Genomic DNA, 56,281 nt, shown 5'->3' with positions numbered 1-56,281 from the left:
GAGCGTGAAGGGGATGGGCGGCGCGATGGACCTCGTCCACGGCGCCCGACGGCTGATCGTGGTGATGGAGCACACCGCCCGCGACGGCTCCCCCAAGATCGTGGAGGAGCTGGACCTGCCGGCCACCGGCCGGGGCGTGGTCGACCGCATCGTCACGGACCTGGCCGTCATCGACGTCACCCCGGAGGGCCTGCAGCTGGTCGATACCGCACCGGGGGTGACGGAGAATCAGGTGCGGGCGGCCACCGGCGCGCGGCTCCTGGAGCGCGCTCCCTGCTGACGCCCTCCGCCCGCCGACCGCAACCGGACGTCCCCACGGGGGCGTCCGGTCGTGTGTTCTCCGGGTTCCCGACGGGGGCCCGGAACAGGGAGGCGCCAGGGCTCCCCAGGGGTGCGCCGGGGGCACGCCGGGGCGCGCTCCGGGTCGTCCGCGGCTCTCCGGGGGCGGAAGGTTTCGCGGATATCACGGGCACGGGCGCGCACGCCCCGCCCTTCGTTAAATCTTCACCACGGCAGGGCCGTCCTCGCCCCAACCGGTTGCGATCAAGCCTCGGCCGCCGCAACAGTGGGCGGCGAAGAGAGACGGCATCGCGGAGAACGACGCAGTTCGACCGAAAGGCTCTGGGGGGGGAAGCGGAGTCGTCCGTCCCGGCACCGTGCGCCGGGCGGGGGGATGGCCCCGGGCCGCCGAGGCGGCCCCGGGGGGGTCACGGGCCCGTGGGGGCATCGGTCCGTGGCCGCGTCCGGGCATGCCCGCATGCCCGCGAGTCCTGCTGTTCCGGCAACCCCTGGGCACCGTGACGACGGGCGCCGTGCGCCCGTGGGGGGAGAAGCCGACATGACGCAGGTCTCCGCCGGACCGCACCGCGCCGCGCGCGGCGCGCCGTCCGACGGCCCGCCGGACCGCACCGCCGCACCCGCACCGCCGCGCCGGTCCGGGGGCCCCGGGACCGTGCCGGCCCAGCGGACCGGCCCGGAGTCCGCCTTACCACCGGACGCACCGCCCGGCGCACCGCACACCGCACCGCACACCGATCCGCCGGACGCAGCGCGCACCGCACCGCACACCGATCCGCCGGACGCACCGCCCGACGCACCGCCGGACGCACCCCCCGGCCCGCCGCGCACCGCACCGCCGGAGCCGGACGCCGGCGCACCGCCCGGGTACGACTACGCCCGCCACAGCAGGCTGGCCGGCCCCCTGACCCGGCCGGGCCCGCGCCGCCCGTACCGGGTCGAGTACCGCAGCCTGCTCCGCCGCGAGCGGCACCGCGTCCGGGCCGCCCTGCTCCTGGTCGGCGCACCCGTGCTGGAGGCGGTGCTGCTGGTCTGGCTGCTGCTGCCCAGCCACTGGCCGCACCGCCCCGGCGAGACGCACACCTGGCTGCTCGTCTGCGACAAGGCCATGATCACCATCGTCGCGGTGATCGAGGTCTTCCGCGTCGTCAACGTGGTCTCCAACACCCACGCCACCCTGGTGGCCAGCGACCCCGTCCCGGTCGTGCCCGAGACGGGCACCCGGGTCGCCTTCCTCACCACCTGCGTGCCCGGCAAGGAGCCCCTGGAGATGGTCCGGGCGACCCTCTCCGCGGCGCTGCGGATCCGCCACGACGGCCCGTACGACGTGTGGCTGCTGGACGAGGGCGACGACCCCCGGATGCGGGAGCTCTGCGCCGGGCTCGGCGTCCGGCACTTCTCCCGCAAGGGCGTGGAGCGGTGGAACACCGACCGCGGCGGCTTCCGCGCGCGGACCAAGCACGGCAACTACAACAGCTGGCTGGAGGCCCACGGCGACGGCTACGACTTCCTCGTCTCCGTGGACACCGACCACGTGCCGGTGCCCGGCTTCTGCGAACGGATGCTCGGCTACTTCCGCGACCCCGACGTCGCGTTCGTGGTCGGCCCCCAGGTCTACGGCAACTACGACTCCGCCGTCACCAAGGCCTCGGAGAGCCAGCAGTTCCTCTTCCACGCGCTGGTCCAGCGGGCCGGCAACCGCTACGGGGCGCCGATGTTCGTCGGCACCAACAACGCGGTGCGGATCAGGGCCCTGCAGCAGATCGGCGGCCTGTACGACTCCATCACCGAGGACATGGCGACCGGCCTGGAGCTCCACCGCCGGCGGAACCCCGCGACGGGGGCCCGCTGGAAGTCGGTCTACACGCCCGACGTGCTCGCCGTCGGCGAGGGCCCCTCCTCCTGGACGGACTTCTTCAGCCAGCAGCTGCGCTGGAGCCGCGGCACCTACGAGACCCTGCTGACGCAGTTCTGGCGAGCGGCCTGGCGGCTCCCGCCCGGGAGGCTGCTCAACTACACCCTGATGGTCTGCTTCTACCCGACGGCCGGCCTCACCTGGCTGCTGGGCGGCGTCTCCAGCGTGCTCTACCTGGGGTTCGGCGCCTCGGGCGTCCACGTCTCCCCGCAGATCTGGATGATGCTCTACAGCGACGCCGCCGCCCTGCAGGTGCTGCTGTACACCTGGAACCGGCGGCACAACGTGAGCCCGCACGAGCCGGAGGGGTCGTCGGGGATCGCGGGCATGATGATGTCCGCGCTCTGCGGCCCGGTCTACGCCGCCGCCCTGCTCCAGGCCCTGCTGCGGCGCCGGAGCAGCTTCGTCGTGACGCCCAAGGGCGACTCGGCGAGCCCGGACCGGCTGCGGACCTTCCGCATCCACCTCTTCTGGGTGCTGGTCTTCGGCGGCTCGCTGGCCGCCTCCTTCGTGACCGGCCACACCCACGCGGCGATGCGGACCTGGGCGTGCATCGCGCTCTTCTTCAGCCTGCTGCCCCTGCTGATCTGGGGCTTCGAGCGGACCCGCCCGCGGTTCCGCCGCACGGGGGGTGACCGGACATGAGGTTCCGCACGTGGCCGCGGACGACCGGCAGGACCCGCCGGCTCGCCATGGGCAGCACGGTCCTCCTGGCCGTGGCGGGGATGAACGCGCCCGCGGTCCTCGGCTTCGCCGGCGACCGGTACCACCGGTACGAGATCTCCAGGCCCGCCTACAAGGCGCGGTACGGCTTCTGGCAGACCGTCCGCATCCCGGAGCACTTCCGGGTCAACGCCATCCACGCGACGCTGCTGCGCACGGGCAAGGTGCTGATCGTCGCCGGCTCGGGGAACAGCCGGCAGAACTTCGACGCGGGCACCTTCCGGTCGCTGCTCTGGGACCCGGTGCGGAACACCTACAAGCTGGTGCCCACCCCCGCGGACATGTTCTGCGGCGGCCACACCTCGCTGCCCGACGGGCGCGTCCTGCTCGCGGGCGGCACCCTGCGCTACGAGGCGCTGAAGGGCGCGGTGACGAGGGCCGCGGGCACCATGCGGATCCGCAACGAGGACCCCGACCACGGGCACGTCCTGCCCAGGGGCACCGTCTTCACCGCCCCCGACGGCCGCGCGTACCGCTCCACCGCCAGGGCCGTCGTGCCCCCGGCCGTGAAGACCACCGCCCGGGCCGCCGACCGGTCCGGCCGGCGCCGCCCGCAGGTCAGGGTCACCGCCAGCGAGCAGCACGTCTTCGTCGAGGCCGTGGCCGAGGGCGGCCGGTACGTCACCGCCGCCCCGGCCCAGTACGCCATCAGGGGCCTGACCGGCGCCGACGCCCGCAACCTCTACGGCATGGGCGACCGGATGACGCTGGACAAGCAGGACTTCCAGGGCATCCGCTCCGCCTACGAGTTCGACCCCGTCACCGAGCAGTACGAGCCGGTGCCGGACATGCGGTCCGCCCGCTGGTACCCCACGCTGACCGGCCTGCCCGACGGCCGGGTCGTCACCGTCTCCGGCCTGGACGACACCGGGCGGATCCTCACGGGCGACGACAACGAGGTCTACGACCCGCGGACGAGGACGTGGGCCAAGGCCCCGGACCACTACTTCCCCACCTACCCGTCGCTCTTCCTCACCGCGAAGGGGCAGCTCTTCTACTCGGGCTCCAACTCCGGCTACGGCCCGGCCACCGAGGGCCGCGACCCGGGCATCTGGGACCTGCGGCGGAACACCTTCACCGCCGTGCCCGGGCTGCGCGACCCGGAGCTGACGGAGACCTCGTCCTCCGTGCTGCTGCCGCCGGCCCAGGAGCAGCGGGTGATGGTGCTCGGCGGCGGCGGGGTCGGGGAGTCGCCGCGGTCCACCGCCCGCACCGACATCGTCGACCTGTCCGCGCCGGACCCGCACTTCACGCCCGGGCCGGACCTGCCCGCCGGGGGGACCCGCTACCTCAACAGCGTGATCCTGCCGGACGACACCGTGTTCACCACCGGCGGCTCCGCCGACTACCGCGGCAAACACCGCAGCGACATCCTCAGGGCGCAGGTCTACCACCCCGGCAGCAACGCCTTCACGCCCGCCGCCGACCCGTCGGTGGGGCGCGACTACCACTCCGAGGCGCTGCTGCTGCCGGACGGGCGGGTCGTCACCCTGGGCTCCGACCCGCTCTTCGCGGACAAGGACGACACCGAACCGGCCACCTTCGAGCAGCGGGTGGAGGTCTTCACCCCGGCGTACCTGTTCCACGGCGACCGGCCCCGGCTGACCGGCGGCCCCGCCGTGCTGCGGCGCGGCTCGGCCGCCGCGTTCACCACGCCGGCGCCCGCGGACATCGCCACCGCCCGGCTGATGCGGCCCAGCTCGGTCACCCACGTCACCGACGTGGAGCAGCGCTCGGTCGCCCTGGGGGTCACCCGCTCCGGCGGCGCGGTGCGGCTCTCCGTGCCGGGGAACGCGGCGCTGGTGCCGCCCGGCTGGTACATGCTCTTCGTGACGGACCGGCGGGGCACGCCGTCGGTGGCCCGCTGGGTGAAGGTCGTCTGAGGGGGCGCGGGACGGGCCGCCGGGCCGGGCGCCGCCTCGGCCCGGCGGCCCGTCCACGGGGGGCGGCCCGTCCGTGGGGGGCGGCCCGTCCGTGGGGGGCGGCCCGTCCACGGGTGGCGGCCGGGGATCGGCCGGGTGGATCCGCGCGGGAGGTCCCGGACAGGTCGGGCCGGGCAGGTCGGGGTCAGGCAGGTCGGGCCGGGCAGGTCGGGCCGGGCAGGTCACCGCCGGGCGTTGCGCACCAGGTCCAGGGCGTACTCGGTCCAGAACCGGCCCGGTGCGGGCGCGCCGGGCCGGCACTGGCCGTCGGACTCGCCCGGGTTCTTGATCCACAGGTACGCGTCGATGCCCTCGAGGCCCGTGCGGGTGGTCGGCGCGTCGCCGAGGGCCCGCCCGGGCGGGTTGCACCACTCGGTGCCGCCCAGCGGGCCGTTGCCGTTGCGGCTGGTGTCGATGACGAAGCGGGCGCCGCCGAGGCCCCGGGAGACCCGGCGGCCGTAGGCGGCGCTGTCGGCGGTGGTGTAGAAGTTGGCGACGTTGACGGCGAAGCCGTCGGCGTCGCGGACGCCGGACCGGCGCAGCGCGTCCGCCATCCGGTCGGGCTCCTTCACCCAGCCGGCGTTGCCCGCGTCCAGGTAGACCCGCACCCGGGGGCGGCGCCCGAGCTCCCGCACGGCGTCCGCCAGCAGCCCGTAGCGCTCGTCGGCGAGGGCGCCCCGCACGCAGCCGTCCAGGGTGTGCGCCACCGCGTCGGGCTCCAGCACCACCCAGGCGGGACGGTCGCCGATGCCCGCGGCGACGTCGGCGATCCAGGCGCGGTAGGCGGCGGCGTCGGCGGCGCCGCCCGCCGAGTACTGCCCGCAGTCGCGGTGCGGGATGTCGTAGGCGACCAGCAGTGCGGTGCGGCCGGCCGCGGCCGCGAGCCGGGTCAGCCGCTCGGCCTTCTCCGCCGCGTCCGGGCCGCCCAGCCAGAGGGCGGCGGGCCGGTCGGCGATCCGGTCCAGCTCCCGGGCCTCGTCCGTCCGGCCCTCCCGGCGCAGGGCATCGGCCTGCAGCGCGGCCGAGCCGCCCGCGGAGACGTAGAACTGCTGCCCGGCGGGCTGGGGCCTGTCCTGCGGGCCTCGCGGGGCGGCCGCCGAGGCCGGCGGCGGCAGCTCGCCGCGGGCGCCACCGGCGCGTGTGCAGCCCGAGGCCGCCGCCAGTACCAGTGCGGCCGCGGCCGCTCCCCTCCACACGCGGCGCACCCCGCCTCCCCTCCCCGACAGGCGCCTGTGCTCCCAGCTTCGCACAGGGGCCGGGCCGGGGCGGGGGTTTCCACGACGGGCCGTCAGGCACCGGCCGGGCCCGTGCCCGACAGGCGGCCCGACGGACCTGTCATGCCGTCAGTTCGCCAGGCCCGAAGGAGCTGAGGGGGCTGACGGGCCGACGGCCGTGCAGGCAGGCGGCCCGTCCGCACGGCCGGACGCGGACCGGGTCAGCTGCCGTCGAGGTCCGGGATGCGCCAGTCCAGGGGTTCGTACCCGAGGTCGGCGAGCGCCTTGTCGATCTGCGAGAACGGCCGGCTGCCGAGAAAGAGCCGCGCCGACAGCGGCGAGGGGTGCGCGCCCTGCACCACCGCGTGCCGCGAGGTGTCGATCAGCGGCAGCTTCTTCTTGGCGTGGTTGCCCCAGAGGACGAAGACGCAGGGCTCCTCGCGGTCGTTGACCGCCCGGATCACCGCGTCCGTGAACGTCTCCCAGCCCTTGCCCTTGTGCGAGTTGGCCTCGTGGGCGCGGACGGTCAGCACCGTGTTGAGCAGCAGCACGCCCTGCTCGGCCCAGTGCATCAGGTAGCCGTTGTCCGGGGTCTCCACGCCCAGGTCGGACTTGAGCTCCTTGAAGATGTTGCGCAGCGACGGCGGCACCTTCGTCCCCGGCCGCACCGAGAAGCACATGCCGTGCGCCTGGCCGTCGTCGTGGTACGGGTCCTGCCCGAGGAGCAGCACCCGCACCTTCTCGTACGGGGTGGCCGCCAGGGCGGAGAACACCTCGCCCTGCGGCGGGAAGACCTGGTGCGCGGCCCGCTCGGCGGCGACGAACTCCGCCAGCCGGTGGAAGTACGGCTGCTCGGTCTGGCCGGCCAGCACGGGGCGCCACGACTCCGGCAGCGCGAACTCCTCCCGCGACGCCTCCACGACCGAACCGGCATCCTGCTCCGACACGCTCACGACCTCCCACGGCCACGTTCCCCACGACGGTCCGGGGGCCGTCGCGGCCCGCGCGGACCGCCCCCGTCACACAGCACCGTATACGCCCCCACCGACAGGCCGACCCGCCGCAGGTGGAGCCTGGTGGCGCGAAGACGGGTGCGGGGCGCCCGGGCGGGTACGGTCGACCCAGACGCTCCCGGGATCCCGGGCGCACCCGGACCCGGACGCCGCCGGGGCCCGGGTGCCCCCGCCTCCCGCCGCCCGGGTGCCCGGACGGCGGGACCGCCGGGCGTCCGGACGCCCCGGTGCCCGGGCGCCCGCAAGTCCCGGCACCCCGAAGCCCCCGAGACCGGAGGAGGCCGCCGCCGTGAACGGCACCGACCACCATTCCGCCCCGCTCCCCCGCACCCTCCTCTCCCGCCTGCCGCACCCCGTGGTGCAGGCCCCCATGGCGGGGGGCGGCTCCACCCCGGCGCTGGCCGCGGCCGTCTCCGGAGCCGGCGGGCTGGGCTTCCTCGCGGCCGGCTACCAGTCCCCGCAGACCCTGCGGGAGGAGATCGCGCTGACCCGGACGCTCACCGGCGCCCCCTTCGGCGTCAACGTCTTCACCCCGACGCGCCCCGACCCGCACGCCGCGCAGGAGGCCGCCCGCTACCGCGAGGAGCTGGCGGGCGAGGCGGACCGCTACGGCGCCGCGCTGCCGGACGTCCCCGCCTGGGACGACGACGGCTACGAGGAGAAGCTGGACGTCCTGGCCGAGACGGCGGTGCCGCTCGTCTCCTTCACCTTCGGCTGCCCCGACCCCGACGTGGTGGCCCGCCTGCAGTCCGCGGGCACCGAGATCGCGGTCACCGTCACCTCCCTCGAGGAGGCCGTGGCCGCCCTGCGGGCCGGCGCGGACATCCTCGTGGTGCAGGGCCCGGAGGCCGGCGGGCACCGGGGCTCCTTCGAGCCGCTGGGCATCGCCGACACCGGCCCCGGCCTGCTGGAGCTGCTGCCCGCGGTCCGCAAGGCGGTGGAGGAGGACGGCGCCCGGATGCCGCTGCTGGCGGCGGGCGGCGTGATGGACGGCGCCGGCATGGCGGCGGTCATGGCCGCGGGGGCGTCCGCGGCCCAGCTGGGCACGGCGTTCCTGGCGACGCCGGAGAGCGGCGCCCACCCGCTGCACAAGGCCGCGCTGACCGACCCCCGCTGGACGGAGCACGGCGCCTTCGGCTCGTCCACCACCGTCACCACGGCCTTCTCCGGCCGGGCCGCCCGCGCCCTGGTCAACCGGTTCGTGGCCGAGCACCGGGCGGCCGCCCCCACCGCCTGCTACCCCCTGGTGCACCACCTGACGGCGCCGCTGCGCCGGGCCGCGGCAGAGCAGGGGGACCCCGACGGCATGGCCCTGTGGGCGGGCACCGGGCACCGCGGGGCCCGGTCCCTGCCCGCGGCCCGGCTGGTGGAGCTGCTGGTCACCGAACTGGCCACCGTCAACGACACCCCGCCCGAGCACCGCGCCGCGCACTGAGGGGCCGGCGCGGCGCGGCTGAGAGCGGGGCGCCGGGGCCGCGCGGACCGTCGTGCCGCAGCACCGGTTCGGCCGTCTGCGCGTCCGCCGGGGGTCCGCGACGGCATCAGCGAGGCGTCCCCCGGGCCCGCCTGCCCGATCGTCCGCCGGCGCCGCCCGCGAACCGTGCGGGGTGAGGAGCTCTACGTACCGGCCGGGTACCGGGCGGGCAGGGTGGCGACGACGTCCAGACCGCCCTCCGGGCGGGGCCGGGCGTCGGCGTCCCCGTCGTGCGACCGGGCGACCGCCCGGACGATGGACAGGCCGAGTCCGCTGCCCCGGGCGGAGCCCACCCGGTCGACGAGCCGGCGGAACGGCTCGAAGAGCACCGGGATCTCGTGAGCGGCGATGACGGAGCCCGTGTTGGAGACCGTGATCCGTGAACCGGCGGCGCTGGTCCCGGTCCGCACTCCCACCCAGCCGTCGGGCCTGTTGTACTTGACGGCGTTCTCCACCAGGTTGCGTACCAGCTGCTCCAGCAGCACCGGGTCCCCGGCGACCGGCGCCGCACACAGTTCGGCACCGACGCGGAGCCCTTGCGCCTGCGCCAGGTGCCCGGTGTTCCGCAGGACCGTACGCGCGACGTCCGCCAGGTCGACCGGCATCCGGTCGCCGGTCGCGCTCTCGGCGCGGGCCAGCGTCAGCAGGGCGTCGATGAGCCGCTCATGGCGATGGTTGACCTCGAGCAGGTTCTCCCCCAGCCGCACCAACGCCGGCGGTGCGTCACGGCGCCCCATCGCGACCTCGACCAGAGTCCTCCCCACCGCGAGCGGCGTCTTGAGTTCGTGGGCCGCGTTGGCGATGAAGCGGTCCTGGCTGGCGAAGGCCTGGTCCAGCCGGTCGAGCATGCTGTCGAAGGAGTCGGCGAGCCGCTTCACCTCACCGGGGGGCTCGTCGAGGTCGATCCGGCGGTGGAGGGTGCGGCCGGCGATGCGTTCGGCGGTGGCGGTGATGCGTCCGAGCGGACGCAGCAGCCTTCCGGCGACGAGCCAGCCGAGGGTGGCGGAGACGACGCCGACCGCGAGGACGGTGAGACCGCCCTTGACGGCGAGGTTGTGATCCATCGACGCGAGGATGACCTGGCGGCTCGCACCGTCGATCGTGAACGCCATCCGACGCCTCGGGAGCTCCCCCCGACCGTCCTGCGAGCAGGTCAAGACGTCCGAGGGGATCGCCTGCTCGAGCGAGTACTCCATGCTGTGGTGCACCAGGACCACCGCGCCCGCCAGCACCGCGGTCCCCGCCACGAAGAACATCAGGCCGAAGAAGACCGTGAGCTGAAGGCGCAGGTTGCCGCCCAGGAAGCGACGCATCACGGGATCCGGTATCCGGTGCCGGTGAGGGTCTCGATCAGGGCGGGCTCGCCGAGTTTGCGCCGCAGCGAGCGGATCGTCACCCGCACCACGGTGGTGAACGGGTCGATGTTCTCGTCCCACGCCCGCTCCAGCAGCATCTCCGCCGACACCGGCGCCCCCTGCGCGCGCAGGAGTTCCTCCAGCACGGCGAACTCCTTCCGGGACAGCGGCAGGTATCTGCCGTCCAGGTACGCCTGCCGCAGCGTCGGGTCGAGCCTGATGCCCGAGCGCTCCAGGACAGGTGGTGCCGCCGGTCGTGAGCGACGCCCCAGGGCCCGTACCCGGGCGACGAGCTCGGCGAAGGCGAACGGCTTGGTGAGGTAGTCGTCGGCGCCGAGACCGAGTCCCGCGACCCGGTCGGCCACGGTGACCGAGACCGTGAGCATGAGCACCCGGACGTCCCCGCCGGAGGCGGCCACCTGCCGGCAGACCTCGTCGCCGTGCACGCCCGGCAGGTCGCGGTCCAGCACCACGACGTCGTAGGCGTTCACCGCGAGCCGCTCCAGGGCCGCCGCGCCGTCATGGACGACGTCGACGGCGAACGCCTCCTGGCGCAGTCCCTCGGCGATGGCGCCGGCCAGCATCTCTTCGTCCTCGACGACCAGTACACGCATGCGATTCCGTTCTGTGTTCGAAAGCCCGGCCCTCAAGTATGCGAGCCCGACGTGAACCGGGTGTGAGCGTGATCGCTCACCGCGGGTTCACCCGCGCACGGCTTCACTGCTGCCGACCGCCCCGGTGGTACGAGCCCGACAGCGCTCGGCCGGGGCCTTCGAGAGGTGGTGCGGCTGTGATGCCACGGGTGAGACGGCACGGGGCCCTGGTGGGTCTGGGACTGACGGCGACGCTGCTGCTGTCGGCGTGCGGCGCGGACAAGCAGGTGGGCGTCGCCTCGGCCGACGGGGCGGCGAAAGGCGGCGTGAAGGCATCGGCCACCGCCGAGGTGAAGAACATCGACGAGTGGATCGCCTACGCCAGGTGCCTGCGCAAGCAGGGCGTGGACGTCCGCGATCCCGGCCCGGACGCCGGCGTCGACTCGCCCCTCCTGGTGGATTCCAAGGGCAAGTCCCTCCCGGAGTCCGGCGGGCCGGCGTATGCCGCCTGCCAGGACAAGGAGCCGCACGAGGAGTGGACCCCCGAGCCCCCGACCGCCAAGGAACTGAAGCAGGCCACGGAACTGGCGGCCTGCATGCGCGCCGGGGGGTTCAAGGACTACGCGGACCCCGATCCCGAGACCGGGGTCATGGACCGCCAGGCCTACCTCAAGGTCAGCCGACAGCCCGGGTTCAAGGGCGCCATGCAGAGCTGCGCCCACAAGCTGGGCATGGTCGACGAGCACACGGGCGGATGAGCAGCCTCCGGGGCTCCGGACGGAGCCGAGACGACGAGGACCGTGCTCGGCGCGGCCGCGGGGCGCTGTGGGCGACGGCCGGAGTGGTGTCGGCCCTCGCCGCCGCCGGTGCGGCGCTCTTCGCCACCGGGACGTTCGGTCACGAGCAGCAGGCGCCCGCGGCCCGGGTCCACACGGCGACCGTGGTCCGCACCACGCTCGTCGACCAGGTGATGTTCCAGGGCAAGCTGGGCACCGGCACGGCGACGGCACTGCCCGTCCGCGCCCAGGGCACGGTCACCTGGCTGCCCGCCACCGGGTCGGTGCTGCGACGCGGTGACGCGGTGGTCCGGATCGACAACCTCCCGGTGACGCTGCTGTACGGCGGCCTGCCCGCCTACCGGGAGCTCAAGAAGGGCACCACGGGTGCGGACGTGCTGCAGTTCACCACGAACCTGCGGGCCCTCGGGTACGTGGGATTCGCGGTGGGGGACCACTACGACAGCGGAGTCGTCGCCGCCGTCGACCGGTGGCAGAAGGCCCTCGGACGCCCCGCCACCGGAAGGATCGCGCTCGGCGACGTGGTGTACGCGCCCGGGCCACGCACCGTGACCAAGCAGCTCTCCGGGCTCGGCACCCCCGCGGCGGAGCAGGTGGTGTCGGTCGCGGGCACCTCGCGCGTCGCCGTGCTGAACGTCCCGGAGGACGATGTCGCCCTGCTGCACAAGGGCACCGGGCTGACGCTGCGGCTGGCCGACGGCACCCGGACCGAGGCGACGGTCTCCACGATCGCCGCGGAGAGTTCCCCCTCCGCCGAAGGCGGCGACAGCAGGACCGTCACCGCGTCCGTCACCGGGCAGAGCCGCGCCCGCGGCGCCACCGGGCCGGTGGCCGCGGAGATGGTGAAGGAACGGCACGCCGGCGTGCTCGCCGTCCCGGTCGAAGCCCTGCTGGCCCTTTCGGGGGGCGGCCACGGAGTCGAGATCGTCGACGCCGCGGGAGCCGGTCATGTCGTCGCCGTCAGGCCCGGCCTGTATGCCGACGGCAAGGTCGAGATCAGCGGTGCCGGCCTGGCCGAGGGCGTGAAGGTGAAGGTGGCCGAGTGAACGCCGACCCGGCCCTGGTCGTGCTGGAGCACGTCTCCCGCGCCTACCCCGGCGGCGTCGCCGCGGTCCGCGACATCAGCCTCACGGTGGCGCTCGGCGAGGCGGTGGCCATTGTCGGCCCGTCCGGCTCCGGCAAGTCCACGCTGCTCAACCTCATCGGGACGCTGGACGTCCCCACCTCCGGCAGTGTGCGCGTCGACGGGCACGACATCGGGTCCCTGCCCGATCGCTCGCTCTCCGCGCTGCGCGCCCGCACCATCGGTTTCGTCTTCCAGCAGTTCCACCTGCCGGTCGGCGTGCCGATCAGGGATTCGGTCGCCGACGGGCTCCTGTACTCCGGCACGCCGCTGCGCGAGCGGCGCAGGCGGGCCTCGGCGGCCCTGGAGCGGGTCGGGCTGGGCCACCGGCTCACGCACCGCCCCCACGAGCTGTCGGGAGGTGAGCGCCAGCGCGCCGCCATCGCCCGGGCGGTCGTCGGCGAGCCGCCGCTGCTGCTCGCCGACGAGCCCACGGGCAGCCTCGACTCCGCCTCCGGCGCCGGGGTGATGGATCTGCTGGGTGAACTGCACGCCGCCGGTACGACGGTCGTGGTCATCACGCACGACAGGGACGTGGCCGCCCGGCTGCCCCGCCGCATCGAGATCCGGGACGGCCGCGTCGTCTCGGACGGGGCCGGCCGGCACGGCCTCCCCGGCCACCACGAGGTGTCCTCCGCGGCGGTCGTCACCGGGGAGGTGGGCGCTCGATGAGCCGTCGGCCCACTCCGGCGCGGATGTCCGGACGCGACCTGCTCAGGGTCGGCGGATCCGGGCTGCGCAGCCGGCCGCTGCGGGTCGTCCTGTCCGCCCTCGGCATCGCCGTCGGCATCGCCGCGATGGTGGCCGTGATCGGGATCTCCTCGTCCAGCCGCGCGGAGTTGGACCACCGCCTGGACGCCCTGGGGACGAACCTGCTCAGGGTGGCCCCGGGAACGACGATGGACGGCAAGGAGACCGTGCTGCCCCGCCGCGCGGCCACCATGATCAGGAACATCGGGCCGGTGGAGGAGGTCGCCGAGACCGGGCGGGTCAAGCACGCGCTGGTCTACCGCAACGAGAAGGTCCCCGCCGCGGAGTCGAACGGCATCGCGGTCTACGCCGCCTCACCGGGGCTGCTCCCCGCACTGCGGGCGACCCTCGCACACGGTCACTGGCCGAACGCGGCCCAGGCCGACTACCCCGCCGTGGTCCTCGGCGCGGACAGCGCCGCGCGGCTGGGCCTGTCGGATCCGCCCCAGGGCACGCAGGTCCTGATCGGCGGAGGCCGGTTCACCGTGGTCGGGGTTCTCGACACGGTCGAGCTGGCACCGGAGCTGGACAGCGCGGCGCTGGTCGGCTGGCCCGCGGCCCAGCACTGTCTGCGCTTCGACGGGCACGCGACCACCGTGTGGATCCGTGCCCGCGAGGACGCGGTGACCGCGGTCCGCGACGTCCTGGCGGCCACCGCCGACCCGGAGCACCCGGAGCACGTCAAGGTGGCCCGCCCGTCGGACGCCCTGACGGCCAGGCAGGCCGGAGAGGACGCGTTCACCGGCCTGCTGCTCGGGGTGGGCGCGGTGGCCCTGCTCGTCGGCGGCATCGGCGTCGCCAACACGATGGTGATCTCCGTCCTGGAACGGCGTCCGGAGATCGGCCTGAGGCGGGCGCTCGGCGCGACGCGCGGTGCCGTCCGCGGGCAGTTCCTCGTCGAGTCGCTGCTGCTGGCCGCACTGGGCGGGGCCGGCGGGGTCGTGCTCGGCACGGCCGTCACGGCGGGGTTCGCCGCCACCCGCGGCTGGCCGTTCGCACTTCCCCTCTGGGTGCCCTGCGGAGCCCTGGGCGCGACCTCGGCCATCGGCGCGCTGGCCGGCATCTACCCGGCGGTGCGGGCCGCGCGGATGGCGCCGACAGCCGCGCTGGCCGCCCACTGACCGCCCTCCTCACTCCGCCCTCCTCACTGCCGTCGCTCCCCACCGGAAGACACGCCCGAGATGACCACGCAGCAATCCACCACAGCCTCGTCCGGTCCCGGCCGCCCGCCCGGGGCACCCGGGAGAAGCAGCGGGCCCGGCCGCACACCCCCCGGTCAGGGCCGCGCCGCACGTCGCCGCGCGAGGAGACGTCGCCGGCGGTCGTGGCGTCTCCCTGCGGTGGTGACGACAGCCCTGGTCGCCGTGGTGTGCGGCGCCGGCCATCTGCTCCTGGTGCCCGGCACGCCGTCTCCGGCCGGCACCGTCGCGGCCCCGCCCACCGCGGAGGCCGCCGCCGCCCCCACGAAGCACCCCCTGACGCACACCACGGCCGCCCCGAAGCCCTCTCCCCCGCCCTCCCCGAAAGCCTCGTACCCCGTGGACGGACCCGGCACCTACACGTGGGCCAAGGGAACCTCGGAGCGCATCGGCACCAGGGGCAGGCTGATCCGCTACGCCGTCCGGCTGGAGGACGGCACCGATCTGGACGTCGACGATGTCGCCGAGGAGATCAAGGGGATCCTCGGCGACCCCCGGGGCTGGACCCGGCACGGCGTGGCCTCCTTCCAGCAGGTGGACCGGCCCCCGTACGCGATGCTCGTCACGCTCGCCTCGCCCGGCACGACCGACAGGCTCTGCGCCCGGTGGGGGCTCGACACGGGCGGCGAGGTCAACTGCGGCGTCGCCCCGAACCTGATCGTCAACCTCAGGCGCTGGATCGAGCTGAGTCCCCAGTACGCCGGCCGCCCCCACGCCTACCACACGCTGATCATCAATCACGAGGCCGGCCACGACCTGGGCTACGGCCACCGCACCTGCCCCGGCCCCGGCCGGCCGGCACCGGCGATGATGCAGCAGATCAAAGGCCTCAGGGGCTGCAGGCCCAACCCGTACGTCTACGACAGCGACGGCGCGTTCATCGACGGTCCCAAGGTCCCGTGAGCGACCCGTGGGTGAGGGGCAGTCCGTGATCCGGGCGCCCCGCCTCCCGTCGGCCGCGGTGCGTGCGGACGACCGGGTACGAACCGGTCGGCACAGGGCGGCCGTGCGCATGATCGGGCGTGACCCGGCGGGGGGCGTGCCCGGCCGGAGGCCGCCTCGCCCGGCCGTCACCCCGCGGGCGCGCCGCGCCCCCGGCGGGGGGCGGTTGCGGCAAGGCGGCCCGCGCGCGGCAGGGCCGCCTCCGGGAGGACGGCGGCCCTGCACAAAAGGTGCGTATACGGAAAGGCGGTGGACAGCACACCGGTCGGACCGATGGGCAGACGACCACCACGCATCGATCACCACGGGGGACAGTCCATGCGCACCACCGTGTTCGCACGCCGCGGAGCTCCGGTCCTGCTGGCGGCCGCGCTGCTGGCGGCCTGCTCGGCGGGGCACGGCGGCACCGCGGTGCCGGTCTCCGACGACGCCACCCCGGCTGCGGCTCCGGCCTCCCCCGGCGGCCCCTCCGCGGAGGACTCCGGGTCACCCGCTGCGGCCCCCGCCGGGTCGTCGAGCCCCTACCCGACCAGCGAGGCGGCGCCCGGCGCGGCGGCGCCGGCGGTCCGGGACTCCTTCGCCGTGCTCCAGGCGACCTACAACGACGGCTGCGGAACCCCGGGGAACTGCCGGTACTTCCTCACGAGGGTGCTGACCGACCTCGACGACCTCGGCGCGTCGATGAAGGCCGACCCCCAGGGCGCGGAGCACTTCCACGCCCCCCTCGCCCGGATCGGGGCCATGCAGGCGGCCCTCGGCGGCGACGCCCCCTTCCCCAACCTCAGGCGCCACCAGGACCTCCTCGTCGGCACCCGGGACAGGATCAACACGTGGATGCAGTCGCACCCCGAGGACTACCGCTGAGCCCCCTCCCGCCCGGGGAACGCGCCCTCCCCGTTCCCGCCGGAGCGCCTCGGCGCCACCGCACTACGCTCGGGGCGTGACGACCTCCACCTGGGACCCCGCGGCGGCAGGTGTGCTGCGCCTGCCCTCGGGCCGGCTGGTCCGCGGCCGGGCGCTGCGCCGCCCGCTCCCGCCGGGACCGCCGCCGGACTTCGCCCTCCACCTGCTGGGCCGCCGGCCCGCGCCCGTGCCCGTGCCCTGGGAGGCCCGGTGGCTGCGATGGCCCGACTTCCGGCTGCCGTCCGACCGGGCCGCGGCCCGGGAGGCGCTGCGCGAGGCGTGGGAGCGCGCCGGGTCCGAACGCGTCGAGGTCGCCTGCGGCGGCGGGCGCGGCCGGACCGGCACCGCCCTGGCCTGCCTCGCCGTGCTCGACGGCGTTCCCGGGCCCGAGGCGGTCGCCTACGTCCGCGCGCACTACGACCCGCGCGCCGTCGAGACGCCCTGGCAGCGCCGCTTCGCCGCCGCCTTCGGGTAGCGCGCCGTCACCCTGGTCCCGGAGGAGGTCGACCGGCGTCGCGGCCGCCGGTGCCGCGGCGCCGGGGAGGAGCGCGCGAACCGTCCCCGTCCCCAGCCGCGGCCCGGGCCCGCTGCCGGACGGCAGCGGCACCTCCCGAGAGGAGCGGCCGCCAGCGCCTCCGCGACGACCGCACCGGCCCGCAATTCTTCATATCCGCGAACTCGCCCGACGCTTGACGCGGGAGCACATGTGCTGAATCATTCAAGCCGTGAGGATGTGAGATCCAGGTGAATTCCGACAGCGCTTCTCCATCGGGCGGCACCTCTCGGATACGGGCGATTCCGCGCACCATTTCCGCCGTCACCGAGGCCCTTCCTCATGCCCGACGCGGAGATTTCCGCGCCGCCGTGGCCGGGGCCGGGGAGGGGGGCGGCCTGGACACGGTGATGACGACATGGTGGCTCGAAGCCATGTTCGAGTCGATCCCCGGGCGGGACCAGCGCCTCGACGACACCGTCGCCGCAGTGGGGCTCGTCGAGCTTCCGGAGGAGGAAGGCTGATGCAGCCCGACTCGACGGGCTGGAAAGCGGTCATCCAGATCACGGCCGCCGAAGTGCTCAACGGGATGCGGGACGCGGGCCACATCGAGCTGCGCGACAGCATCATCCGCTTTCTCCGCGCCCTGGCGATCGAGGTCGGCACCACGGTCACGTCCGGCCACCCGCCGCCGGGCCTGCCCATGACCATTCGAGGCGTCACCTGGTACAGCGTGCACGTATTCAACGATCCCGTATTCTTCAACTACAGCATCTACCCGGAAGAACGGCAGATCAGGATCTGTGACTTGATCTGGGTGGAGGCCCTGTGAATTCTTCCACCGTTCGCGGGGGCCGATGGCGGGAACGGGGAAGAGGCACGGTTCCCGCAGGTGCCGCCTTCAGGACGCATGGCACAACGGCGGGACAAGGCCATGGTCGACCCCGGCCCGGGAGGCATTGACCGTCCGGTCAGGTGCGGCGGACAGTCCGTGGACCGTGGCGGCGGACGCCGGGCGCCGGGCGCCGATCGAACCGTTGCCGCCGCGGCGGCAGAGCCGGGGACGCGGTCGAGGGGCGGGAACCGCCAGTACGCCTGCACCGGGGTCCTCAGACCCCCTGCCAGGGTTCTCTCCGGCACGTCGGTCAGCCCGGGCGCCGCGGCCCCTGCCGTCCGGTGCGGAGCGTCAAGGCCGTACGCACCCGCGACAGCACCTGCTGGGACGTGCTGGGCTTCCTCCTGCGCCGCGCCGCCTTTCCCGTCGATGTCGTGCACGGCGACGAGCCCGTCACGGACGACGACTGGGGCTACGGGCCACCCATGTGCCTCCCGGCCGACCGTGTCCGCTTCGCTGCCGGGAATCTCGACCGGGTCGGCTACGACGACCTGGTCCGAGGAGTCGATCCCGCGGAACTGGGCCGGGCAGGGGTCTACCCCCTCATCTGGGACCGCCCCGAGTCCCTGGAGTGGGCCCGCGGCCGGTACGACTCCCTGGCGGCCTTCTTCTCAGCAGCAGCACGCGCGGGTGATGCACTGCTGATCTGGCTGGACTGAACCTCGCTCCACGCGTTCGGGGAGGCTTCCCGCCGCCTGCCGGAACCCTCACTCGCGCTCGTCACCCGGTCCTCGCCCGGCCGGGCCGGTGCGCCGGCGTCCGGCGACGTCGTGCGCCGTCACGGCGGGGAGCGCGCCGTCCTCCCCCGCTGCGGCCGGTCCCGCCGAGCGCTGGTGCGGACCGCCGTACGCGCGCCCTGGCCCCCTGCGAGGCCCCCGGACCGGAACACGGCCGGCCCGCCCGGCCCGCGGACAGCCCTGCGGGGATCCCTCAGAGGTCCCAGGACCGGGGACGGTCCGGTCCGGGCGGCGGGCCACTGCCCGGAGAAGGCCTCCGGGGCAGGGGCGCCTCGGCGTCCGCCCCGGCTCAGACCTCGTCGATGAGGTCGGCGATGGACTTCACGACGCGGCCCGGCCGGTAGGGGAAGCGCTCGACCTCGCCGGGCCGGGTCAGGCCGGTGAGGACGAGGACGGTCTCCAGGCCGGCCTCCATGCCCGCGACCACGTCGGTGTCCATGCGGTCGCCGATCATGGCGGTGCTCTCGGAGTGGGCCTTGAGGGTGTTGAGGGCCTCCCGCATCATCAGCGGGTTGGGCTTGCCCACGAAGTAGGGCTCCACACCGGTGGCCTTGGTGATGAGGGCGGCCACCGAGCCGGTGGCGGGCAGGGCGCCCTCGGCGGAGGGGCCGGTCTCGTCGGGGTTGGTGGCGATGAAGCGGGCGCCGCCGTTGATCAGGCGGATCGCCTTGGTGAGCGCCTCGAAGCTGTAGGTGCGGGTCTCGCCGAGTACGACGTAATCAGGGTTGACGTCGGTGAGGACGTACCCGATCTGGTACAGGGCGGTGGTGAGGCCGGCCTCGCCGATGACGTAGGCGGTGCCGCGCGGGCGCTGTCCGTCGAGGAACTTCGCGGTGGCCAGCGCCGAGGTCCAGATCGACTCCTCGGGCACCTCCAGGCCGCTGCCGGCCAGCCGGGCGGCGAGGTCGCGCGGGGTGTAGATGGAGTTGTTGGTGAGGACCAGGAACGGCTTGCCCGACTCGCGGAGCCGGGCGATGAACTCCTTGGCCCCGGGGATGGGCGTGCCCTCGTGGACGAGCACCCCGTCCATGTCGGTCAGCCACGACTCGATGGGCCTGCGGTCTGCCACGTGCCTCTCCCTGCTCCCGGCGGGCGCCCGGGCACCGTGCGTCCCGGCCTCTCCGCGTGATGGCTCCCCCGACGATCGCAGCGTAGTCGCAGCCCCCGGACCGGGACGAGGCGTCCGCGGGGCGGGACGGGGACGGGAGGACGGCGGGGACGGTCGTCAGTTCCAGACGCCGGTGATGTCGGACGACGTGGCGGCGGCGCCCGCGTGCGCGGTGCCGTACATGTCCTCGATGGTGCGCAGCACGTCGAAGTGGTCGTAGGTGGTCGCCGTGGAGGATCCGGCGAGCACGGGCTGGCCGTAGAGGACGGTGGCGACGTGGTTGCCGCTGGTGCCGTTGTCCTCGTCGAAGGTGACCAGGAGCAGGCTGTTGTGGGTCTTCGCCCAGGTCGCGTAGGCGCCGAGGTTGTTCTTCAGCCAGGTGTCGCCGGTGGAGACCGAGCAGTCGTGCATGTCGCTGCACAGGTTGGGGATGACGAACGAGACCTGGGGCAGCGTGCCGTAGTCCGTGGGTAACTGTGCGAAGGTGCGGGCGCTGGAGGTCGGCACGTTGGAGAAGCCGAACCACGGGTTGTGCTTGCGGGCGTACTTCCCGCTGCTGCAGGTGGTGGAGCCCTGGCTCGGCAGCGACTCGTTGTAGCTGGCCCAGGTGCGGCCGGCGGCGATCAGCTCGGAGGCGAGGTTCGGGGCGGAGCTGAAGCCGGGCGTGTAGCAGTTGTCGTTCGTGATGCCCTGGGTGGCGCCGGAGAACAGGTCGAAGTAGTTGGGCTGGCTGGGGTGGGTGAGGGCGTAGGAGGCGGTGAGGTTGGCGCCGCCGGCCTTGAGGGAGTTGATGTAGGGGGCGCTGGAGCTGCCGATGATCTGCCCGTAGGAGTGGTTCTCGAAGACGACGACCACGGTGTGGTCGGGGGTGGGGACGGCGGCGGCGGCCTGCGCGGTGCCGGCGCCGGTCCACAGGCCGAGCGAGGCGGCGGCGAGGCCGAGGGCGGAGACGACGGTGGTCAGGGAGCGGCGGGGCATGCTGTCCTCCGTGCGACGGGAGCGGGCGGGCCTCCACCGTAGGAGCGCAACCGTGTCATGCACCCGGCGGGACAGGTGAAGTTCAGGCGAACAGGGGCGCCAGCACCAGCTCGGCCGCCCCCCGCGCCACCGCGCGCTCCCCGGCCCGCGCGACCGACACCGGGACCGCCTGCCACGCCGGGTCGGGGACGCGCGCGGCCAGCTCCGCCGCGACGCCCCGCACGAAGACGTCCGGCGCCGCCAGGACGGCCCGGCCGCCCAGCACCACCCGGTCCACGTCGAGCAGCCGGACCAGTCCGGCCGCTCCGACGCCCAGCAGCCGGGCCGCACCCGCCGTGTCGCCGGCCCGCAGCGCGGCCAGGCAGAGCACCTCCAGGCAGCCGCGGTTGCCGCAGTCGCAGCGGGGGCCGTCCAGCTGGACCGTCTGGTGGCCGAACTCCCCGGCGTTGGTGCGGGCCCCCCGGTACAGCGCCCCGTCCAGGACCAGCCCGGCGCCGAGGCCGCTGCCGAGGTGGAGGTAGACCGTGGAGCCGGCCCGCACGGGCTCGGCGAGCACCGCCGCGTTGGTGTCCTTGTCGAGGACGACCGGCAGGCCCAGCCGCTCGGCGAGGGCGTCCCGCAGCGGGAAGCCGTCCCAGCGGGGCAGGCCGGTCACCCGGTGCAGCACCCCGGCGGCGTGGTCCAGCGGCCCCGGGCAGCCGACGCCGACGCCCAGCAGGGGGGCGCCGCCCTCCGCCGCCGCCCTCCGCGCCGCCCCCGCCCCCTGCGCCGCCGCCGCGGCCTCCCGCACCACCGCCGCGACCCCGTCGGCGACCGCCGCCGGGTCCTCCGGGCGCAGCCCGGCCTCGCGGAGGGCGACCGGGCGCCCCGCCAGGTCGGCGACCAGCACCGCGACCCGGTCGCGGTCCAGGTGGACCCCGGCGGCGAGGCCGGCCTCGGGCACCAGGCGCAGCAGGGTGCGCGGCTTGCCGCCGGTCGGCTCGCCGCGGCCGGCCTCGGCGACCAGGCCCTCGTCCCGCAGCCGGGCCACGATCTTGCTGACGGCCTGCGGGGTCAGCCCGCTGCCCGCGGCGAGCTCGCCGCGGCTGACGCCGTCGCGGCCGCGCAGCAGCCCCAGGACCACGGAGGCGTTGTGCCCGCGCAGGGCGGGCAGGTTCAGTGCACTGCTCACGCGGCCATTCTTGCACTTTCGCAACACTGTTGTTTAAGTGGAGGGCATGTCCGATCCCCTCCGCACAGGCCTCGTCGGCTTCGGCGTCGCCGGCTCCGCCTTCCACGCCCCGCTGATCGCCACCACCCCCGGGCTGCGGCTGGACGCCGTGGTCACCTCCAGCCCGGAGCGCCGCGAGCAGCTGCGCCGCGAGCACCCCGGCGCCCGCGCCGTCGAAGCGCCCGAGGAGCTGCTGGCGGACCCCTCCGCGCTCGACCTGGTCGTGATCGCCTCCCCCAACCGCACCCACGTGCCGCTCGCCCGCGCCGCCCTGGAGGCCGGGCTCCCCGTCGTCGTCGACAAGCCCCTCGCCGGCACCGCCGCGGAGGCCGCCGCCCTCGTCGGCCTGGCCGAGGAGCGCGGACTGATGCTCACGGTCTTCCAGAACCGCCGCTGGGACGGCGACCTGCTCACCGTCCGCCGCCTGCTGGAGGCCGGCGCCCTCGGCTCCGTGCGGCGCTTCGAGTCCCGCTTCGAGCGGTGGCGCCCGCAGATCAAGGAGGGCTGGCGCGAGCTGGCGGACCCCGCCGAGGTCGGCGGCACCCTGTACGACCTGGGCAGCCACCTGGTCGACCAGGCCCTGACCCTCTTCGGCCCGGCCACCGCCGTCTACGCCGAGGTCGACGTGCGCCGCCCCGGCGCCGCCGTCGACGACGACGCGTTCGTCGCCCTCACCCACGCCTCCGGCGTCCGCTCCCACCTGTGGACGAGCGCCACCGCCGCCCAGCTCGGACCCCGCCTGCGGGTCCTCGGCGACCACGCCGGCTACACCAAGCACGGCCTCGACCCGCAGGAGGCCGACCTGCGCGCCGGCCGCCGCCCCGGCGACGGCCGCCCCTGGGGCGCCGAGCCCGAGTCCGCCTACGGCGTCCTCGGCACCCCCGACGACAGCGCGCCGCTCCCCACCGAACCCGGCGACTACCCCGCCTTCTACCGCGGCGTCGCCGCCGCCCTGCGCGACGGCGCGGCCCCGCCCGTCGACCCGCGCGACGCGGTCGCCGTCCTCGCCGTCCTGGAGGCCGCCCGCCGCTCGGCCGCCGCCGGCACCACCGTCCACCTCACCGGCGGGGACGCCGGGCAGGGCACCACGGGCACCACGGGCACCACCGAAGGGAGCGGGCGCGCGTGAACCCCACCGACCTCGCCGAACTCATCCAGCTGGTCGAGGCCGAGGAGAAGCGCCTCGTCCTGCCGCGCCTCGACAACGACGACGCCTGGCGCCTGGGCACCACCCTCACCGACCTCGCCCGCGCCCGCGGCGCCGCCGTCACCGTCGACGTGCGCCGCAACGGCCAGCAGCTCTTCCACTGCGCCCTGCCCGGGACCAGCGCCGACAACGACGCCTGGATCCTGCGCAAGTCCCGCGTGGTGGACCGCTTCGGCCACGCCTCCTGGCTGGTGGGCCTGCGCTTCCTCGCCAAGGGCTCCACCTTCGAGGAGAAGTCGCGCCTGGACCCGGACCTGTACGCCGCCCACGGGGGCGCCTTCCCGCTCACCGTCTCCGGCGTCGGCGTCGTCGGCACCGTCGCCGTCTCCGGCCTGCCCCAGGCCGAGGACCACCGCCTCGTCGTCGCCGGGCTCGAACGCCACCTCGCGGGCGCCTGAGCCCCGGCGCGCACGGCCGGGCCCCCGGCACCGGCCGCGGCGACCGCCTGAACGCGCGCGGGGCGGCGGCGGCCCCACCGGGCCGCCGCCGCCCCGCACCGGTGCACGCCCCGGCGCCCGGACGCGTCACACGCCCCGGTGGCGCGCCAGGTGCGCGTCGATCTCCGCCGCCAGCCGGGCCTTGCCCGCCCCGTCCAGGAACGACGCCTCCACCGCGTTGCGCGCCAGGGCCGCCACGCCCGCCTCGTCCAGGTCCAGCAGCCGCGCCGCCACCGCGTACTCGGTGTTCAGGTCGGTGCCGAACATCGGCGGGTCGTCGCTGTTCACCGTCACCAGCAGGCCGGCCGCGACCATCTCCCGGATCGGGTGGTCCTCGATGCGCTCCACCGCCCGGGTCGCGATGTTCGACGTCGGGCACACCTCCAGCGGGATGCGGTGCTCGCCCAGGTGGTCCACCAGCCGCGGGTCGCGGACCGCCTGCGTGCCGTGGCCGATCCGCTCCGCGCCCAGGTCCCGCAGCGCGTCCCACACCGTCTGCGGACCGGTGGTCTCGCCCGCGTGCGGCACGCTGTGCAGGCCGGCCGCCCGCGCCCGGTCGAAGTACGGCTTGAACTGCGGCCGCGGCACCCCCACCTCGGGGCCGCCCAGGCCGAAGCTGACCAGGCCCTCCGGGGCCAAATCCAGCGCCAGGCGCGCCGTCTCCTCCGCGGACTCCAGGCCGGCCTCGCCCGGGATGTCGAAGCACCAGCGCAGCACCACGCCCAGCTCGGCCTCCGCGGCCCGGCGCGCGTCCTCGATCGCCTCCATGAAGGCGACGTCCGGGATGCCGCGGCGCACCGAGCTGTACGGGGTCACCGTCAGCTCCGCGTACCGGATGTTCTGCCGGGCCATGTCCTCGGCGACGCCGTAGGTCAGCGCCCGCACGTCCTCCGCGTCGCGGATGAGGTCCACCACCGACAGGTACACCTCGATGAAGTGCGCGAAGTCGCGGAAGGTGAAGTACTCCGCCAGCAGCCCCGGGTCGGACGGCACCTTCGTGGTGCCCTCGTGCCGGGCCGCGAGCCCGGCGACGACCCGCGGCGACGCCGAGCCGACGTGGTGGACGTGCAGCTCCGCCTTCGGCATCCCCGCGATGAACGCCCCCAGCCCGTCCGCGCCCGCGGCGCCCGCCGCATCCACCGTCCGCGCCTCCGCACCCGACCCGGCCTGCGCTCCCGTCCTGTTCCCTGCACCCACCGACGACATCCCTCGCTCCTCGTGCTCCCCGTCCGTGACGACCCCCGCATCGTCGCACGGCCTCAGCCGGCGGCCATCACCGAGACCGTGTGGATCAGCAGGCCCGCCAGCGACCCCACCACCGTGCCGTTGATCCGGATGAACTGCAGGTCGCGCCCCACGTTCGCCTCGATCTTCCGCGAGGCCTCCACCGCGTCCCACCCCGCGACCGTCTCCGAGATCAGCGAGGTGATCTCGTCCCGGTAGGTGTCCACCACGTACTCGGCCGCGTCCTCCAGCCACCCGTCGACCTTCCGCTGCAGCCGCCCGTCCGAGGCCAGCCGCTCCCCCAGCGACCGCACCCCGTCGCGGATCCGCCGCCGCAGCTCGCTGTCCTCGTCCTCCGCCGCCGCCAGCACCAGCGACCGCACCGCGCTCCACGAGGAGGCGATCAGCTCCTGCACCTCGGGGCGCGCCAGCAGCTGCTCCTTCGCCCGCTCCACCCGGCCGATCGTCCCCGGGTCGGTCCGCAGCTCCCGCGCGAAGTCCGCCAGGAAGCCGTCGACCGCGCCGCGCGCCGGGTGCGCCGGGTCGTCCCGGACCTCGGCGGCGAACCGCAGCAGCTCCTTGTGGACCCGCACCCCCACCTGGTGGTCGATGAACTTCGGCGTCCACCCCGGCGACTCCTCCGCGATCCGCTGCACCACCTCCTCCCGGTGCTCCACCAGCCAGTCGTGCAGCCGCACCGCCACCAGGTCCACCACGCCCCGGTGGCCGCCGTCCGCGACCACCCGCCCCAGCATCCGGCCGAGGGGCTGCGCCACCTGCTGCGAGGAGAACCGCCGCGTCACCGCCTCCCCCACCACCGCCTGCACGTCCTCGTCGCGCAGCACCGCCAGCACGCCGCGCAGCGCCGCCGACGCCTCCCGCGTCACCCGCTCCGCGCTGCCCGGCGCCGCCAGCCACCGGCCGACGCGCCCGCCCACCCCCAGCGCCCGCAGCCGCCCCCGCACCACGTGCGCCGCCAGGAAGTTCTCCCCCACGAACGCACCCAGGCTCCGCCCGAAGACGTCCTTCTTCGTCGGGATGATCGCGGTGTGCGGGATCGGCAGCCCGAACGGGCGGCGGAACAGCGCCGTCACCGCGAACCAGTCGGCGAGCGCGCCCACCATGCCCGCCTCCGCCGCGCTCTCCACGTACCCGGCCCAGGCGCCCGCGCCCGACGCCCCCGCCCACCGGGCCAGCCCGTACACGGCCGTCGCCACCAGCAGCAGGCCCGTGGCCAGCACCTTCATTCGGCGCACCCCGCGCCGCTTCGCCTCGTCGGAGGCGGTGAACCGCACGCCCGACACGGCGGTGGCGCCGCCGGGGCCCGCGTCCACCCCGCCGCCCACGCCCGGCTCCGCGCCGCCGCCCGCACCCACGTCCACGCCCGCGCTCCCGTCCGCACCCGTCACGACCCCGATCCTCCCCGCTCCGGCCGCACGAAGGCCGCCGACCCGGACGCCCGGCAGGGGACGCCCGGGCCCGCAGCCCACCGTATGCGGTGCCCGGCCGGCCCGCGGAGACCGGCCGGACGGCGCCCGCACACCCCCGTCAGCCCGACCGCACCGCGGCCCCCTCCCCCGCCCCGGCCGCCGCCCCGGCCCGCTCCCCCGAGTACAGCCGCGCGATCACGTCCTCGATCGCCGGCTCCCGCACCGACAGGTCCACCAGCGGGTAGCGGGCCGCGACCTCCGCCACCAGCGGCGCGGCGCTGCGCGACGCCGGGAACGCCAGCCACTGCCGCGGCCCCTCCACCCGCACCACCCGCGCCCCCGCCACCTCCACCGGCGGGTGCGGCGCGGCCAGGTCCACCACCAGCATCCGCTCGCTCTCCCCCACCGCGTGCAGCTCCGCCAGGCCTCCGTCGTGGACCACCCGGCCGTGGTCGATGACCATCACCCGCGAGCACAGCCGCTCCACGTCGGTGAGGTCGTGCGTGGTGAGCAGCACCGTCGTGCCGTGCCCGGTGTTGACCTCCCGCAGGAACTCCCTTACCCGGTTGCGGCTGACCACGTCCAGCCCGATCGTCGGCTCGTCCAGGTACAGCACCCGCGGGTCGTGCAGGAGCGCCGCCGCCAGGTCGCCCCGCATCCGCTGGCCCAGGGAGAGCTGCCGCACCGGGGTGTCCAGCAGCGGCCCCAGGTCCAGCATCTCCAGGCAGCGGTCCAGGTTGCGGCGGAAGCGGTCCGCGGGGACCCGGTAGACGCGGCGCACCAGCTCGAAGGAGTCCCGCAGCGGCAGGTCCCACCACAGGGTGGTGCGCTGCCCGAAGACGACGCCGATGCGGTGCGCGAGCCGCACCCGCTCCCGCGCCGGGTCCACGCCGGCGACCCGCAGCCGCCCGGCGCTGGGCACCAGGATGCCGGTGAGCATCTTCACCGTCGTCGACTTCCCCGCGCCGTTGGGCCCGATGTACCCGACGCACTCGCCCTCCTCGACGGTGAAGTCCAGCCCGTCGACGGCGCGCACCTCCCTCCTGGTCCTCCTGAACCGGCCGGCGCGGGCGCGCACGGTGAAGGTCCGGCTGACGCCGTCGACCTCGATGAGTGCCATGGTCCCTCTCACGTCCTCTCGTGTCCGGTGGGGTCCGCGACGGGGGTTCAGCTGCCGGTGCCGCGGTACGAGCGCAGACCGGCCCGCCACAGCAGGCCGGCCGCGGCCGCCGCCAGGGCGGCGGCCGCCGGGGAGGCGAAGCGGAACGCCTCCGGCAGGTGCAGCGGGTCGGGGCGGCCCAGGACGTGCAGCGCCGGCAGCCAGTTGACGAAGGCCAGCGGCACGCCGAACACGGTGCCCGCGACCAGCTCCCGGGCGAAGACCGTCGGCGGGTACTGCAGGAGCGTGGCGCCGCCGTAGGTGACGGTGTTCTGCACCTCCGCCGCGTCCGCCGCCCAGAACTGCAGGCAGGAGCCGGCCACGAACAGCGACGCGAAGATCACCGTGCCGCAGACCGCCATGACCGGCAGCAGCAGCACCCGGTCCCACGTCCAGTCCACGTGCAGCCCCGCCAGCGCCCACACCAGGACCGCCGACGCCTGCAGCGGCCGCCCGATCCGGCGCAGCGCGAAGCGGTCCGCGGCCATCTGCGCGAGGGCCGGCGCCGGGCGCACCAGCACCACGTCGAGGGTGCCGAGGCGGATCCGCTCGCCCAGCTTGTCGATGCTGCCGACCAGCAGGTCCGCCAGGCCCATCGCCAGGCCCGCGGTCCCGTACAGGAACGCCACCTCCCGCAGCCCCCACCCGCCGAGGCTGCCCGTGTGCCGGAACATCAGCGCGATCACGACGAAGTCCATCCCCGTCGCCGCCAGGTTGCCGACCGTCATCAGCACGAACGACGTCCGGTACGCCATCGCCGAACGCGTCCACATCGCGGCGGTCATCCACCACACGCGCAGCCCCCACGCCGTCCGGCCCGGCAGCCGCCCGCCGGGGGGAGCGGAGCCGGCCCCGGCGCCCGGGGCGGCGGCGGCAGGGGAGCCCGGCCCGTCGTCGCCGTCAGCCACCCTGCACCACCACCCGCCGCGTCGCCGCCCCCTGCACGGCCCGGCCCGCCCCCAGCAGCAGCACCGCCCACAGCAGCTGGAAGCCCAGCGCCCGGGCCAGCGCCCCGCCGGTACGCCGCTCCAGCAGCACGTCGCACGGGACCTGCACCATCGCCGACCACGGCAGCACCCGGGCCGCGGCGCCCAGCGCCCCCGGGAAGAGGGCGAGCGGCAGCAGCATCCCGGAGAGGAACATCCCGGTGATCCCGACCAGCGCCCGCACCCCGTCCGCGTCCAGCAGCCAGAAGCCGGTGAGGGACACCAGGTAGCGGACCGCGAAGCTGACCGTCACCGCCAGCGCCGCCGACAGCAGGAACGCCGCCCAGGTCACGGCCGCGTGCGGCAGCCGCAGCCGGTAGGCGAGCGCCCCCACCAGCAGCGGAGCGGCGCCCCGCGCCAGGAGCTGGAAGGCGGCCCGGCCCAGGTCGCCCGCCAGCCACCAGGCCTGCAGGTCCACCGGCCGGTACAGGTCGACGGCCACGTCGCCGCTGCGGATGCGGGCCTGCAGCTCGTCCTGGAAGCCGCCGCCCCACACCGCGACGGTCGCCAGCAGCGCCTGGCCGATCCAGATGTAGGTGACCGCCGCCTCCGCGCTGTAGCCGCCGAGGCCCGGCCGGGCGTGCCACAGCGCCAGGTAGGTGGAGCTGAGGATGAAGCCGAAGGCGGTGTTGGTGAACGCGCCGGCGAAGGTCGCCGCGCGGTAGGTGGCGTGGCGGCGGAACGATCCGCGGGCCACGGAGCCGTAGAGGGTGAGCAGCACGCGACCTCCATGTCGACAAGTCGACGGGCGAACGGGCCTTCCGCGCCCGGGCACGCCGAACGGCCCCGCACCCGGACACCCCGGGGGTCCCGGGAGTCGGCGCGGAGCACAGCGGCGGGCGCGCACGGCACGGCCGCACGCGCACGGTCTTCGGTTGTGCTCGCAGGGTAGCGCCCACCTCCCGCGGGCGCACCCGATTACTCCCCCTTCGACCCCCTCCGCCACCCTCCCGAGCGGCCCCCGCCACACCCCACGCCACACCCCCCGTCACAGAACCGCCACAACAGGCGCCGGGGGCGCGCCGCCCCGGCAATCGTTACCGATGATGCGAAGGTGTGAGCCTGGAGGAGCCGGACGTTCCCCCAACGGCCGCGCCCCGATGCACGACACCGAGCAGGAGCCATGAGCGAGCAGAGCAAGGGCGCCGCACGCCGCGCCCGCCGACAGGCCGCACACGAAGCGCGCCGCGCCCGGCGCACCGGCCTCAGACGCCTGCTCCCCACCTGGCGCGGCCTCCTCGCCGCCCTCCTCCTGCTCGTCCTCGTCGGCGCCGGCGCCTTCGTCCTCCTCTACCTGACCGTCGCCGTCCCCGGCGCCAACGCCCAGGCCGTCGCCCAGAGCAACGTCTACTACTACTCCGACGGGAAGACCGAACTCGGCCGCACCGGCGACGTCAACCGCGAGTCCGTCCCCCTCGACCAGATCCCCCTCGACATGCAGCACGCCGTCGTCTCCGCCGAGGACCGCAGCTTCTACAAGAACAAGGGCGTCGACGTGAAGGGCAGCCTCCGCGCCGCCCTCAAGACCGTCACCGGCCGGGGCACCCAGGGCGGCTCCACCATCACCCAGCAGTACGTCAAGAACTACTACCTCACCCAGGAGCAGACCCTCACCCGCAAGGCCAAGGAGATCCTCATCGCCCTCAAGGTCGACCAGACCGAGAGCAAGCAGCAGATCCTCGACGGCTACCTCAACACCAGCTACTTCGGCCGCAACGCCTACGGCATCCAGGCCGCCGCCCGCGCCTACTACGGCACCGACGCCGCCCGGCTCACCACCGCCCAGGGCGCCTACCTCGCCGCCCTCCTCCAGGCCCCCAGCCAGTACGACGTCCGCAACACCACCCCCGCCAACCGCCGCGCCGCCGTCGCCCGCTGGAACTACGTCCTCGACGGCATGGTCGAGGAAGGCTGGCTCACCCCCGCCCGCCGCGCCGCCATGGCCTTCCCCCAGCCCCTCGAACGCCAGCCCACCCCCGGCGTCGGCGGCCAGGCCGGCTACCTCGTCGACATCGCCCGCGACTACCTCCTGAGGAACAAGGTCGTCGACGAGGCCACCCTCCAGGCCGGCGGCTGGAAGATCACCACCACCTTCGACAAGAAGAAGCAGGACGCCTTCGCCGCCGCCGTCAAGAAGGAGCTCACCGACCAGCTCGACCCCCGGGGCCGCCCGAGGACCGACACCGACGTCCGCGTCGCCGGCGCCTCCGTCGACCCCCGCACCGGCAAGGTCGTCGCCGTCTACGGCGGACCCGACTACACCACCCAGCCCTTCAACGACGCCACCCGCCAGGACAACCCCATCGGCTCCACCTTCAAGGTCTTCGACCTCACCGCCGGCCTCGAGGGCGAGCACACCACCCAGGACGGCCGGCGCATCACCACCCAGACCTACTACGACGGCACCAGCCGCCGCCCCGTCACCGGCGGCCCCGGCCGCTACGCACCCCCCAACGAGGACGACGTCGACTACGGCACCGTCACCCTCCGCTACGCCATGATGAAGTCCGTCAACTCCGTCTACGCCCAGGAGGCCGTCGACGCCGGACTCCAGCACGTCCGCGACACCGCGATCGCCCTCGGCATCCCCTCCACCGTCGACGGCATGAACCCCGCCAACAGCTCCATGGCCCTCGGCACCGCCACCCCCAGCGCCCTCGACCTCGCCGGCGCCTACGCCACCCTCGCCGACCACGGCCGGCGCGTCACCCCCTGGTCCGTCCAGAAGCTCGAACGCGACAACACCGCCACCCCCCTCCCCGCCCACAACCCCGTCCAGGCCGTCGACCGCGGCACCGCCGACGCCGTCACCTCCGTCCTCCAGGACGTCGTCTCACCCCGCGGCACCGGCTACGCCGCCCTCGACCTCGACCGCCCCGCCGCCGGCAAGACCGGCACCACCGACGCCAACATGTCGGCCTGGTTCGCCGGCTACACCCCCCAGCTCGTCACCACCGTCGGCATCTTCCGCGAGGACGCCAGGACCCACAACCACCTCTCCCTCAACGGAACCGCCGGCCTCGCCCGCATCAACGGCGGCACCTTCCCCACCCGCATCTGGACCGCCTACATGCGCGGCGCCCTCAAGGGCACACCGGCCGCCGCGTTCGAACTCGCCCCCAGCAACGGCAACACCGGCGCCCCGCTCGTCTCCCCCACCGCCTCGCCCAGCCCGAGCCCCAGCCCCAGCAGCACCCCCTCCCCCAGCGGCACCCCCAGCGCCCCCGAGCCCTCCCGCAACCCCTCCACCGAACCCGGCAGCCCCGAGGACAGCACCCCGCCCTCCGGCCCGCCCAGCAGCGGCAGCCTCATCGGCGGCGCCCTCGGCGGCGGCGACGGCGGACCCGTCGGCGGCAGCGGCGGCGACGGCGGCTCCATCGGCGCCAACGACACCGGCGGCGGCAGCGGCGGGACACCGGGCGGCGACGGCAGCCAGAGCAGCGGCCCCGCCGTCCCCCTCACCGGCCAGTGAGCCCCGTCCGCCCGTGAGCCCCGTCTGCCCGTGAGCCGCACCCGACCGGTCCGTGGACAGCCCGGACCACGCGGCAGGCCCGCACACCCGGACCCCGCCTCCGGCCCGGACACCCGCACCCGCACCCGCACCCGCACCCGGACACACCGGCGGGCCGCCCCCTCCGCACCGGAGGAGGCGGCCCGCAGCTGCACCCGGGAACCGCACCGCCGGCACGGACCCGGACGGGGAACACCGCCACGACGGCCGCCCCGCAGACCCAGGGGCCCGGCCGGAACAGCCGCCCGCCGGAACCGCCGGAGGCCCGGGGCGGGGAACCGGCCGGAGCCCCGGGCCGGAGATACGGACCGGAGGTACGGACCGGAGTCCCGGGTCAGAGGTACAGGCCCGTGCCCCCGCCGCCGTCGCCGATCCGCTCCGCCGCCACCGCGTGGATGTCCCGCTCCCGCAGCAGCACGTACACCGTCCCCCGCACCTCCACCTCCGCGCGGTCCTCCGGATCGAACAGCACCCGGTCACCCGGCTCCACCGAGCGCACGTTCTGCCCCACCGCGACCGCCTCCGCCCAGGCGCACCGCTTCGACAGCTCCGCCGTCGCCGGGATCAGGATGCCGCCCGTCGAACGACGCTCGCCCTCCCCGCCCTCCGTGCGCACCAGCACCCGGTCGTGCAGCATCCGGATCGGCAGCTTCTCGCCGAGGTTCTCGTCCAGCCTGGTCTCACTCACACACCGAAAATACCTTCCCCCGCCCCACCCCCGACACGCGAGGGCCGGACCGGGCACCCGCCCGGTCCGGCCCTCGGCGCACAGAAGCCGCGCCCCTCCTACCGGCCCCGGCGCCGCAGCAGCACCACGGCCGCCACCGCGGCCACGGCCACCGCCGCCACCGGCAGCACCCGCTCCGGGCGCAGACCGCCCTTCTCGTCCACGAACTGCGCCCGCACCTGCTCCACACCCCGGTTCGCCGCCACGTACGCACGGCCCACCGTGCGGTCGGCGGCCGCCGCCACCCGCGCCTTCGCCTGCGCCGCCACCGTCGACGGGTGCACCCGCACCGCGATCTCGTCCAGCGTCGCCGCCAGCTGGCGGCGGGTCGCCGCGATCGACGCCTCGATCTCGGCGGCGGAACGCCCGTCCGGGCCGCCGCTCCTGCCACGCGTCCCGACCTCGCCCAAGAGGGCCACCTCACTCACCCGTGCCGTATTCGTCCGATGATGAACAGTCTGTCAGGCGCGGTCCCTCGGTGCTCAGCGGCACCCCGCCACCGGAGTACCTTTCCTGATAGCACGGCCGCATCCCACCCCGAGGAGAAATCCCCCGTGAGCGAGCGACTCCAGCCCGGCGACACCGCCCCCGCCTTCACCCTGCCCGACGCGGACGGCAAGGAGGTCTCCCTCGCCGACCACCGCGGCCGCAAGGTGATCGTCTACTTCTACCCCGCCGCCCTCACCCCCGGCTGCACCAAGCAGGCCTGCGACTTCACCGACAACCTCGAGGTGCTCGCCGGCGCCGGCTACGACGTCGTCGGCATCTCCCCCGACAAGCCGGAGAAGCTCGCCAGGTTCCGCGAGAAGGAGGACCTGAGGGTCACCCTCCTCGCCGACCCGTCCAAGGAGACCCTGACCGCCTACGGCGCCTTCGGCGAGAAGACCATGTACGGGAAGACCGTCACCGGCGTCATCCGCTCCACCGTCGTCGTCGACGAGGAGGGGAAGGTCGAACGGGCCCTCTACAACGTCCGCGCCACCGGCCACGTCGCCAAGCTCCTCAAGGACCTCGGCGTCTGAACCCCGGCCCCCGGCCCGGGATCCGGCCCCCGCGCCCGGTCCCGGGCGGGCCGGCCTCCCCGGGCGGGCCCCCGGGCAGGGCGGAGCGGTGGCGGCGGGCCCCCCGACAGGACTCTCCGCCACCGCAGGACAAGGACTGTCGCGGATTGGTATGGACCATGTCAACCGATCTTCGGCACATCCCTTCCCCCGACCCGTAACCCGGACGGCCCCTCCCTCGTTCTCCCGTACGACGGCCGACCACACGGCCGCACATGCGACGACTCACTGATGCCACGGCGGATCGGGGAGTCGCGCCGCGCCCACCCCTCTCGCCACGGCAGGGAGGGAACCCGATGGACGGTGTCTACGACCGCGACCGCCTCACCGAGGAGGTCGCCCGGTCCAGGAACTGGAACGACCTGATGCGCCGACTCGGCGTGGAGATCAGCGGAGGGCGGCGCAAGCAGCTCCAGAAGACCGTCGCCGCACACGGCATCAGCACCGATCACTTCAGGCAGCGCAGCCCGTGGACCAGGTACACCGATCAGGCGATCGCCGAGGCGGTTGCAGCATCCACCACGATGCGAGAGGTGGCGCGACGGCTCGGTGCCGTTCCGGCGAGCGGGACGATGTCCCACCTGAGGCGGCGCATCCAGGCCGCCGGCATCGACATCGGTCACTTCCCGCAGATGAACAAGGTGGTCAGCGAGCTGCCATTCACTGCGGAGGAGATCGCGGCCGCCGTCGCAGGAGGCCGCAGCATCCGCGAGGTCGCCAAGCTCCTCGGCATCACCAACGGGGACAGCAGCACCAGGGCCGCCCTCGGGCGCGCCGTCAGGCAGCTGGAGCTGGACACGTCGCACTTCTCGCACGCCCGTGTCGCGTCCGACCCGGAAGAACTGCGCAGGCTGGTGGCCGCGTCCACCAGTTTCGCCGAGGTCATGCGGAAGCTCGGGCTGGAGACGACGCCAGGGAACCATCGCAAGGTTCGCACCCGCATCCTCCGTCTGGAGCTCGACACCTCGCACTTCACCCATCGCTCCTCGGACCTCACGTCGAAGCCCCGTCCGGGAAGGGATGTGACCGACATCCTCCGGATCCGGCCCGAGGGGTCCTCCCGGATCGGCCACCTCCGGCTGCGACGGGCGATGGAGGACAGTGGGCTCGACTACCGCTGCACCCAGTGCGGCATCTCCGGCGAGTGGCAGGGTGGGCGGCTCACCCTCCAGATCGACCACGTGAACGGGAACTGGCTCGACAACAGGCTGGAGAACCTCCGCTTTCTCTGCCCCAACTGCCACTCCCAGACCGCCACCTGGTGCAACGGCAATCGGGCCCGAGGGGAAGTTCGCCTCCGGCCGTCTCATGAGGGTGCCGTGGAGAGCAAGACCCAAGTACCATGATGGAGTTCATGCGGCCGTGGCGAAATTGGCAGCCGCCCTGGCTTTAGGTGCCAGTGGATCTTGCATCCGTGAGGGTTCGAATCCCTTCGGCCGCACTCTCCTTTGAATCGAAGGCCCGCCCGGGAGAACTTCCCGGGCGGGCCTTCGGCGTCGTGTCAGCCCAGGAACTGCTTCACGACCGGGGCCAGGGCGCGGAAGGCGTGGCCCCGGTGGCTGATGGCGTTCTTCTCGGCCGGGGTCAGCTCGGCGCAGGTACGGGTGTCGCCGTGGGGCTGGAGGATCGGGTCGTAGCCGAATCCGCTGGTGCCGGAGGGGGCGGTGCGGAGGGTGCCTTCGAGACGGCCCTCGACGACGTGCTCGGTGCCGTCGGGGAGGGCGAGGGCGGCGGCGCAGGCGAAGTGGGCGCCGCGGTGGGGCGCGGCGATGTCGGAGAGCTGGGCGAGGAGCAGGTCGAGGTTGGCCTTGTCGTCGCCGTGGCGGCCGGCCCAGCGGGCGGAGAAGATGCCGGGGGCGCCGCCGAGGACGTCGACGCAGAGGCCGGAGTCGTCGGCGACGGCGGGGTGGCCGGTGGCCCGGGCGAGGGCGTGGGCCTTGAGCAGGGCGTTCTCGGCGAAGGTGACGCCGGTCTCGCGGACGTCGGGGATGTCGGGGTAGGCGTCGGCGCCGACGAGTTCGACGTCCAGTCCGGCCTCGGTGAGGATGGCGTGGAGTTCGGTGACCTTGTGCCGGTTGCGGGTGGCGAGGACGAGGCGCTGGGTGCTCATGGGGTCCGATTATCCCCGGGTGGGGCTGCGGGGCGGGCACCCGGCGGGCATCCGACGGGTGCGGGTGGGCGGTGCGGACCGGGCCGGGGGCCGCGCGGGCGCGCCCGCCGGTCCGGGCGGGTCCGGGTCCGGCGGGCGCGTGCGGCGGGGCGGGGTGCGGGTCAGCCTTCGAGGGCCTTGCGCTGGATGTGGTCGAGTTCGGCGCAGCCGAGGGTGCCGAGGTCGAGGAGCTGGTCGAGGAGGGCGCGGTCGAAGGGGGCGCCTTCGGCGGTGCCCTGGACCTCGATGAAGCGGCCGTCGCCGGTGCAGACGATGTTCATGTCGGTCTCTGCGCGGACGTCCTCCTCGTAGCAGAGGTCGAGCATGGGGGTGCCGTCGATGATGCCGACGCTGACGGCGCTGACGGTGCCGGTGAGGGGCTGGCCCTTGGCGCGGAGGATCTTCTTCTCGCGGGCCCAGGTGAGGGCGTCGGCGAGGGCGACGTAGGCGCCGGTGATGGCGGCGGTGCGGGTGCCGCCGTCGGCCTGGAGGACGTCGCAGTCGAGGACGACGGTGTTCTCGGCGAGGGCGCGGTGGTCGATGACGGCGCGGAGCGAGCGGCCGATGAGGCGGCTGATCTCGTGGGTGCGGCCGCCGATCTTGCCGCGGACGGATTCGCGGTCGCCGCGGGTGTTGGTGGCGCGGGGGAGCATGGAGTACTCGGCGGTGACCCAGCCTTCGCCGCTGCCCCTGCGCCAGCGGGGGACGCCTTCGGTGACGCTGGCGGTGCAGAGGACGCGGGTGTCGCCGAAGGAGACGAGGACGGAGCCTTCGGCGTGCTTGCTCCAGCCGCGTTCGATGGTGACGGGGCGGAGCTGGTCGGGGGTGCGGCCGTCGATGCGTGACATAGCGGCCGAGCCTAGTCGAGCGGTGGCGGGGGTGCGGTGCGGCGGGGCGCGCGGGGGTGCGGCGTGCGGGCGTGCCGGGTTGCGTGCTGGCGGGGAGGGCGTGGCCGCGGGTGGTCGCGCCTGGGGGTGCTGCCGGTCCGGGGCGGTCCGGTCGGGGCGCTCGGTCCGGTTGGGGCGGCGGAGGGTGCGGCCGGGGCGGCCGACGGGTCAGCCGAGGTGGTAGACGGCGCCGGAGCGGGCGGCTTCGACGGGGCCGGGGTAGGCGGCGCGGGCGTCGGCGAGGTTGCGCCCGGTGTCGGTCCACGGGGGGATGTGGGTGAGGACGAGGCGGCGGGCGCCTGCTGCGGCGGCGGTCTCGCCGGCCTGGCGGCCGTTGAGGTGGAGGTCGGGGATGTCCTCGAGGCCGTGGGTGAAGGAGGCCTCGCAGAGGAGGAGGTCGGCGTCGCGGGCGAGGGTGGTGAGTTCGGGGCAGGGGCCGGTGTCGCCGGAGTAGGCGAGGACGTGTCCGCCGTGTTCGATGCGGAAGCCGTAGGCCTCGACGGGGTGGGCGACGGGGGCGGCGGTGATGCGGAGGGGGCCGAGGGTGAAGGTGCCGGAGGTGAGGGTGTGGAAGTCGAAGACCTCCTTCATGCCGGGCTGCTCGTCCATGTCGTAGGCGCGGGCGAGGCGTTCGGCGGTGCCCTGGGGCCCGTGGACGGGCAGGGGGTCGGGGCAGCCGCCGACGCGGTAGTTGCGGGCGACCCAGTAGGCGCACATGTCGATGCAGTGGTCGGCGTGGAGGTGGCTGAGGAGGACGGCGTCGACGTCGTAGAGGCCGCAGTGGCGCTGGAGGGCGCCGAGGGCCCCGTTGCCGAGGTCGATGACGAGGCGGTAGCCGTCGGCCTCGACGAGGTAGCAGGAGCAGGGGGAGTCGGGTGACGGGAAGCTTCCCGAGCACCCCACGACGGTCAGGTCCATGCCGCGCCCCTCCGCACCGGCTCGTACCGGCCGGGCCGGCCGGTGATGCTGCTTTCGCGAGTCGGTGTCGAGCGTAAGGGCGTGGCGGCACCCGGTCCCCTTGTGCGTGCCGCGTTGTGTCGGGAATCACCAGGACGAGGGGCGGCCGGGGGGCGGGTGCCGGCTCCTCGGGGGGTGGGGCCGGGGTGCTCCGCGCGGGGGTCGCCGAGGGGGTGCCGGGGCGGCGTGAGGGGCGCCGGGGCGGCGGGGGCCCCGCTGCGAGGGGCGGGACGGCGCGGGCCCCCGCCGGTGGTCGGCGGGGGCCCGGGGGGTGCGTGGCGGGGCCGGGGTCAGGCCCAGAGCTGGCCCTGGAGGGCCTGGACGGCCTCCTCGGTGGTGGCGGCGGTGTAGATGCCGGTGGAGAGGTACTTCCAGCCGCCGTCGCAGACGGTGAAGACGATGTCGGCGCGTTCGCCGGCGCGGGCGGCCTTGCGGCCGGCGCCGATGGCGGCGTGGAGGATGGCCCCGGTGGAGACGCCGGCGAAGATGCCCTCGAGCTGGAGGAGTTCGCGGGTGCGGGTGACGGCGTCCTCGGAGCCGACGCTGAAGCGGGTGGTGAGGACGTCGGCGTCGTAGAGCTCGGGGACGAAGCCCTCGTCGAGGTTGCGCAGGCCGTAGACGAGGTCGTCGTAGCGGGGTTCGGCGGCGACGATCCGGATGCCGGGGACCTTCTCGCGCAGGTAGCGGCCGACGCCCATGAGGGTGCCGGTGGTGCCGAGGCCGGCGACGAAGTGGGTGACGGTGGGGAGGTCGGCGAGGATCTCGGGGCCGGTGGTGGCGTAGTGGGCGCCGGCGTTGTCGGGGTTGCCGTACTGGTAGAGCATGACCCAGTCGGGGTGCTCGGCGGCGATCTCCTTGGCGACGCGGACGGCGGTGTTGGAGCCGCCGGCGGCCGGGGAGGGGATGATCTCGGCGCCCCACATGGTGAGGAGTTCCCGGCGTTCGCGGCTGGTGTTCTCGGGCATGACGCAGACCATGCGGTAGCCCTTGAGCCTGGCGGCCATGGCGAGGGAGATGCCGGTGTTGCCGCTGGTGGGCTCGAGGATGGTGCAGCCGGGGGTGAGGCGGCCGTCGGCCTCGGCCTGTTCGATCATGTGGAGGGCGGGCCGGTCCTTGATGGAGCCGGTGGGGTTGCGGTCCTCCAGCTTGGCCCAGAGCCGCACGTCCCCGGAGTCGTTGCCGGGGACGGCGGCGGAGATCCTCGGGAGGCCGACGAGGGGGGTGTTGCCGACGGCGTCGAGGGGGGTGTCGTAGCGCATCAGCGCGCGCCGCCGGCGACGGCGGGGAGGATGGTGACGCTGTCGCCGTCCGCGAGGCCGGTGGAGATGCCGTCGAGGAAGCGGACGTCCTCGTCGTTGAGGTAGACGTTGACGAACCGGCGCAGCTCGCCGCCGTCGACGAGGCGGTCGCGGAGGCCGGGGTGGCGGGCGTCCAGGTCGGCGAAGAGGGCGTCCAGGGTCGCTCCGCTGCCCTCGACGGCCTTCTGCCCGTCGGTGTAGGTGCGGAGGATCGTCGGGATGCGGACCTCGATGGCCATGGCTGCGCTCCTGGTGGGTGGCGGGCGCCGCGGTGGGCGCGGGCGTGGGTGCGGGCGGGGGCCCGGGGCGGGTGCGCCCCGGCGGCGGGCGCGGGTGTGCCGCGGTCAGCCTGCGTCGGGGCGACAGGCGCCGGAGGCGAGGCGGCACAGGTCGATGTGCAGCCGCGCCACGAGGCGGGTGCCCGGGTCCTTGGTGCTCACATCGACGGAACGCATGTGCCCATCGTATCGATTCCCGGACTGCGGACGGGATGTCCGTCCCGACGGGTGGACGGCGGCGTCCCGCATGCCGGTACGCGGGACCGGGCCGGGGGTCCGGCCGGGGGCCGCCGGCGGGCGGGCGGCGGCCGGTCGCGGGCAGGCCGCGGACCGGGCTCGGGCCGGCCGCGGACCGGGTGCGGGCAGGCCGCGGACCGGGCGCGGACCGGGTCAGCCGCGGGGGGCGTCGACGACCTCGACGTCCTCCTCGGTGACCACGCCGTCCACGATGCGGAACGAGCGGAACTGGAAGGGCCCCTCGCCGTTGCCGCAGTCGGCGGTGGAGACGAGGACGTAGTGGGCGCCGGGCTCGGAGGCGTAGGAGACGTCGGTGCGGGAGGGGTAGGCCTCGGTGGCGGTGTGGGAGTGGTAGATCACGACGGGCTCCTCGTCGCGGTCGTCCATGTCCCGGTAGAGCTTGAGGAGGTCGGCGGAGTCGAACTCGTAGAACGTGGGCGAGCGGGCGGCGTTGAGCATGGGGACGAACCGCTCGGGGCGGTCGCTGCCGGCGGGTCCGGCGACGACGCCGCAGGCCTCGTCGGGGTGGTCGGCGCGGGCGTGGGCGACGATCGCGTCGTGGAGCTCACGGGTGATGGTCAGCATGCGGGCCAGGATATGCGGGGCCCGGCGTGCCGGGCCCTCCCGTCCCGGGCGGGGGCGGGAGGGCCGGCGGCGGGGGTGCCGTGGGTTCCGGGGGGGCCGTGGGTTCCGGGGCCGTTCAGGCGTCGGCGGACGCGGGCTCGGCGGTCCCGGCCGCGGCTGCGGCGGGGGCGGGCACCGGGGCGGGGGCGGCGACGGCGGCCGGGTTGCGGCGGCGCAGCACGGCGTATCCGGCGGTCAGCAGCAGCGCCCAGACGGGGAAGACGTAGAGCGAGACGCGGGCGTCGGCGTCGAGGGCGATGAGGACGGTGACGAAGGCGAGGAAGGCGAGGGCCACCCAGCTGGTCCAGGGGGCGCCGGGGGCGCGGAAGGCGGGGGCGGGGAGGCGTCCGGCGCGGTGGGCGGCGTGGTAGCGGATCTGGCTGAGGAGGATGACGGCCCAGGTCCAGATGCCGGCGACGGTGGCGACGGAGGTGACGTAGGTGAAGGCCTTGGCGGGGGCGGTGTAGTTGAGGACGACGCCGACGCCCATGAGCAGGGCGGAGACGGTGATGGCGGCGGCGGGGGTGCGCCGGTTGTTGAGGCGGGTGACGGCGCCGGGTGCCTGGCCGCGGAGGGCGAGGTCGCGGAGCATGCGTCCGGTGGAGTACATGCCGGAGTTGCAGGAGGAGAGGGCTGCGGTCAGGACGACGAAGTTGACGATGCCGCCGGCGGCGGGGATGCCGATGCGGCTGAAGGCGGCGACGAAGGGGGAGGCGCCGGGCTGGAACTCGCTCCAGGTCACGAGGGAGAGGATGACGAGGAGGGCGCCGACGTAGAAGACGCCGATGCGCACGGGGAGGGTGTTGATGGCGCGCGGGAGGGTCTTCTCGGGGTTCTCGCTCTCGCCTGCGGTGACGCCGACGAGTTCGACGCCGAGGTAGGCGAACATGACGATCTGGAGGGTCGTCAGGGTGGAGCCGACGCCGTTGGGGAAGAGGCCGCCGTCGGCCCAGAGGTGGGTGGCGGAGGCGGTGTCGGCGGCGTCGCTGAAGCCGAGGGTGAGGACGCCGACGCCGATCAGGATCATGCCGATGATGGCGGCGACCTTGATCAGGGAGAACCAGAACTCGATCTCGCCGAAGAGCTTCACCGAGATGAGGTTGGCGGTGCAGAGGACGACGAGGAAGAGCAGGGCGCTGGCCCACTGGGGGATCGAGGGCGCCCAGTAGTGGATGTAGACGGCGGCGGCGGTCACCTCGGCCATGCCGGTGACGACCCACATGAGCCAGTAGGTCCAGCCGGTGACGAAGCCGGCGAAGGGGCCCAGGAACTCGCGGGCGTACTCGGCGAAGGAGCCGGAGACGGGGCGGTAGGTGAGCAGTTCGCCCAGGGCCCTCATGATGCAGAAGACGACTGCTCCGGCGACCGCGTAGGAGAGCACCAGGCTGGGGCCGGCCTTGTGGATGGCGGTGCCGGCGCCGAGGAAGAGGCCGGTGCCGATGGCGCCGCCGATGGCGATCATCTGGATCTGCCGGCTGCCGAGTCCGCGCTCGTATCCCTCGTCGGGGTTCTGTCCTGCCATGGGTGGTGCGACCTTTCATCCGCTGCCCGGACGGGGTCCCGGCCCGGGAGTGATCATGCAGTCGTATCACCGGGCGCCCGGATGCCGGTACGGATCTGATCGCGATTTGAGCATCCGAAGGGATGGTTCATCCCTTTGCATGGCGGTTTGCGCCCGCCGGGAGTCCACCATGCGGACAGGCCGGATGCGGACAGGCCGGGTGGGAGCGGGGTGCGCGCGGGCGGCGGTCCGGCGGGTGGGGCGCACGGGGGCGGGGCGCACGCGGGGCCGGACACGGGGCGGCGGACGGCGGGGGCGGCGGTCCCGGAGGCCTGCGCCCGGCCGGGCGCGGGGCGGGCGGGGCGTCGCGGGCGGCGGGCGGGCAGGCAGGCAGGCGGAAGCGCGGACGGGCCGGCGGAAGCGCGTGCGGGCCGGCCCGGGCCGAGCCGGGTCAGGCGGTGAGTGCCTCGACGAGGGACTCCTGCATGGCGCCCAGCCACAGGTACGCCATGACCAGCGGCTTGACCGGGTCGTCGTCGGACAGCCGGTAGAGCCGCTCGTCCTCGGCGTCGTCGGTGACCTCCAGGCGGGCGCCGAGGGTGAGGCGCAGGTCGTTGAGGGCGCCGAGCCAGCGGCGGCACTGCTCGGCGTCGAGGCGCAGGACGCCGCCCCTGCCCCCGGCGGTGGCGGCGGAGAAGCCGTCGAGGGAGCGGACGACGGCGAGGGCGTCGTCGCGCTTGCGGGCGCGCAGGTCGGGTTCGGTGTAGCGGCGGAACTCGGCGGCGGCGGCCCGCTGCTCGTCGTCGGGCTCGGCGCCGGGCGTGCCGTAGGCGTCGGGGAAGAGGCGGGCGAGCGCCGGGTCGTCGGGCGGGGTGGTGGGGCCCTCGGCGAAGAGGGCGGCCAGCGGGTCGGCGTCGGGCCCGTCGGCGGGTCCGGGGCCGATGAGCTCCAGCATCTGCACGGCGAGGCTGCGGAGGATGGAGACCTCCACCTCGTCGAGCGCGATCGCCGCGCCGCCGCCGGGGGTCGTCTCGAACAGTCCTGCCATCAGGCCTCAGGGCGCCCTTCGTGTTGCGTCTCGCGTCGTCTTCCGGTCCCGCGCGCGGGTGCCGGGACCGGTGGTGGGCGGCCGGGGCCGCCGCGCCCGCCACGGGCGGGGCCGGGACCGCCGCCGGTCGTGGCCCGCAGGCCGTGGCCGGGCAGGCCGCGGCCGCACAGGGCCCGCGCGTCGCGCTCCGCCTCCTCGCGGGTGCCGCCGGGGACGGCGGTCCGGCCCCTCCGGCACGGGCGTCGGGTGTGAGCGCGCGGACCTTCTCCACGGGGTGGCCGAAGCACGTCTGGAGGACGCGGACGACGCCGCCCGTGAGGCCGACGGGGTCATTATGGACGATTGTGCCCCATGGCAGGTCCGGCTTCGCCACCCCGCATGCGCCCGGACCGGGCCCCGGGCGCCGGATCCCCGGCCTCTTCACCGCCCGACCGCCCGGACCGCCCGGACCGCCCGGACCGCCGGGTCACCCGACCGCCGGAGCGCTCGCCGGGCAGGCGCCGGTCAGCGCCCGAAGCCCACGGGCAGCGGGGTGCGCAGCGAGCCGTCGGCCGCCATGGCGTCGGTGACGAGCGGGGCGAGCGGCCGGACGCCCAGCGTGCCCAGGACGAAGTCGGCGGTGAGCGCCCAGACGTCCGGTGCCCGGCCGAGCATCAGGTGGCCGGCCCCGCCCACCTCCAGCCGGCAGAGGTCGGGGGTCGCCTTCCGGGCCCGCTCGGCATAGGCCAGCGACAGCTCGGGAGCGGCCTCGCTGCGGTCCCGGTCCCCGTGGAGGATCAGCACCCTGCGGCCCGCCAGCTGGTCGACCGGGTCGCCGTCCGGAAGCCACGGCGCGACCCCGGCGACGCTCACCACCAGCGGGTGCCCGGCCGCCCAGAACGCGGCCCGGCCGCCGAGCGAGTTGCCGACCAGTGCCACCGGGACGTCGCCGTAGCGCCGCCGGACCTCCTCCAGCGCCCACTGCGTGTCGGCGGCCGTGTGCGCCTCGGCGCCGTTCCAGCCCCGGTACCGGTACCTGAGCACGTGCGCGGCGACGCCCGCGGGTCCGCCGACCGCGTTCAGCCGCTCCAGCAGCGGGCGCAGCCCCCATGCGGCGATCCGCAGCGGCCGGCGCGTGCTGGCGACCGAGCCCCCGGGCAGGGCCAGGGCGACGGCCCTGACGGCGCCGTCGCCCTGACGCGGGGTCAGTGCGGGCTCGCGCGTGGTCGGCATCCCGGTCCTCCGGCTCGTTCGGGGGGTGGTCGACGCGTCCGTGCTTCCCCGTGGGGCGGGAGGGTAATCCGCGAGGCGGAGGGAGGTGCGTCACGCGCGGGAGGCGGCGGCGGACGGGTCGGCCCGCAGGCCGGGCCCGGCCGGTTCGGCCGGGCCCGGCGGTCACCGGTCGTGCTGCAGCGTGGCCCACAGGCCGTAGCCGTGCATGGCCTGGACGTCGCGTTCCATCTCCTCGCGGCTGCCGCTGGAGACGACGGCCCGGCCCTTGTGGTGCACGTCGAGCATGAGCTCGCGGGCCTTCTCCTTGGGGTAGCCGAAGTACGACTGGAAGACGTACACGACGTAGCTCATGAGGTTGACGGGGTCGTTGTGCACGATCGTCACCCAGGGGGTGTCGGGCTCCGGGACCGCGGCGGAGGCCGACTCCGACTCGGTGCGCTCGATCTCGACCGGCGCGACGCTCACGACTGCGTCCCCTTCGCTGCTTGCACGCGCACCCGCACTCGGGCGCGTCCCCACAGGGACCATGCTGCCATCCGGGCGCCCCCGTTGCGATCCCGGCCCTCGCCCGGGGCGCGTCCGGCGCGGGTCCGGGGCGCGTCCGGCCCGCGACGGGGCGCCCCTCCCGTGCTCCCCCGCACGTCCGGCGCGCTCCCGGTGTGCCAGGGAACACCGCACCCCCTAAATCGTCAAAGTGACGCTAAGGGGGTAGCATCCCCGGTATGGACGTCACGGACGCATCCGGCGCCGACCGCGCCCCCGGCGCACCCTCCACGGCGCTGCTCACCGACCACTACGAGCTCACCATGCTGCAGGCCGCGCTCCGCAGCGGCGCCGCGCACCGGCGCTCGGTGTTCGAGGTCTTCACCCGCCGCCTGCCCGAGGGCCGCCGGTACGGCGTCGTCGCGGGCACCGGCCGGGTGCTCGACGCCGTGGAGTCCTTCCGGTTCGACGGCGCGCGGCTGGACTGGCTGTCGGACAACGGCGTGGTGGACGAGGCGACCCTGCGCTGGCTGGCCGACTACCGGTTCCGGGGCGACATCAGCGGCTACCCGGAGGGCGAGGTGTACTTCCCGGGGTCGCCGGTCCTCACCGTCGAGGGCAGCTTCGCCGAGGCGGTGGTGCTGGAGACGGTGGTGCTGTCGATCCTCAACCACGACTCGGCGGTGGCGGCCGCGGCCTCCCGGATGACGGCGGCGGCCGGGGACCGGCCGTGCGTCGAAATGGGGGCGCGCCGCACCCACGAGCGGTCCGCGACGGCGGCCGCCCGCGCCGCGTACGTGGCCGGGTTCGGCTCCACCTCCGACCTGGAGGCGGGCTTCCGGTACGGGATCCCCACGGTCGGGACCAGCGCGCACGCCTTCACGCTGCTGCACGACACCGAGCGGGACGCCTTCACCGCCCAGGTCGCCTCCATGGGCCGCGGCACGACGCTGCTCGTGGACACCTACGATCTGGAGGAGGCGGTGCGCACGGCCGTGGAGGTCGCCGGGCCGGAGCTGGGCGCGGTGCGGATCGACTCCGGCGACCTGCTGCTGCTCGCGCACCGGGTGCGCCGCCAGCTGGACGAGCTGGGCGCGACGAAGACGCGGATCCTGGTCACCTCGGACCTGGACGAGTACGCGATCGCGGCCCTGGCGGCGGCGCCGGTGGACGCCTACGGGGTCGGGACCTCGCTGGTCACCGGCAGCGGGCACCCGACGTGCGCGATGGTCTACAAGCTGGTGGCGCGGGCGTCGGGGACCGGCCCGGACGCGCCGCTGGTGCCGGTGGCCAAGCGGTCGGCGGGCGGCAAGACGAGCCGCGGCGGGCGCAAGTGGGCGGCGCGGCGGCTGGACGCGGACGGCGTGGCCGAGGCCGAGGTGGTCGGCACCGGCCCGGTGCCGGCGGCGCTGGCGGACCGGCTGCTGCAGGTGCCGCTGGTGCGCGGCGGCGAGGTGGTCGGGCGGGAGCCGCTGGCCGCCGCGCGGGCCCGGCACGCAGCGGCGCGGGCGGGGCTGCCGCTGTCGGCGACGCAGCTGTCGCGGGGCGAGCCGGTGCTGGTGACGGAGACGGCGGCGGCCCCGGGGGCGGGCACCGCAGGGGGGTGACGGCCGGGGCCGGTGGGCGGGCCGGTCAGCGGGCCGGCCGGGGTCGCCCGCGACGGCAGGGCCCGGCCCCGGCGCCGCGGAGGGCGGGCGGCGCGGGGCGCGGGACCGGTACGGGCGGCGCGGGGCGCGGGGCGCGGCGCCCGGGGCCCCCTCCCGCAGGCCGCCCGCGCTCCCTAGGCTCTACCTCATCAGGCCGCGGGACCGCCCCCGGTCCGCCGGCTCCGTCTGGTAAGCGAGGACCCATGCATCGGGCACTGATCGTCGTCGACGTGCAGAACGACTTCTGCGAGGGCGGCAGCCTGGCCGTCCCGGGCGGGTCCGAGGTGGCCGCGGCGATCACCGACCTGGTCGCCGAGAGCGCGAGCGCGGCGGGCTACGCGCACGTCGTGGCCACCCGGGACAACCACCTGGACCCCGGCGACCACTTCTCCGACCACCCGGACTTCGTGCACAGCTGGCCGGTCCACTGCGTGGCGGGCACCGAGGGGGTGGGCTTCCACCCGAACTTCGCGCCCGCCGTGATCTCCGGCGCGGTCGAGGCCGTCTTCGACAAGGGCGCCCGCGCGGCGGCGTACAGCGGCTTCGAGGGCCGGGACGAGAACGGCGTGCCCCTGGCGGTCTGGCTGCGCTCGCGCGGCGTGGAGGAGGTGGACGTGGTGGGCATCGCCACGGACCACTGCGTGCGGGCCACGGCGCTGGACGCCGCCCGGGAGGGGTTCCGCACCCGGGTGCTGCTGGACCTGACGGCGGGCGTGGCGGCGGGGACCACGGAGCGGGCGCTGGAGCAGCTGCGCGCCGCAGGCGTCGCCCTCAGCGGCACCCCGGTGGTGGCCGCCGGCTGAGCCCGGACGGGCGGCCCCGTCGGGCCCGGCCGGCGGCCGGGGCCGGGGCCCGACGCGCGGGCGGACCGGAGGGGCCGCGCGGACCGGCCGGGCCGGGCGGACCGCGCGGACCCGGCGGGTCAGCGTGCCTTGACCTTGAGGGACGTCATCATGCCCAGGTCCTCGTGCTGGGCCATGTGGCAGTGGAGCATGTACGTGTACTTCTCCGAGGCGAAGTCGGTGAAGCGCACCGCGATGCGGATGCTGCTGCCCTGGGGGACCGCCACGGTGTCGCGCCAGCCGAGTTCGGCGCCCCGCGGCTTGCGCCCGCCGACCGAGACCAGCTGGAACGGCACGTCGTGGATGTGGAAGGAGTGGTCCCGCGGGGAGCGGTTGACCACCTCCCACAGCTCCAGGACGTCCTTGCGGACCGTGATGGTGGCGCGGTCCATCGCCTCCATGGTGGTGCCGGACACGCCGTCGATGCCGAGCAGGCCGCCGTTCTCGGTGAGGGCGATCCGCCGCGGCCTGAGGCGGGAGGTGTCGAAGCGGCGGATGGTGTTGAGCCGGGACGGCAGCGCCCTGGGCCGGGGGGCGCCCCTGGCGGGGAGCAGCCGCAGGAAGTCGTGGCTGCCGTCGCGGCGGCGTCCGACCCGGGTCCGGACGGCCGCGCGGAGGGTGACCGACCGGTCGACGTCGACGACGACCTCGGCGCGGCAGCCGGCGGGCAGCCGGACCGCGCCGGTGCTGAGGGGGCCGGGGAGGAGCGCGGACTCGGTGGCGACCTGGACGAGGGGGCGGCCGTCGGTGCGGGTGACGACGAGCTCCTCGGCGAGGCAGGCGTTGAGCAGGCGCAGGCGCACGCGCCCCCGGGTGGCGGTGAAGTCCAGCGGCGCGCCGTCGAGGGGTGCGCCGTTGACGACGAAGGGGAAGGAGACGTCGCGGTCGGCGAACCCGTCCGCGTCGTACCTGATGCCGCCGTCGTCGCCCACGGCGACGCTCTGCAGGATCACCGGGACGTCGTCGGTGCCGTAGGCGCCGGGCAGGGCTGCGGAGCCGGCCGAGGCGTCGTCGACGATGAGCAGGCCGGCCAGGCCCCAGGAGATCTGGCGGGCGGTGCGGTCCATGGTGTGGGGGTGGTACCAGAGGGTCGCGGCCTCCTGCTTCACCGTGAACTCGGGCGACCAGGTCTCACCGGGGGCGAAGGCGGAGTGCACGCCGCCGTCGGCCTCGGGCGGGACGTGGGCGCCGTGCCAGTGGACGGCCAGGTCCTCGTCGAGGTCGTTGGTGACCTCGAAGCGGACCTTCTGCCCGTTGCGCACCCGGAGGGTGGGGCCGAGGTAGGAGCCGTTGAACCCGGCGCTGCTGCTCCGGACCCCGGGCAGCAGCTCGTGCGTGCCGAAGGCGGCGCGCAGGGGGAAGACCCAGGCGCCGTTGCGGCGGGTGGGGACCAGCATCTCGGGTATCGGGAGCCGGGTGGCGGCGGCCGCCCTGCCTGCCGGCAGTACGAGTCCGGTGGTGCCGAGCGCCGCGGAGGCGGCGCAGGCGAGGCCCGCCATGAAGCGTCGCCGGGAGATGCCCGGCCGCCCGGGGAGGTGTGCGGGCGGAGCGATGTCGTCCATACCTCAGGACGCTAACCAGACTATTTATGTGATTAACGGATCATTAGACTGCTCCACTCGAACAGCGGCAGACGGGCCCCCGGAGAGGGACGGCGGGCCACGGGAAGGCGCAGCCGGGGGTCGTGTCCGACCGTCAGCAGCGGTCTCCCCCGGCACCGGAGGCCGGGGCGGCGGACCCGCGGGGAGAGGGACGCGGCACCGGCGGCGAGCCGGACGGAAGGGGACGGCGGGTGCAGGACGGGCACGGCGGCGGCCCCTCATCCGTGGTCCGCCACCAGCCGCACCGGGTCCAGGCCGCCCGCCGCCAGCGCCGTCCGCAGCTCCTCCTCCACCGCCGCCGGCTCCGACACCAACCGCTCCGACGCCAGGTAGACCACCCGCACCCCCAGGTGCTCCATCCGGTGCTGGCAGGCGCGCACCCACGCCGACTCCCCCTCGCTGACGCAGCGGACGTCCGAGTCCAGCTCCACCGCCACACCGCGCCCCGGCCAGAACACGTCCGGCACCGCGACGAAGGTCCCGCCCCGCATCCGCAGTTCCACGCCGCAGACCGGCTCCGGCAGCAGCCACCCTGCCAGCAGCCCGCGCAGGGTCTCCCGGGCCCCCTCCCGGACGGCCGCCAGCACCTCGTCCAGCGCCGCCCGCACCGGCACCGCCGCGAGCAGCCCCGCGTCGCGCAGCTCGGCCGCCAGCTCGCGCACCGGGCAGCCGCGCTCCGCGACCGCCTCCCGCAGCAGCGCCCGGACCGCACCCGGGCGGGACACCACGTCCGACGAGGCCAGCGTGTCGGCCACCGCCCGCGCCATCGGCGCACACGCCAGGCCGTGCACCAGGCGGGCCTCCAGCGACCGGTCGGTGCGCAGGATCCGCACCTCCCCCGCGTCGCGCAGCCGCCGCTGACGCGGCACCAGCACGTCCACCCCGTACACGGCCGGCAGCCGGGGCACCGAGGTGAAGCCGTACAGGGCCAGCGCCGCCGCCCCGGTGATCACCGGTGCGCCGCGGCGCTCCGCCATGCCGTTCTGCGCGGCGTACAGCAGCGCCGCCCACATCCGCTGCTCGGGCGTCGGAGGGTCGGGCTGGAGCACGAAGACACGGGGCAGGATCCGCTGCCAGGGGCCGCCGTGGCGGCAGTGCTCGGTGATGGTGCGGGCCGGAACGCCCCGCGAGCGGAGCTGACTGGCCGTCACCACGTTGCACTGCAGACGGGCGAGGTCGTCGAGGGAGGGGACCGGAGAGGGGGTCTGGTGGTTCATGGCCCCACCATCCCCGGACGCCGCCGTCGGCTCCCCCGAAAACGGCCGCTGTTACAGGCCCGTCGACGACCCGGGACGCACCGGGGCTAAAGTCCGCCTACCCTCACCCGAACAGACCACGAACGACCGTGCCCCGCTTCACCCGTGCGGAGCAACCGCAGGTGCGGGGCCCTTCGGGCCGGACGCCCCGGGGACCGGACGGGCCGCCCACCCCCGGGCGGCCCACCGGTCACCCTGGGTCACTGCCGGTAGGGGTCGGGCTGCTGGTACGGGTTCTGCTGGGGCTGGCTCTGCGGCTGGTGCGGCTGCGCCTGGTGCTGCGGGGGAAGGCCGGGCTGCGCGTAGGGGTTGGGCTGGGACGGCTGCGGCGGGTACGCCTGGCCGTACGGCTGCGGCGCGCCCCACGCCGGGCCCGGCACCTGGCCCTGGCCCTGGCCCTGCGGGTGGGCCTGCTGCCCCTGGTACGGGGGCTGCCAGGGCTGCGGACGCCCGCCGGGGCCTCCCCCGCCCGGGCCGCCCGGACCGCCCGGGCCGCGCCCGCGCCGCCGCACCACGAGGACGGCGCCGACCACGGCCGCCAGCACCACCACGCCGCCGGCCGCCGGCACCCACGGCGGCACCCCGCCGCCGTCCGCGGCCGGGCGCGCGGCGGAGTCGCCGCCGGCCGCAGCCGTCGCCGAGGCGTCCGGATCGGCCTGCGACTCGGGACGGTCCAGCAGCGGGTTCCCCTTCGGCGCGGACGGCAGGTCCATGGTCAGCGCCCGCTTGGGGCTGGCGATGCCGTAGCCGTACCGGGGGTTGGGCACGCTGCTCCCGTCGGGCGGGGCCACCGCCGACCTGATCAGCCGGGTGATCACCTGTCCCGCCGTCAGCTGCGGGTACTTCGCCCGCACCAGCGCGGCGACGGCGGAGACGTACGCGGTGGCGTCGGAGGTGCCGCTGCCCATGTTGTAGGCGGCCGGACCGGTGTTCTTGGCGTGCGGCACATGGACGCCGGGGGCGACCAGCGTGACCTCGGAGCCGCGGTTCGACTTCTCCCAGACGTCTCCGCGGACGTCGACGGCGCCGACGGCGACGACCCCGGGAACGGCCGCCGGGTACTCGACTCGGTCGAAGCCGTTGTTGCCGGTGGACGCCACCAGGACGACGTCGTGGTCCACGGCGTAGCGGACGGCGGCGCGCTCGTCGCTGCCGCCCCCGGCTCCGCCGAGCGACATGTTGACGACCTTGGCACCGTGGTCGACCGCGTACCGGATGGCGTCGGCCACCCGCGTGTCCTGGGAGGAGAGGTCCAGGGTGTCCTTGGCCAGGTGCACCTTCACAGGAAGGATCTTCGCCCTGGGCGCGAGGCCCATCACACCGTCCCGGCCGCCGGGGCCGTGGCCGTGGCCGGCGATCAGGCCCGCCATCTCGGTGCCGTGGCCGAGTTCGTCGGTGCGGCCGTCCGACGAACCGCCGGAGAGGTCGGCGCCCGGCAGGATCTGCCCGGTCAGGTCCTGGTGGCCGGCCTCCACCCCGCTGTCGATGAGGCCGACGACCACGCCCTGGCCCTGGCTGACGGGCCAGACGTCCTTGGCCGCGCTGTACTTGAAGAGGGGCCACTGGGCGTCGCGCACCTGGTCGGCGGCGGCGCCGCCCGCTCCTCCTGCCAGCAGGAGGGCTGCTGCGGCCGCCACGGCCGCGACGCGTCCTCGTGCTCCGATCCTCACCAGCGGCCACCTCGCTCGATCATGCGACCGCCCCGCGGTCCTGCGCGCGGGGCGGTCGTCCTGGACGGTCATTCCACCACGTGGGGATTGGGGACGGCCCCGTCGACCCAGGTGTCCTCGTCCTCGACGAGGTAGTCGGGCCGGTCGCCGTGCCGGTCCTCCTCGCGCCTGCGTCCGCCGTGCACGGCACCGCCGGGCATCGCGGCACGGCCTCCGCCGGATGCCCCTGCCCGGCGGCCGGGGCGGCCGCCGCCGGGCTGTCCGGCCCGCAGGCGGCTGCCGAGCCCGGTGCCGCCCTCGGTGAAGGTGCCGGCGCCGTGCCCGCCCGGGACGCTCTCGCCGACGACGCCTCCGGAGCGGCCGGTCAGCCGGGAGCCGCGTCCGGCGTCACTGCGGGCACCGCCCGACACGCCTCCGGCGGCCCCGGCGCCGTAGCCGCCCATGCCACGGCCGCCGCCGGGTCCGGCAGCCGCCTCCCCGGAGGCCCCGGAGGCCCCGGCGGCAAGCGGCGTACGGCCCCCGGCAGTTGTCCGACCGACCCCGGCCGGGGCCTCACCGCCGGAGTCCGCGAGGACGCCCCGGCCGGAACCGGGGGCGAGCCCCCCGGAAGAACGGACACCTCCGGCGCGGCCGCCGGCGATGAGGCCACCACCGGCGCGCCCGCCGCCGATGAGGCCGCCGCCGGTCGCAGGAGCACCTCCACCGGGTCCCGGTGCGGGGCGGCCGCCCCCGGTGACGGCCGGTCCGGCTCCGCCGACGGCGGGCCCGGCAGGGGGACCGGGGGCCCGGACGCCTCCCGCGATCCCCACGGAGCCGCCGGTGCCGACCGCTGCGCCGCCCGCCGGCCCCGGGGAGGCGGCGGCCGGCGGCACGGAGGTCGCCGTACCGCCGTGGACGCCCGCGTCGGTGGCCGGGGCGGCGTGCGCGACACCTCCCCCGGGGCTGCCCTGCAGCACCGAACCAGGAGTCCTTCGCGCCCGGTCGTCGGCGCCGCCGCCTCCCGAGGCGCCGGCAGCCCCTCCCAGGCCCGCACCGATGATGACGCCGCTGATCGCCCCCGCTCCCGTCGGGTCGTCCGGCGGAGGAGACCAGTTGTCCTCCTCGTCGTCGTCACCGGCCCTCGGCGGCCTCAGCACCGCGGCCGAGTTCTCGTAGCGCTGCGCCAGGGTGCGCATGACGGCGACGGCCTGCTGCTTGCGGGCGGCGGCCTCGCTCCGCCGGGTGTCGGCGTCGTCGGCGCCGAAGAGGCCGGAGACCTTGTCGTCCACCCAGTCGGTCGCGCTGTCCCAGCCCGACGGCTCGTCGGGCATGGCGGCCTTGGCCTCGGCGATCGAGTCGGAGACGATCTCCAGGGTGACAGCCGTGTCGTTGGCGTACTCGGCGGTGTTGTTGACGCGGTCGGCCAGCCTGTCCATGTTCGCGTGGAAGGCGTCGCTGGCCCGGCCCTCCCAACCGGTGGTGGCCTGGCCGGCGTAGGACTGCAAGGCCGTGCGGACGCCCTTGAGGGTGTCGTAGGCGCGCCGCCAGGGGTCGGCGGCGCGCATCACGGCGCCGGGGTCGAGGGCGTCGACCATGGCCTTGAGCTGGCCGTGGCTGTAGCTGTCGAAGTCGGTGGCGGCGTCACCCATGGCGGTCCTCTCCGTTCCCCGTCACCACGTGCCGCCCTGCTGCGCCTCGGCCGGGGTCGGCGGCGCGTCCTGGGACGACGGGGAGGGGTCCGCGGCGGCCCGGCGCATCGCGGCGGCGGTGCCGTGCTCCTGCTCTTCGTAGTTGCGGGCCGTGGCTTCGGCGTTGCGCTGGGCCTCGCCGAGGGCCTGGTGGAGCGTGTCGAGGACGTCGCGGAGCGCGTCGCGCATGATGCCGTACCGCTCGTCGAGCCTCCGGGCCTCCGGGAAGAGGCCGAAGCTGGAGGCGGCGACCCCGCTGCCGGCGTGGACCCGGTCCCCGCCCGCGCCGGCCTCGAACTCGGCGAGCAGCCCGCGCACCCGGGCGGCGAACTCCCGCAGGTTGTCGATCTTCACCTGGTAGCCCGTACCGGCCACAGCCTGCCTCCCCCTCGGCCCTCCGGCGACACAGCGCATCCATGTCTAACACACGGCCGTCCGTCCGGGAACGCGGCACCGCCCCCGACGGCTGCGCACCGGGCGGCGGGGCGAGGGGGCGGGCCGGCGGCTCCCGGAGGTGTCAGTACGTCAGGAAGCCGGTGGTGTCGACGGTCCAGGGGCCGACCGGGACGTGGTCGCCGAAGACGTGGTCGTGGCGGGCCCGGTAGCGGGGCTGCCCGTCGGGGCCGGGGCCGGGGCCGGGATCGGAGAGGACGGAGAGGGTGCCCGTGCGGGGGTCCACGATGAGGTAGAGGGGGATGCCCATGGCGGGGTAGTCGCGGGTCTTCTGCGTGTAGTCGTTGTCGGGGTTGGACGCGGAGACGACCTCCGCCACCAGGAGCACGTCGGCAGGGTCGACGAAGGCGTCCTCCTCCTCCAGGACGGCCTCCGGGAGGACGACGAGGTCGGGACGGCGCATCCGGCCCAGCGGTACCGACTCGATCTCCGGACCGCTGTGGGCGATCACGCCGGGGCGGGTCCGGGCGAGCTGGTCGTTGAGCTGGCGCCCCAGACGGAAGGTGATGAGCTCGTGCCGCTTGACCGGGCTCATCATCATGACGATGCCCTCGGCGCCGATCTCCACGGCCCAGACGGGCGGGGTCACGGGCAGCTCGTCGGCGATGGCCCGGAGGCGCGCGTAGAGCGAGGGGTCCATGGGGGGCTCCGCAGGTCGGGTGTACCGATTCTACGAGCCGTCCCGCAGGGCGGCGGCCAGGGCGCGGCGGCACAGGGAGTCGGCCCGGCGGGTGGTCTCGGGCAGCCGGTAGCGGGGGGTGAGGCGCAGGGTGTGGGCGCAGGCGCGGTCGAGGGAGACGCCGTGGCCGACGGAGACGTGGACGGGCTTGACCCCTTCTCGGGTGCGCAGGGCGCGGCCGACCTCCTCACCGCCGTCGAGGAGGGGGCTGTGGTCGCCGCGGCGGGGTCCGGGGGGCTCGCAGGTGAAGGTGAAGGTGAAGGTGGTCTTGGCGACGCCGAAGGAGGGGATGCCGGTGAGCAGGCCGAGGTGGCTGGCGAGGCCGAGGCGCCGGGGGTGGGCGACGCCGTAGCCGTCGCAGACGACGAGGCCGGGCCGGACGGTGAGGCGGTCCAGGGCGTCGAGGACGGCGGGCAGTTCGCGGAAGGCGAGGAGGCCGGGGACGTAGGGGAAGGCGACGCGGCCGACGGCGGTGGCCCGGTCGACGACCGCGAGGGTGGCGGCGTCGAGGACGACGGCCGCGGCGGCGACGAGGTCGTGTGCGTCGTCGTAGGCGACGTCGACGCCGGCGACGGTGCCGCCGGCGGCGGGGTCGGGGCCGGGGCCGAGGCGGTCGACGAGGGGGCGGAGCCGCTCCTGTTCGGCGACGGCCTCGGCTTCGGTGCGGGGCAGGGCGGCGGGAGTGCTCACCCCGGGGAGGCTACCGGGGCGGGGCCGCCGCCGGGCCCCGGGAGGGTCGGGCGGGGGCGGGCGGAGGGCGCCGGGGCGGGCGGGGCACAGGGGCCCGGGGCGGGGCTGGGGAAGGCCCCGGCCCAAGGGCCCGGCAAAGGGCCCGACAAAGGGCCCGGCAAAGGGCCCGGCCCGCCCCGAACGTGTCGGGGCGGGCCGGGCGCGGGTGGTGCGGGGTGTTACTTGACCGGCTTCACGCGGACGACGGACTCGAGCTTGTCGGGGCTCTCGTACACGACCTCGATGCTGGTCCTGGTGTCCGGCACCTGAACGCTGCTGTACGGGTTGTCGGCGTACCAGTAGGTGCCCGTGTGGTCGTTGAAGACCGGGACGCCCTTCTGGGACGGGACGGTGGTGGCCGCGTCGGCCCTGTGCAGGGTCAGGGAGTCGGTCTTGTCCAGGCCGAAGGCGGAGTCGTAGCTCTGCATGCGCGGGCGCATGAGGGCGCCGTCGGCCCAGTGGAGGGGCTTGGCGTGGGCGTCGACCGGGAGGACGAGGCCCTTGCCGGGGTGGTCGCTGACGTTGTTGTCGGTCTGCGAGCCGTCCCAGTACCAGACGACGAGGCCGTTCTGGTACGGGTAGTGCTCCACCCAGTCCGGCTTCGAGGCGAAGCCGAAGTTGTACGGGCCGGTCTTCAGCGTGGTGTCGTAGGACACGTACTGCCGGTTCTCGGCCAGGTAGTACTGCGGGTACTCGTTGGTGACGGACCCGGTGATGCGCTGGAAGCCGTCGGCCGCCCAGCCGTTGTCGCCGTTCTCCACGCCGTCGCTGAAGACGGTGGAGCCGTCGGCGGTCACCGCGATGTCGTCGAGGGCGAGGCCCTTGTAGTGCAGGCCGCCGTCGGTGACGTAGTGGAACCGGACCTTGACGGCCTTGCCCGCGTAGGCGTCCAGCGGGTAGGCCAGGTCGCCCCAGACGGCCTTGTTGCCGGTGAGGCCGGCCTTGCCGCTCTCGTTGTGCGGGATCGGCTCGCCGTTGAAGGTTCCGTCGAGGACGGTCCAGTTGGCGCCGCCGTCGGTGGAGACCTCGGCGTAGCCGTAGTCGTAGTCCTGCTCGATGTCGTACCAGCCCTTGGCGGTGAGGGTCGCCGAGGACTTCCCGGTCAGGTCGACGTCACGGGCCAGCGAGACGTTGAGGTCGTCCGCGCTGCCGCTCCACCACTCGTAGGAGCCGTCCGCCGGGGTGTTGATGGCGGTGGTCACCGACTTCTTGGGGAGCTCGACGACGAGGCCCTGGGCCTGGGCGGTGTTGTACTCCGCCGGGCCGAGGCGGTGGCGGCTGGACTCGCCGACCTTGGCGGTGTCGTACTTGAGCCAGCCGAGCTGCAGCTTGCTCCACACGTCCATGTCGTCCGGCAGGTCGCCGATGGCGTCCTGGCCCTTGCCCATCCAGGAGCCGGAGGACATCAGGGACCAGAAGCCGATCGAGTTGTCCTGCGGGCCGACCGTGTCGTACAGGTCGGGCAGGCCCAGGTCGTGGCCGTACTCGTGGGCGAAGACGCCGAGGCCGCCGTTCTCCGGCTGCATCGTGTAGTCGCCGACCCAGATGCCGGTGTCGCCGGCCTGGGTGCCGCCGAGCTTGTTGAAGTCGGGGCCCGAGGTGCCCTGGCCGGTGGCGTAGGCGTACGAGCGGTGGGCCCACAGGGCGTCGGTGCCCTGGACGCCGCCGCCCGCCGACTGGT

53 protein-coding genes and 1 tRNA gene (2 of these 54 only partly in view) are annotated in these 56,281 nt (G+C 75.1%); 21 read left to right on the top strand and 33 right to left on the bottom strand.

The features are described from left to right. The 3 genes from ACFY07_RS22670 to ACFY07_RS22660 form a co-directional block, all read left to right on the top strand. On the top strand, positions 1–280 hold the 3' portion of the coding sequence (locus tag ACFY07_RS22670) for a 3-oxoacid CoA-transferase subunit B (protein WP_390871082.1). Its footprint begins 341 nt before the window's first position; the window shows 280 of its 621 coding nt (coding positions 342–621); the start codon falls outside the window, past its left edge; it ends in the stop codon at positions 278–280. A gap of 558 nt (positions 281–838) precedes the next feature. Next, entirely contained in the window at positions 839–2,857 is a 2,019-nt protein-coding gene (locus tag ACFY07_RS22665; RefSeq protein ID WP_390871046.1) for a glycosyltransferase family 2 protein, read from the top strand. Continuing rightward, positions 2,854–4,818 (top strand): galactose oxidase-like domain-containing protein, encoded by a 1,965-nt coding sequence (locus ACFY07_RS22660; RefSeq protein WP_390871044.1) that lies wholly within the window; start codon positions 2,854–2,856, stop codon positions 4,816–4,818. The genes ACFY07_RS22665 and ACFY07_RS22660 overlap by 4 nt, the downstream gene beginning before the upstream one ends. A gap of 221 nt (positions 4,819–5,039) precedes the next feature. Here ACFY07_RS22660 and ACFY07_RS22655 read toward each other — a convergent pair whose 3' ends face one another. Both ACFY07_RS22655 and ung read right to left on the bottom strand, forming a co-directional pair. Continuing rightward, positions 5,040–6,053, bottom strand: coding sequence for a glycoside hydrolase family 6 protein (locus tag ACFY07_RS22655; RefSeq protein ID WP_390871042.1), 1,014 nt, complete (start codon positions 6,051–6,053; stop codon positions 5,040–5,042). A gap of 239 nt (positions 6,054–6,292) precedes the next feature. Continuing rightward, positions 6,293–6,964: a uracil-DNA glycosylase gene (gene ung / locus ACFY07_RS22650; protein ID WP_390871080.1), complete on the bottom strand. Its 672-nt coding sequence runs from the start codon at positions 6,962–6,964 to the stop codon at positions 6,293–6,295. Between the two features lie 409 nt (positions 6,965–7,373). On the opposite strand from ung, the gene ACFY07_RS22645 reads away from it, so the two are divergent. After that, positions 7,374–8,519, top strand: coding sequence for an NAD(P)H-dependent flavin oxidoreductase (locus ACFY07_RS22645; protein ID WP_390871040.1), 1,146 nt, complete (start codon positions 7,374–7,376; stop codon positions 8,517–8,519). 182 nt (positions 8,520–8,701) lie between these two features. Here the strand turns inward: ACFY07_RS22645 and ACFY07_RS22640 are convergent, their stop codons facing one another. Together ACFY07_RS22640 and ACFY07_RS22635 are read right to left on the bottom strand one after the other, a co-directional pair. Further along, on the bottom strand, positions 8,702–9,871 hold the full coding sequence (locus ACFY07_RS22640; protein ID WP_390871078.1) for a sensor histidine kinase: 1,170 nt from the start codon (positions 9,869–9,871) through the stop codon (positions 8,702–8,704). Then, positions 9,871–10,527, bottom strand: coding sequence for a response regulator transcription factor (locus ACFY07_RS22635; RefSeq protein ID WP_390871038.1), 657 nt, complete (start codon positions 10,525–10,527; stop codon positions 9,871–9,873). The genes ACFY07_RS22640 and ACFY07_RS22635 overlap by 1 nt, the downstream gene beginning before the upstream one ends. 188 nt (positions 10,528–10,715) lie before the next feature. Between ACFY07_RS22635 and ACFY07_RS22630 the strand changes: the two genes are divergently transcribed. From ACFY07_RS22630 to ACFY07_RS22590, 9 genes are all read left to right on the top strand, one after another. Then, positions 10,716–11,264: a hypothetical protein gene (locus ACFY07_RS22630; protein ID WP_390871036.1), complete on the top strand. Its 549-nt coding sequence runs from the start codon at positions 10,716–10,718 to the stop codon at positions 11,262–11,264. Next, positions 11,261–12,349: a peptidoglycan-binding protein gene (locus ACFY07_RS22625; protein WP_390871034.1), complete on the top strand. Its 1,089-nt coding sequence runs from the start codon at positions 11,261–11,263 to the stop codon at positions 12,347–12,349. The genes ACFY07_RS22630 and ACFY07_RS22625 overlap by 4 nt, the downstream gene beginning before the upstream one ends. Next, a complete protein-coding gene (locus tag ACFY07_RS22620) occupies positions 12,346–13,098 on the top strand; it encodes an ABC transporter ATP-binding protein (protein ID WP_390871033.1) in 753 nt (250 codons plus the stop codon). Before ACFY07_RS22625 ends, ACFY07_RS22620 begins: the two co-directional genes overlap by 4 nt. A 23-nt stretch (positions 13,099–13,121) precedes the next feature. Continuing rightward, the gene (locus ACFY07_RS22615) at positions 13,122–14,297 is read left to right on the top strand and encodes an ABC transporter permease (RefSeq protein ID WP_390871031.1); all 1,176 of its coding nucleotides are present in this window, start codon (positions 13,122–13,124) and stop codon (positions 14,295–14,297) included. Positions 14,298–14,519: 222 nt separating this feature from the next. After that, positions 14,520–15,278 (top strand): DUF3152 domain-containing protein, encoded by a 759-nt coding sequence (locus ACFY07_RS22610; RefSeq protein ID WP_390871029.1) that lies wholly within the window; start codon positions 14,520–14,522, stop codon positions 15,276–15,278. Positions 15,279–15,635: 357 nt separating this feature from the next. Continuing rightward, positions 15,636–16,181 carry a hypothetical protein gene (locus ACFY07_RS22605; RefSeq protein ID WP_390871027.1) on the top strand — a complete coding sequence of 182 codons (546 nt, stop codon included), beginning with the start codon at positions 15,636–15,638 and terminating at the stop codon, positions 16,179–16,181. Between the two features lie 76 nt (positions 16,182–16,257). Continuing rightward, a complete protein-coding gene (locus ACFY07_RS22600) occupies positions 16,258–16,695 on the top strand; it encodes a protein-tyrosine phosphatase family protein (RefSeq protein ID WP_390871025.1) in 438 nt (145 codons plus the stop codon). 541 nt (positions 16,696–17,236) lie between these two features. After that, positions 17,237–17,545, top strand: coding sequence for a hypothetical protein (locus tag ACFY07_RS22595; RefSeq protein ID WP_390871023.1), 309 nt, complete (start codon positions 17,237–17,239; stop codon positions 17,543–17,545). A 344-nt stretch (positions 17,546–17,889) separates the two neighbouring features. Next, on the top strand, positions 17,890–18,267 hold the full coding sequence (locus ACFY07_RS22590; RefSeq protein WP_390871022.1) for a DUF1877 family protein: 378 nt from the start codon (positions 17,890–17,892) through the stop codon (positions 18,265–18,267). Positions 18,268–18,634: 367 nt separating this feature from the next. Here the strand turns inward: ACFY07_RS22590 and ACFY07_RS22585 are convergent, their stop codons facing one another. The 3 genes from ACFY07_RS22585 to ACFY07_RS22575 form a co-directional block, all read right to left on the bottom strand. Then, positions 18,635–19,414, bottom strand: a complete 780-nt coding sequence (locus ACFY07_RS22585) for an HAD-IIA family hydrolase (protein WP_230747172.1) — start codon at positions 19,412–19,414, stop codon at positions 18,635–18,637. Between the two features lie 156 nt (positions 19,415–19,570). Further along, entirely contained in the window at positions 19,571–20,431 is an 861-nt protein-coding gene (locus tag ACFY07_RS22580) for an alkaline phosphatase family protein (protein ID WP_390871019.1), read from the bottom strand. A gap of 82 nt (positions 20,432–20,513) precedes the next feature. Further along, positions 20,514–21,602 carry an ROK family transcriptional regulator gene (locus ACFY07_RS22575; protein ID WP_390871017.1) on the bottom strand — a complete coding sequence of 363 codons (1,089 nt, stop codon included), beginning with the start codon at positions 21,600–21,602 and terminating at the stop codon, positions 20,514–20,516. A gap of 46 nt (positions 21,603–21,648) precedes the next feature. Between ACFY07_RS22575 and ACFY07_RS22570 the strand changes: the two genes are divergently transcribed. Both ACFY07_RS22570 and ACFY07_RS22565 read left to right on the top strand, forming a co-directional pair. Beyond that, complete coding sequence (locus ACFY07_RS22570) at positions 21,649–22,770, top strand: Gfo/Idh/MocA family oxidoreductase (protein ID WP_390871015.1); 1,122 nt, start codon at positions 21,649–21,651, stop codon at positions 22,768–22,770. After that, positions 22,767–23,246, top strand: a complete 480-nt coding sequence (locus ACFY07_RS22565) for a heme-degrading domain-containing protein (RefSeq protein ID WP_230747177.1) — start codon at positions 22,767–22,769, stop codon at positions 23,244–23,246. The genes ACFY07_RS22570 and ACFY07_RS22565 overlap by 4 nt, the downstream gene beginning before the upstream one ends. Positions 23,247–23,372: 126 nt before the next feature. Here ACFY07_RS22565 and ACFY07_RS22560 read toward each other — a convergent pair whose 3' ends face one another. From ACFY07_RS22560 to ACFY07_RS22540, 5 genes are all read right to left on the bottom strand, one after another. After that, positions 23,373–24,491: an adenosine deaminase gene (locus ACFY07_RS22560; RefSeq protein WP_390871013.1), complete on the bottom strand. Its 1,119-nt coding sequence runs from the start codon at positions 24,489–24,491 to the stop codon at positions 23,373–23,375. Positions 24,492–24,544: 53 nt separating this feature from the next. Continuing rightward, complete coding sequence (locus tag ACFY07_RS22555) at positions 24,545–25,918, bottom strand: DUF445 domain-containing protein (protein ID WP_390871011.1); 1,374 nt, start codon at positions 25,916–25,918, stop codon at positions 24,545–24,547. 139 nt (positions 25,919–26,057) lie between these two features. Next, on the bottom strand, positions 26,058–27,059 hold the full coding sequence (locus ACFY07_RS22550; RefSeq protein ID WP_390871009.1) for an ATP-binding cassette domain-containing protein: 1,002 nt from the start codon (positions 27,057–27,059) through the stop codon (positions 26,058–26,060). A gap of 47 nt (positions 27,060–27,106) precedes the next feature. Beyond that, entirely contained in the window at positions 27,107–27,883 is a 777-nt protein-coding gene (locus tag ACFY07_RS22545; RefSeq protein WP_390871076.1) for an ABC transporter permease, read from the bottom strand. 115 nt (positions 27,884–27,998) lie between these two features. Continuing rightward, positions 27,999–28,802 carry an ABC transporter permease gene (locus ACFY07_RS22540; RefSeq protein WP_390871074.1) on the bottom strand — a complete coding sequence of 268 codons (804 nt, stop codon included), beginning with the start codon at positions 28,800–28,802 and terminating at the stop codon, positions 27,999–28,001. 405 nt (positions 28,803–29,207) lie between these two features. Between ACFY07_RS22540 and ACFY07_RS22535 the strand changes: the two genes are divergently transcribed. Continuing rightward, positions 29,208–31,556, top strand: a complete 2,349-nt coding sequence (locus tag ACFY07_RS22535; RefSeq protein WP_390871007.1) for a transglycosylase domain-containing protein — start codon at positions 29,208–29,210, stop codon at positions 31,554–31,556. Positions 31,557–31,929: 373 nt separating this feature from the next. On the opposite strand, the gene ACFY07_RS22530 is transcribed toward ACFY07_RS22535, so the two are convergent. Both ACFY07_RS22530 and ACFY07_RS22525 read right to left on the bottom strand, forming a co-directional pair. Then, positions 31,930–32,232: a co-chaperone GroES gene (locus tag ACFY07_RS22530; protein WP_374228257.1), complete on the bottom strand. Its 303-nt coding sequence runs from the start codon at positions 32,230–32,232 to the stop codon at positions 31,930–31,932. A gap of 149 nt (positions 32,233–32,381) precedes the next feature. Next, the gene (locus tag ACFY07_RS22525) at positions 32,382–32,732 is read right to left on the bottom strand and encodes a DUF3618 domain-containing protein (protein WP_230747183.1); all 351 of its coding nucleotides are present in this window, start codon (positions 32,730–32,732) and stop codon (positions 32,382–32,384) included. 144 nt (positions 32,733–32,876) lie between these two features. Between ACFY07_RS22525 and bcp the strand changes: the two genes are divergently transcribed. From bcp to ACFY07_RS22510, 3 genes are all read left to right on the top strand, one after another. After that, the gene (gene bcp / locus ACFY07_RS22520) at positions 32,877–33,344 is read left to right on the top strand and encodes a thioredoxin-dependent thiol peroxidase (protein ID WP_390871005.1); all 468 of its coding nucleotides are present in this window, start codon (positions 32,877–32,879) and stop codon (positions 33,342–33,344) included. Between the two features lie 335 nt (positions 33,345–33,679). Next, on the top strand, positions 33,680–34,729 hold the full coding sequence (locus ACFY07_RS22515) for an HNH endonuclease (RefSeq protein ID WP_390871003.1): 1,050 nt from the start codon (positions 33,680–33,682) through the stop codon (positions 34,727–34,729). 10 nt (positions 34,730–34,739) lie between these two features. Further along, positions 34,740–34,824: transfer RNA gene (locus ACFY07_RS22510), tRNA-Leu, on the top strand. Positions 34,825–34,884: 60 nt separating this feature from the next. Here the strand turns inward: ACFY07_RS22510 and rdgB are convergent. From rdgB to clpS, 11 genes are all read right to left on the bottom strand, one after another. Next, positions 34,885–35,493, bottom strand: a complete 609-nt coding sequence (rdgB, locus tag ACFY07_RS22505; RefSeq protein ID WP_390871001.1) for an RdgB/HAM1 family non-canonical purine NTP pyrophosphatase — start codon at positions 35,491–35,493, stop codon at positions 34,885–34,887. Between the two features lie 161 nt (positions 35,494–35,654). Then, the gene (gene rph, locus ACFY07_RS22500) at positions 35,655–36,380 is read right to left on the bottom strand and encodes a ribonuclease PH (RefSeq protein WP_230747191.1); all 726 of its coding nucleotides are present in this window, start codon (positions 36,378–36,380) and stop codon (positions 35,655–35,657) included. 207 nt (positions 36,381–36,587) lie between these two features. Beyond that, positions 36,588–37,337 carry an MBL fold metallo-hydrolase gene (locus ACFY07_RS22495; protein ID WP_390870999.1) on the bottom strand — a complete coding sequence of 250 codons (750 nt, stop codon included), beginning with the start codon at positions 37,335–37,337 and terminating at the stop codon, positions 36,588–36,590. Positions 37,338–37,666: 329 nt separating this feature from the next. After that, the gene (locus tag ACFY07_RS22490; protein ID WP_230747205.1) at positions 37,667–38,635 is read right to left on the bottom strand and encodes a PLP-dependent cysteine synthase family protein; all 969 of its coding nucleotides are present in this window, start codon (positions 38,633–38,635) and stop codon (positions 37,667–37,669) included. Continuing rightward, positions 38,635–38,913, bottom strand: a complete 279-nt coding sequence (locus ACFY07_RS22485) for a MoaD/ThiS family protein (RefSeq protein WP_230747206.1) — start codon at positions 38,911–38,913, stop codon at positions 38,635–38,637. The genes ACFY07_RS22490 and ACFY07_RS22485 overlap by 1 nt, the downstream gene beginning before the upstream one ends. A 105-nt stretch (positions 38,914–39,018) precedes the next feature. Next, the gene (locus tag ACFY07_RS22480; RefSeq protein WP_390870996.1) at positions 39,019–39,129 is read right to left on the bottom strand and encodes a putative leader peptide; all 111 of its coding nucleotides are present in this window, start codon (positions 39,127–39,129) and stop codon (positions 39,019–39,021) included. A 213-nt stretch (positions 39,130–39,342) separates the two neighbouring features. After that, positions 39,343–39,774 carry a Mov34/MPN/PAD-1 family protein gene (locus ACFY07_RS22475; RefSeq protein WP_230747210.1) on the bottom strand — a complete coding sequence of 144 codons (432 nt, stop codon included), beginning with the start codon at positions 39,772–39,774 and terminating at the stop codon, positions 39,343–39,345. Between the two features lie 115 nt (positions 39,775–39,889). After that, the gene (locus ACFY07_RS22470) at positions 39,890–41,335 is read right to left on the bottom strand and encodes an amino acid permease (RefSeq protein WP_390870993.1); all 1,446 of its coding nucleotides are present in this window, start codon (positions 41,333–41,335) and stop codon (positions 39,890–39,892) included. Between the two features lie 430 nt (positions 41,336–41,765). Beyond that, positions 41,766–42,362, bottom strand: coding sequence for a DUF2017 domain-containing protein (locus ACFY07_RS22465; protein WP_390870991.1), 597 nt, complete (start codon positions 42,360–42,362; stop codon positions 41,766–41,768). A 504-nt stretch (positions 42,363–42,866) separates the two neighbouring features. After that, entirely contained in the window at positions 42,867–43,574 is a 708-nt protein-coding gene (locus ACFY07_RS22460) for an alpha/beta hydrolase (RefSeq protein WP_390870988.1), read from the bottom strand. 162 nt (positions 43,575–43,736) lie between these two features. After that, positions 43,737–44,102, bottom strand: coding sequence for an ATP-dependent Clp protease adapter ClpS (gene clpS / locus ACFY07_RS22455; RefSeq protein WP_230745689.1), 366 nt, complete (start codon positions 44,100–44,102; stop codon positions 43,737–43,739). 194 nt (positions 44,103–44,296) lie between these two features. Between clpS and ACFY07_RS22450 the strand changes: the two genes are divergently transcribed. Further along, positions 44,297–45,664: a nicotinate phosphoribosyltransferase gene (locus ACFY07_RS22450; RefSeq protein ID WP_390870986.1), complete on the top strand. Its 1,368-nt coding sequence runs from the start codon at positions 44,297–44,299 to the stop codon at positions 45,662–45,664. A gap of 242 nt (positions 45,665–45,906) precedes the next feature. Continuing rightward, positions 45,907–46,506: an isochorismatase family protein gene (locus ACFY07_RS22445; protein ID WP_230745685.1), complete on the top strand. Its 600-nt coding sequence runs from the start codon at positions 45,907–45,909 to the stop codon at positions 46,504–46,506. A 119-nt stretch (positions 46,507–46,625) separates the two neighbouring features. Here the strand turns inward: ACFY07_RS22445 and ACFY07_RS22440 are convergent, their stop codons facing one another. The 8 genes from ACFY07_RS22440 to ACFY07_RS22405 all read right to left on the bottom strand — a co-directional run. Continuing rightward, positions 46,626–48,107, bottom strand: coding sequence for a multicopper oxidase family protein (locus ACFY07_RS22440; protein ID WP_390870984.1), 1,482 nt, complete (start codon positions 48,105–48,107; stop codon positions 46,626–46,628). Between the two features lie 257 nt (positions 48,108–48,364). Then, on the bottom strand, positions 48,365–49,363 hold the full coding sequence (locus tag ACFY07_RS22435) for a hypothetical protein (protein WP_390870982.1): 999 nt from the start codon (positions 49,361–49,363) through the stop codon (positions 48,365–48,367). Between the two features lie 239 nt (positions 49,364–49,602). Beyond that, a complete protein-coding gene (locus ACFY07_RS22430; protein WP_390870980.1) occupies positions 49,603–51,072 on the bottom strand; it encodes a S8 family serine peptidase in 1,470 nt (489 codons plus the stop codon). 68 nt (positions 51,073–51,140) lie between these two features. Continuing rightward, positions 51,141–52,700: a WXG100 family type VII secretion target gene (locus ACFY07_RS22425; protein ID WP_390870977.1), complete on the bottom strand. Its 1,560-nt coding sequence runs from the start codon at positions 52,698–52,700 to the stop codon at positions 51,141–51,143. Positions 52,701–52,721: 21 nt separating this feature from the next. Beyond that, complete coding sequence (locus ACFY07_RS22420) at positions 52,722–53,114, bottom strand: hypothetical protein (protein ID WP_390870975.1); 393 nt, start codon at positions 53,112–53,114, stop codon at positions 52,722–52,724. A gap of 142 nt (positions 53,115–53,256) precedes the next feature. After that, positions 53,257–53,832: a Uma2 family endonuclease gene (locus tag ACFY07_RS22415; RefSeq protein ID WP_390870973.1), complete on the bottom strand. Its 576-nt coding sequence runs from the start codon at positions 53,830–53,832 to the stop codon at positions 53,257–53,259. A 30-nt stretch (positions 53,833–53,862) separates the two neighbouring features. Further along, a complete protein-coding gene (locus ACFY07_RS22410; protein WP_390870971.1) occupies positions 53,863–54,561 on the bottom strand; it encodes an endonuclease V in 699 nt (232 codons plus the stop codon). Positions 54,562–54,779: 218 nt separating this feature from the next. Beyond that, positions 54,780–56,281, bottom strand: partial view of an immune inhibitor A domain-containing protein gene (locus ACFY07_RS22405; RefSeq protein ID WP_390870969.1) — the 3' portion only. The gene runs 874 nt beyond the window's last position; 1,502 of the gene's 2,376 nt are visible here — the last part of the coding sequence; the start codon falls outside the window, past its right edge; it ends in the stop codon at positions 54,780–54,782.

It is taken from the genome of Streptomyces sp. NPDC001380, assembly GCF_042895785.1.
In the GTDB taxonomy this organism is placed as follows: Bacteria; Actinomycetota; Actinomycetes; order Streptomycetales; family Streptomycetaceae; genus Peterkaempfera.
Note: the sequence above shows the minus strand (reverse complement) of the source record. Positions and strands in the feature narration are given on the sequence as shown.

Coding starts and splice junctions, on each gene's coding strand:
- ACFY07_RS22665 (WP_390871046.1), top strand. CDS start 839: ATGACGCAGGTCTCCGCCGGACCGCACCGCGCCGCGCGCGGCGCGCCG.
- ACFY07_RS22660 (WP_390871044.1), top strand. CDS start 2,854: ATGAGGTTCCGCACGTGGCCGCGGACGACCGGCAGGACCCGCCGGCTC.
- ACFY07_RS22640 (WP_390871078.1), bottom strand. CDS start 9,871: ATGCGTCGCTTCCTGGGCGGCAACCTGCGCCTTCAGCTCACGGTCTTC.
- ACFY07_RS22635 (WP_390871038.1), bottom strand. CDS start 10,527: ATGCGTGTACTGGTCGTCGAGGACGAAGAGATGCTGGCCGGCGCCATC.
- ACFY07_RS22625 (WP_390871034.1), top strand. CDS start 11,261: ATGAGCAGCCTCCGGGGCTCCGGACGGAGCCGAGACGACGAGGACCGT.
- ACFY07_RS22615 (WP_390871031.1), top strand. CDS start 13,122: ATGTCCGGACGCGACCTGCTCAGGGTCGGCGGATCCGGGCTGCGCAGC.
- ACFY07_RS22605 (WP_390871027.1), top strand. CDS start 15,636: ATGCGCACCACCGTGTTCGCACGCCGCGGAGCTCCGGTCCTGCTGGCG.
- ACFY07_RS22595 (WP_390871023.1), top strand. CDS start 17,237: ATGCAGCCCGACTCGACGGGCTGGAAAGCGGTCATCCAGATCACGGCC.
- ACFY07_RS22580 (WP_390871019.1), bottom strand. CDS start 20,431: ATGCCCCGCCGCTCCCTGACCACCGTCGTCTCCGCCCTCGGCCTCGCC.
- ACFY07_RS22570 (WP_390871015.1), top strand. CDS start 21,649: ATGTCCGATCCCCTCCGCACAGGCCTCGTCGGCTTCGGCGTCGCCGGC.
- ACFY07_RS22560 (WP_390871013.1), bottom strand. CDS start 24,491: ATGTCGTCGGTGGGTGCAGGGAACAGGACGGGAGCGCAGGCCGGGTCG.
- ACFY07_RS22550 (WP_390871009.1), bottom strand. CDS start 27,059: ATGGCACTCATCGAGGTCGACGGCGTCAGCCGGACCTTCACCGTGCGC.
- ACFY07_RS22545 (WP_390871076.1), bottom strand. CDS start 27,883: ATGACCGCCGCGATGTGGACGCGTTCGGCGATGGCGTACCGGACGTCG.
- ACFY07_RS22535 (WP_390871007.1), top strand. CDS start 29,208: ATGAGCGAGCAGAGCAAGGGCGCCGCACGCCGCGCCCGCCGACAGGCC.
- ACFY07_RS22530 (WP_374228257.1), bottom strand. CDS start 32,232: ATGCTGCACGACCGGGTGCTGGTGCGCACGGAGGGCGGGGAGGGCGAG.
- ACFY07_RS22515 (WP_390871003.1), top strand. CDS start 33,680: ATGGACGGTGTCTACGACCGCGACCGCCTCACCGAGGAGGTCGCCCGG.
- rdgB (WP_390871001.1), bottom strand. CDS start 35,493: ATGAGCACCCAGCGCCTCGTCCTCGCCACCCGCAACCGGCACAAGGTC.
- rph (WP_230747191.1), bottom strand. CDS start 36,380: ATGTCACGCATCGACGGCCGCACCCCCGACCAGCTCCGCCCCGTCACC.
- ACFY07_RS22495 (WP_390870999.1), bottom strand. CDS start 37,337: ATGGACCTGACCGTCGTGGGGTGCTCGGGAAGCTTCCCGTCACCCGAC.
- ACFY07_RS22490 (WP_230747205.1), bottom strand. CDS start 38,635: ATGCGCTACGACACCCCCCTCGACGCCGTCGGCAACACCCCCCTCGTC.
- ACFY07_RS22485 (WP_230747206.1), bottom strand. CDS start 38,913: ATGGCCATCGAGGTCCGCATCCCGACGATCCTCCGCACCTACACCGAC.
- ACFY07_RS22480 (WP_390870996.1), bottom strand. CDS start 39,129: ATGCGTTCCGTCGATGTGAGCACCAAGGACCCGGGCACCCGCCTCGTG.
- ACFY07_RS22475 (WP_230747210.1), bottom strand. CDS start 39,774: ATGCTGACCATCACCCGTGAGCTCCACGACGCGATCGTCGCCCACGCC.
- ACFY07_RS22470 (WP_390870993.1), bottom strand. CDS start 41,335: ATGGCAGGACAGAACCCCGACGAGGGATACGAGCGCGGACTCGGCAGC.
- ACFY07_RS22465 (WP_390870991.1), bottom strand. CDS start 42,362: ATGGCAGGACTGTTCGAGACGACCCCCGGCGGCGGCGCGGCGATCGCG.
- ACFY07_RS22460 (WP_390870988.1), bottom strand. CDS start 43,574: ATGCCGACCACGCGCGAGCCCGCACTGACCCCGCGTCAGGGCGACGGC.
- clpS (WP_230745689.1), bottom strand. CDS start 44,102: ATGGTCCCTGTGGGGACGCGCCCGAGTGCGGGTGCGCGTGCAAGCAGC.
- ACFY07_RS22450 (WP_390870986.1), top strand. CDS start 44,297: ATGGACGTCACGGACGCATCCGGCGCCGACCGCGCCCCCGGCGCACCC.
- ACFY07_RS22445 (WP_230745685.1), top strand. CDS start 45,907: ATGCATCGGGCACTGATCGTCGTCGACGTGCAGAACGACTTCTGCGAG.
- ACFY07_RS22440 (WP_390870984.1), bottom strand. CDS start 48,107: ATGGACGACATCGCTCCGCCCGCACACCTCCCCGGGCGGCCGGGCATC.
- ACFY07_RS22435 (WP_390870982.1), bottom strand. CDS start 49,363: ATGAACCACCAGACCCCCTCTCCGGTCCCCTCCCTCGACGACCTCGCC.
- ACFY07_RS22425 (WP_390870977.1), bottom strand. CDS start 52,700: ATGGGTGACGCCGCCACCGACTTCGACAGCTACAGCCACGGCCAGCTC.
- ACFY07_RS22415 (WP_390870973.1), bottom strand. CDS start 53,832: ATGGACCCCTCGCTCTACGCGCGCCTCCGGGCCATCGCCGACGAGCTG.